The sequence below is a fragment of the Micromonospora wenchangensis genome (assembly GCF_002210435.1).
Taxonomy (GTDB): domain Bacteria; phylum Actinomycetota; class Actinomycetes; order Mycobacteriales; family Micromonosporaceae; genus Micromonospora; species Micromonospora wenchangensis.
The window spans coordinates 1-40,499 of the sequence record NZ_MZMV01000060.1 but is presented as its reverse complement, the minus strand read 5'-3'; the positions used below and the strand labels follow the sequence as shown (position 1 = coordinate 40,499).

Annotated in this window: 34 protein-coding genes, 1 pseudogene and 1 riboswitch; of the genes and pseudogenes, 12 read left to right on the top strand and 23 right to left on the bottom strand. The window is 73.2% G+C overall.

Annotated features, from left to right (window positions below):
* The coding region (locus B5D80_RS33085; RefSeq protein ID WP_211291660.1) for a polyketide synthase docking domain-containing protein at positions 1-174 on the bottom strand (174 nt) is incomplete at its 3' end.
* A 512-nt stretch (positions 175-686) separates the two neighbouring features.
* Between B5D80_RS33085 and dpgA the strand changes: the two genes are divergently transcribed.
* From dpgA to dpgD, 6 genes are read left to right on the top strand one after another with little or no spacing between them, the layout of a single operon-like run.
* Positions 687-1,784, top strand: coding sequence for a 3,5-dihydroxyphenylacetyl-CoA synthase DpgA (dpgA, locus tag B5D80_RS26455; protein WP_088646664.1), 1,098 nt, complete (start codon positions 687-689; stop codon positions 1,782-1,784).
* 49 nt (positions 1,785-1,833) lie between these two features.
* The gene (gene dpgB / locus B5D80_RS26450; protein WP_158224243.1) at positions 1,834-2,526 is read left to right on the top strand and encodes an enoyl-CoA-hydratase DpgB; all 693 of its coding nucleotides are present in this window, start codon (positions 1,834-1,836) and stop codon (positions 2,524-2,526) included.
* A complete protein-coding gene (dpgC, locus tag B5D80_RS26445; protein WP_088646662.1) occupies positions 2,523-3,857 on the top strand; it encodes a (3,5-dihydroxyphenyl)acetyl-CoA 1,2-dioxygenase DpgC in 1,335 nt (444 codons plus the stop codon). The genes dpgB and dpgC overlap by 4 nt, the downstream gene beginning before the upstream one ends.
* Positions 3,854-5,503, top strand: a complete 1,650-nt coding sequence (locus B5D80_RS26440; RefSeq protein WP_088646661.1) for a thiamine pyrophosphate-binding protein — start codon at positions 3,854-3,856, stop codon at positions 5,501-5,503. Before dpgC ends, B5D80_RS26440 begins: the two co-directional genes overlap by 4 nt.
* A complete protein-coding gene (locus B5D80_RS26435; protein ID WP_088646660.1) occupies positions 5,500-6,945 on the top strand; it encodes an aldehyde dehydrogenase family protein in 1,446 nt (481 codons plus the stop codon). Before B5D80_RS26440 ends, B5D80_RS26435 begins: the two co-directional genes overlap by 4 nt.
* A 12-nt stretch (positions 6,946-6,957) precedes the next feature.
* Complete coding sequence (gene dpgD, locus B5D80_RS26430; protein ID WP_088646659.1) at positions 6,958-7,755, top strand: enoyl-CoA-hydratase DpgD; 798 nt, start codon at positions 6,958-6,960, stop codon at positions 7,753-7,755.
* 17 nt (positions 7,756-7,772) lie between these two features.
* On the opposite strand, the gene B5D80_RS26425 is transcribed toward dpgD, so the two are convergent.
* The 5 genes from B5D80_RS26425 to B5D80_RS33080 form a co-directional block, all read right to left on the bottom strand.
* Entirely contained in the window at positions 7,773-10,562 is a 2,790-nt protein-coding gene (locus B5D80_RS26425; protein ID WP_158224242.1) for an ATP-binding protein, read from the bottom strand.
* Between the two features lie 324 nt (positions 10,563-10,886).
* On the bottom strand, positions 10,887-11,714 hold the full coding sequence (locus B5D80_RS26420) for a class I SAM-dependent methyltransferase (protein WP_088646657.1): 828 nt from the start codon (positions 11,712-11,714) through the stop codon (positions 10,887-10,889).
* A 157-nt stretch (positions 11,715-11,871) separates the two neighbouring features.
* Positions 11,872-12,414: a hypothetical protein gene (locus B5D80_RS26415; RefSeq protein ID WP_144081767.1), complete on the bottom strand. Its 543-nt coding sequence runs from the start codon at positions 12,412-12,414 to the stop codon at positions 11,872-11,874.
* A gap of 110 nt (positions 12,415-12,524) precedes the next feature.
* The gene (locus tag B5D80_RS26410; protein ID WP_088646655.1) at positions 12,525-13,961 is read right to left on the bottom strand and encodes an FAD-binding oxidoreductase; all 1,437 of its coding nucleotides are present in this window, start codon (positions 13,959-13,961) and stop codon (positions 12,525-12,527) included.
* Positions 13,962-13,966: 5 nt separating this feature from the next.
* Positions 13,967-14,392, bottom strand: a complete 426-nt coding sequence (locus B5D80_RS33080) for a hypothetical protein (RefSeq protein WP_144081766.1) — start codon at positions 14,390-14,392, stop codon at positions 13,967-13,969.
* Between B5D80_RS33080 and B5D80_RS33075 the strand changes: the two genes are divergently transcribed.
* Positions 14,277-15,605 (top strand): SDR family NAD(P)-dependent oxidoreductase, encoded by a 1,329-nt coding sequence (locus B5D80_RS33075; protein ID WP_342747130.1) that lies wholly within the window; start codon positions 14,277-14,279, stop codon positions 15,603-15,605. The genes B5D80_RS33080 and B5D80_RS33075 overlap by 116 nt on opposite strands.
* Here the strand turns inward: B5D80_RS33075 and B5D80_RS26395 are convergent.
* The 7 genes from B5D80_RS26395 to B5D80_RS26365 all read right to left on the bottom strand — a co-directional run bounded on the left by B5D80_RS26395 (position 15,581) and on the right by B5D80_RS26365 (position 23,185).
* On the bottom strand, positions 15,581-16,297 hold the full coding sequence (locus B5D80_RS26395; RefSeq protein WP_088646652.1) for an SDR family NAD(P)-dependent oxidoreductase: 717 nt from the start codon (positions 16,295-16,297) through the stop codon (positions 15,581-15,583). The genes B5D80_RS33075 and B5D80_RS26395 overlap by 25 nt on opposite strands.
* Positions 16,294-17,877, bottom strand: a complete 1,584-nt coding sequence (locus B5D80_RS26390) for a dipeptide ABC transporter ATP-binding protein (protein WP_088646651.1) — start codon at positions 17,875-17,877, stop codon at positions 16,294-16,296. Before B5D80_RS26390 ends, B5D80_RS26395 begins: the two co-directional genes overlap by 4 nt.
* Positions 17,874-18,737 carry an ABC transporter permease gene (locus B5D80_RS26385; protein ID WP_088646650.1) on the bottom strand — a complete coding sequence of 288 codons (864 nt, stop codon included), beginning with the start codon at positions 18,735-18,737 and terminating at the stop codon, positions 17,874-17,876. The genes B5D80_RS26390 and B5D80_RS26385 overlap by 4 nt, the downstream gene beginning before the upstream one ends.
* A gap of 5 nt (positions 18,738-18,742) precedes the next feature.
* On the bottom strand, positions 18,743-19,657 hold the full coding sequence (locus tag B5D80_RS26380; protein WP_088646649.1) for an ABC transporter permease: 915 nt from the start codon (positions 19,655-19,657) through the stop codon (positions 18,743-18,745).
* The gene (locus B5D80_RS26375; RefSeq protein ID WP_144081764.1) at positions 19,654-21,306 is read right to left on the bottom strand and encodes an ABC transporter substrate-binding protein; all 1,653 of its coding nucleotides are present in this window, start codon (positions 21,304-21,306) and stop codon (positions 19,654-19,656) included. The genes B5D80_RS26380 and B5D80_RS26375 overlap by 4 nt, the downstream gene beginning before the upstream one ends.
* Positions 21,307-21,450: 144 nt before the next feature.
* On the bottom strand, positions 21,451-22,320 hold the full coding sequence (locus B5D80_RS26370; RefSeq protein ID WP_088646647.1) for a metallophosphoesterase family protein: 870 nt from the start codon (positions 22,318-22,320) through the stop codon (positions 21,451-21,453).
* Positions 22,321-22,378: 58 nt separating this feature from the next.
* Positions 22,379-23,185, bottom strand: a complete 807-nt coding sequence (locus tag B5D80_RS26365) for an SDR family NAD(P)-dependent oxidoreductase (protein ID WP_088646646.1) — start codon at positions 23,183-23,185, stop codon at positions 22,379-22,381.
* 138 nt (positions 23,186-23,323) lie between these two features.
* A riboswitch (ZMP/ZTP riboswitch) is annotated at positions 23,324-23,413 on the top strand.
* Positions 23,414-23,431: 18 nt separating this feature from the next.
* Between B5D80_RS26365 and B5D80_RS26360 the strand changes: the two genes are divergently transcribed.
* Positions 23,432-24,868 carry a glycine hydroxymethyltransferase gene (locus B5D80_RS26360; protein ID WP_088646645.1) on the top strand — a complete coding sequence of 479 codons (1,437 nt, stop codon included), beginning with the start codon at positions 23,432-23,434 and terminating at the stop codon, positions 24,866-24,868.
* Positions 24,869-24,936: 68 nt separating this feature from the next.
* Here B5D80_RS26360 and B5D80_RS26355 read toward each other — a convergent pair whose 3' ends face one another.
* From B5D80_RS26355 to B5D80_RS26330, 6 genes are all read right to left on the bottom strand, one after another.
* Positions 24,937-25,188, bottom strand: a complete 252-nt coding sequence (locus tag B5D80_RS26355) for a hypothetical protein (protein ID WP_088646644.1) — start codon at positions 25,186-25,188, stop codon at positions 24,937-24,939.
* 116 nt (positions 25,189-25,304) lie between these two features.
* A complete protein-coding gene (locus tag B5D80_RS26350; RefSeq protein WP_245854992.1) occupies positions 25,305-26,624 on the bottom strand; it encodes an aminotransferase-like domain-containing protein in 1,320 nt (439 codons plus the stop codon).
* Positions 26,625-26,628: 4 nt separating this feature from the next.
* Entirely contained in the window at positions 26,629-27,729 is a 1,101-nt protein-coding gene (locus tag B5D80_RS26345) for an alpha-hydroxy acid oxidase (RefSeq protein WP_088646643.1), read from the bottom strand.
* Positions 27,726-28,709, bottom strand: coding sequence for an alpha/beta hydrolase (locus B5D80_RS26340; RefSeq protein WP_088646642.1), 984 nt, complete (start codon positions 28,707-28,709; stop codon positions 27,726-27,728). Before B5D80_RS26340 ends, B5D80_RS26345 begins: the two co-directional genes overlap by 4 nt.
* A gap of 11 nt (positions 28,710-28,720) precedes the next feature.
* Positions 28,721-29,941 (bottom strand): cytochrome P450, encoded by a 1,221-nt coding sequence (locus B5D80_RS26335; RefSeq protein WP_211291658.1) that lies wholly within the window; start codon positions 29,939-29,941, stop codon positions 28,721-28,723.
* A gap of 61 nt (positions 29,942-30,002) precedes the next feature.
* Positions 30,003-31,289, bottom strand: a complete 1,287-nt coding sequence (locus B5D80_RS26330; RefSeq protein WP_211291657.1) for an SGNH/GDSL hydrolase family protein — start codon at positions 31,287-31,289, stop codon at positions 30,003-30,005.
* Between the two features lie 357 nt (positions 31,290-31,646).
* Here B5D80_RS26330 and B5D80_RS26325 point away from each other — a divergent pair, with 357 nt between their 5' ends.
* Together B5D80_RS26325 and B5D80_RS26320 are read left to right on the top strand one after the other, a co-directional pair.
* Positions 31,647-33,200 (top strand): class I adenylate-forming enzyme family protein, encoded by a 1,554-nt coding sequence (locus B5D80_RS26325; protein ID WP_088646639.1) that lies wholly within the window; start codon positions 31,647-31,649, stop codon positions 33,198-33,200.
* Between the two features lie 101 nt (positions 33,201-33,301).
* The gene (locus B5D80_RS26320) at positions 33,302-34,510 is read left to right on the top strand and encodes an MFS transporter (protein WP_088646665.1); all 1,209 of its coding nucleotides are present in this window, start codon (positions 33,302-33,304) and stop codon (positions 34,508-34,510) included.
* 39 nt (positions 34,511-34,549) lie between these two features.
* Here the strand turns inward: B5D80_RS26320 and B5D80_RS26315 are convergent, their stop codons facing one another.
* On the bottom strand, positions 34,550-35,074 hold the full coding sequence (locus B5D80_RS26315; RefSeq protein ID WP_088646638.1) for a hypothetical protein: 525 nt from the start codon (positions 35,072-35,074) through the stop codon (positions 34,550-34,552).
* A gap of 535 nt (positions 35,075-35,609) precedes the next feature.
* Between B5D80_RS26315 and B5D80_RS26310 the strand changes: the two genes are divergently transcribed.
* Both B5D80_RS26310 and B5D80_RS26305 read left to right on the top strand, forming a co-directional pair.
* Entirely contained in the window at positions 35,610-36,758 is a 1,149-nt protein-coding gene (locus B5D80_RS26310) for an AfsR/SARP family transcriptional regulator (RefSeq protein WP_245854991.1), read from the top strand.
* A 195-nt stretch (positions 36,759-36,953) separates the two neighbouring features.
* Positions 36,954-37,637 (top strand): SGNH/GDSL hydrolase family protein, encoded by a 684-nt coding sequence (locus tag B5D80_RS26305; protein WP_088646637.1) that lies wholly within the window; start codon positions 36,954-36,956, stop codon positions 37,635-37,637.
* A 234-nt stretch (positions 37,638-37,871) separates the two neighbouring features.
* On the opposite strand, the gene B5D80_RS26300 is transcribed toward B5D80_RS26305, so the two are convergent.
* The 3 genes and pseudogenes from B5D80_RS26300 to B5D80_RS26290 all read right to left on the bottom strand — a co-directional run.
* Complete coding sequence (locus B5D80_RS26300; protein ID WP_088646636.1) at positions 37,872-39,230, bottom strand: hypothetical protein; 1,359 nt, start codon at positions 39,228-39,230, stop codon at positions 37,872-37,874.
* Positions 39,227-40,201 (bottom strand): alpha-ketoacid dehydrogenase subunit beta, encoded by a 975-nt coding sequence (locus tag B5D80_RS26295; RefSeq protein ID WP_088646635.1) that lies wholly within the window; start codon positions 40,199-40,201, stop codon positions 39,227-39,229. The genes B5D80_RS26300 and B5D80_RS26295 overlap by 4 nt, the downstream gene beginning before the upstream one ends.
* 1 nt (position 40,202) lies before the next feature.
* Positions 40,203-40,499, bottom strand: a pseudogene (locus B5D80_RS26290) (thiamine pyrophosphate-dependent dehydrogenase E1 component subunit alpha); the annotation flags it as partial.

The window sequence follows — 40,499 nt, the reverse complement described above, 5'->3', positions numbered from 1 at the left end:
ATCCCACAACCCCGCCACCGAATCCACCCCACCACCAAACCGACAACCCATCCCCACAATCGCCACCGGCTCACCGGCCGACGCGGCGAGCCGCTGCTGGTGCTGCCGCAGCCGCTCGTTCTCCTTCAGCGATGCCCGCAGCGCCTCGACCAACTGCTCGCTCGACGTCGTCATGGGGTTCTCCCGTTCTCTTCGAGTTCGGCCGGTTGGACCGTGGGCCGGTCGGAATGGGGATCGAGGGTGGCGTGGGTCGCCTCGCGGGCACCGAGTGCCCGACCGGGAAGCGCGCGCGAACCTGGTGCGAACCTATGCGGCGGCGCGACGGGGCGAACACCCCTACCAGGTCTCGGGGCCCCCTACCGGGAGGGGGCCGAACAATCCGTGGACAACATTCCGTACAGGAAGAATGGCACCGTACTTTATGATCATGAACTTCAATACCCCTGTGCCACCCCTGGCTTCTCTTTCCGCAGAACAGAGCGCATGTCCACGGAGTCGCCGCCCGGGTCGCGCAACCACCCCTGTCCAGGGTGGTTCCCCTTTTCAACATAGGGTCCGACATGCTGTCATGACAGCACCCGGGAATCGGCACAGGCTTTGAACATGACGCTTGCCGATTCGCCGACCGGCGCGACATCCGTATCCGGGAAGATCCCGCCCTGCCGTTTCTCTGACGGAGAAGAATCATGACGTCAGCCGTGCTCAGCGCCGATCCCACCTCGACCCAGGCCCTCATCCGGCCAAAGATCATCAGCGTGGGCACCGCGGTCCCCACGCACTCGTACTCCCAGCAGGACGTGCTGGACATGTACGCCATCACCGATCCGCGCATCCGGTCGGTCTTCCGCAACAGCGCCATCGAACGCCGCCACCTGACCCTGCCGCCGGAGCTGCCGGACGGCAGCCGCGCCACCGAGACGCAGGGCGAGTTGCTGCGCAAGCACCGGGTGTCCGGCATCGACATGGGCGTACGGGCGGTGCTGGCCTGTCTCAAGGACTCGGAGTACGAACTCGACGACATCGACTACCTGTGCTGCATCACCACGACCGGGTTCCTGACGCCCGGCTTCAGCGCGCTGCTCATCAAGGAGCTGGGTCTCGACATCGGCACCAGCCGGCTGGACGTGGTCGGCATGGGGTGCAACGCGGGGCTCAACGGGCTCAACGCGGTGGCGGGCTGGGCGAGCGCGCATCCCGGGCAACTGGCCATGATGGTCTGCGTCGAGGCCTGCTCCGCCGCGTACGTCCTCGACGGCACCATGCGCAGCGCGGTGGTGAACAGTCTGTTCGGCGACGGTGCGGCGGCGGCGGCCGTCATCACCGACGAGGCGGGGCTCGCGCCGGGCCCCAGCCTGCTCAGGTTCGCCAGCTGCATCATCCCCGAGGCGATCGACGCGATGCGGTACGACTGGGACGACCACCAGGGCAAGTTCAGTTTCTTCCTGGACCGCGAGGTGCCCTACGTCGTCGGCGCGCACGCCGAGGAGGTCGTCGGCCGGCTGCTGGCCGGGACCGGCCTGCGCCGCAGCGACATCGCGCACTGGGTGGTGCACTCCGGCGGCAAGAAGGTGATCGACTCGGTGATGATCAACCTGGGCCTCACCCGGCACGCACTGCGGCACACCACAGGTGTGCTGCGCGACTACGGCAACCTGTCGAGCGGCTCGTTCCTGTTCTCCTACGGGCGGCTGCTCGAGGAGGGCACGATCCAACGCGGCGAGTTCGGCGTGCTCATGACGATGGGTCCCGGCTCGACGATCGAGACGGCTCTGCTGCGGTTCTGAGCCGCGGACCATCCCGCAACCACTGACCCCACCCAGAAGGCGGTGCGCATTGACAGGCAGCGCGAGCTCCCAGACCGGCACTCCGCAGGTCGTTCCCCTGTCCATCGGTAGTGGACAGTCCGTCGACACCGAGCTGATCGCGCGGGTGGACCGAGCCTGCGCCGAGGTGGAGGGTTCCCCGGGCGCACTGTTGGTCCTGCGGCTCACCGGGACGGCCGGCGGCGGGGCGCCCCCGGCGGACCTGAGCATCCACACGGTCAACAAGTGGGAGCGGGCGCTGCGCCGGCTCGAACGGCTCGACGCCGTCACCATCGCCGTCGCCGACGGTCTGTGCGCCGGCCCCGCCCTGGAGGCGCTGCTCGCGGCCGACCACCGGATCGGCGGTCCCGAGCTGCGCCTGCGGCTGCCGGCGGCGGCCGGCGAGCCGTGGCCGGGGATGGCGGTGCACCGGGTCGCCAACCAGGTCGGGGTGGCCCGTTCCCGCAGCCTGGTGCTGTTCGGCGCGGAGATCTCCGCCGTCGAGGCCGTCGGGCTGGGGCTCGTCGACGAGATCGCCGCCGACCTCGACCGGGCGGTGGCGGAGCGGGTCACCGCGGTCGGCGAGCTGACCGGCAGCGAGCTGGCGATCCGTCGGCGGTTGCTGCTGGAGGCGAGCGCGGTCAGCTTCGAGGAGGCGCTCGGCACCCACCTCGCGGCGTGTGACCGGACGCTGCGGCGCATGCAGGGGGTCCAGCCCGCATGACCCCCTCCACCGCGCTGACGCGCGAACGGTCGCTGACCGGCGAGCTGGACCCGGACGCCGAGGCGGTCCGGACGCGGACCGACCGGAACGAGGCACGGCTCGCCGAGCTGCCGGACAAGCCGGAACGGACGGCGGCCGAGCAGGCGGTAGCCGACGAGTTGCACCGGTCGGGCAGGGAGCTGCGGTCGAGGTTCCTCTCGGCCCACACCCCTGCCGTGTTCGCGGAGCTGACCGCTGCGGGGACCCGGTGGCCCCGGCTCGCGGAACTCGTCTGCGCCGCGGCGGAACGCTTCCCCGGTCTCGTGCCGACGACCGCCCAGCTCGCCGCGGAACGCGCCCGCCCGCAGGCGCACAAGGAGGGCCGGGAGATCGACCAGGCCATCTTCTTCCACCACCTGCTGGGCACGCGGGCGACCGGGCGGCACATCGTCGAGGCCATGCTGCGGCCCACCGCGGCGGCGCTGGCGCTGCTGCCCACCTTCGCGCGCAGCGGGGTGGCGGAGTTCGCCACGGTCCGGCTGGAACGCGACGGCGACCTCGGACGGGTCACCCTGGGCAACACGTCCTGCCTGAACGCCGAGGACGACCAGCTCACCGCGGATCTGGAGACGGCGGTCGACCTGGTCCTGCTCGACGACGGCATCCGGGTCGGGCTGCTGCGCGGCGCGACGATGACCCATCCCCGGTACGCCGGGCGTCGGGTGTTCAGCGCCGGCATCAACCTCAAGCACCTGCACCAGGGCCGCATCTCGTACGTCGACTTCCTGCTCGGCCGGGAACTCGGCTACCTCAGCAAGATCGTCCGTGGACTGCGGGTGCCGGAGGACCGCCCCACCGGCACCCGCGTCTGGCGGGAGAAGCCCTGGCTCGCGGCGGTCGACACGTTCGCCATCGGCGGCGGGATGCAACTGCTGCTCGCCTGCGACCGGGTGGTCGCCGGCGCCGACGCCTACTTCAGCCTCCCCGCCGCCCAGGAGGGGATCGTGCCCGGGGTCGCGAACCTGCGGCTCGGGCGGCTGGTCGGCCCCCGGCTGGCCCGGGACGTCATCCTCAACGGCCGCAAGCTGTGGGCGGCCGACCCGCAGGCGAGCGGGATCTGCGACGAGGCCGTCGACCCGCAGGAGGTGGGCCGGGCGGCGGACCGGGCCGCCGAGCGGCTGACCGCCCCGGCCGTGCTGGCGAACCGGCACATGTTGAACCTCGCCGACGAACCGGTCGACCGGTTCCTCGACTACCTGTCGGAGTTCGCCCTGGTGCAGGGCGACCGGCTCTACAGCCCGGACGTGCTGGCCAAGATCAGTACCCACTGGGCCGGGGAGCGCGGCCGATGAGACCCGTCGAGGCGCTGATCCGGATCCTGCGCGAGGAGGGCGTGACCCGCGTCTTCGGCAATCCGGGCACCACCGAGCTGCCGTTCCTGGACGCCCTGGTGGACCATCCCGACATCGAGTACGTGCTCGGCGTACACGAGGGGTCGGTCGTGGCGATGGCCGACGGGTACGCCCGCGCCACCGGGCGACCCGCGTTCGTGAGCCTGCACGTGGCGGCCGGTCTGGCCAACGGCCTGTCCGGGCTGCTCAACGCGAGCCGCTCCAGGACACCCCTGGTCGTCACCGCCGGCCAGCAGGACCGGCGGCACCTGGCGCAGGACCCGATGCTCTCCGGTGACCTCGTCGGCCTGGCCCGGCCGGCGGTCAAGGCCACGTTCGACGTCCAGCACGCCCAGGACCTCCCGGTGATGGTGCGTCGGGCCTTCCGGCTCGCCGTCCTGCCGCCGGCCGGCCCGGTCTTCCTGTCGGTACCGATGGACCTGCTGGCCGAGGAGACCGAGGTCACGCTCTTCGACGCGCCGGTCGCGCCGCCCCCGGTCGCCACCGGGGTGGACGCCGCCGCCGCGCTGCTGGCCGGGGCCCGGCACCCCGCCGTGGTCGCCGGGGACGGGGTGGGCCGGGAGGGCGGCGTCGGGTCGCTCGTCACGATCGCCGAGGCCCTGGGTGCCGCCGTCTACCACCAGCCGATGCACGACGGCCTGGACTTCCCCATGGACCACGACCTGTACGCGGGGGTGCTGCCGCCGGTCAACGCGGAGATCCGCGCCGCGCTGGCCCCGTACGACGTGGTGCTCATCGCCGGGTGCCACGCCTTCATGCCCCACCACTACTCGCCCGGTCCCGCGATCCCGCCGGGCACCCGGGTCGTCCAGGTCGACTCCGACCCCACCGAGATCGGTCGCAACTTCACCGTGGCGTGCGGCCTGACCGGCGCGCTCGGGCCGACGTTGCAGCGGCTCGCCGCCGCCCTGCCCGACCCGTCCGACGCACCCGAGGCGCAGCGCCGCCGCTGCACGCTGCGGCAGCGGCACCTCGAGCAGCGGGCCGCGATCGACACCGCGGCGCTGAAGGCGTACGGGCGGGCACCGCTGGACCCGTTGGCCGCCGTGCACGCCGTCGCCTCCGGGCTGCCCGACGACGCGGTGGTGCTCGAGGAGGCCATCACCGCGGGGGTGCTGCTGCGCCGGGTGCTGCGGTTGGCCCGGCCCCGTTCCCTCGTGCACACGCTCGGCGGTGGGCTGGGCTTCGGCATCGGCGCCGCGGTCGGCACCGCGATGGGCGACCCCACCCGCCCGGTGGTCGCCGTCCTCGGGGACGGGTGCAGCATGTTCGGTCTCCAGGGCCTGTGGGCCGCCGCCCGCCACGCGGTGCCTGTCACGTTCGTGGTGATGAACAACGGCGAGTACCGCACCCTCAAGGACACCCTGGACGGCTGGGACAGCAGGGCCACCCGGGCCGGCCACTATCCGGGGCTCGACCTGGGCGGGCTCGACTTCACCGTCGCCGCCGCGTTCTTCGGCGTCGAGGCACGCCGGATCACGCACGTCGACGAACTCGTCCAGCTGGTGTCCGACGCCGCGCACCGGTCCGGCCCGCTGCTGATCGACGTTCCCCTCCTCGGCCACCAGCAAGGAGCCCGACCGTGACCGCACTGATCGATCTCGCCCGCACCGGCGGCAGGGCCTACCACGGCGGCTGGCGGCACACGGCCGGGGGCACCAGCAAGGTGGTCGAGCCGGCCACCGGCGCGGTACTGACGGAGGTCGGGGTCGGTGACGCCACGGACGTGGCCGCCGCGGTCGAGGCCGCCGGCCGGGCCCAGCCGGACTGGTGGGCCCGTCCCGCGCCGGAGCGCGCCGCCGTGCTGCGCCGGGCCGCCCTGGTGCTGACCGAGCACACCGACGAGGTCGTCGAGTGGCTGATCCGCGAGGGCGGCGCGGTCCGTGCCAAGGCGGAGTACGAGGTCCACTCGTCGTTGGACGAGCTGTGGGCCGCCGCCGCCCTGGCCGTCCACCCGCACGGTGAGCTGCTGGCGGACCCGGCGGGCCGGCACAGTGTGGGCCGCCGGCTCCCGGTGGGCACGGTCGGCGTGATCAGCCCCTGGAACGTGCCGCTGCTGCTGGCCCTGCGGGCCGTTGCGCCGGCGCTCGCGCTGGGCAACGCCGTCGTCCTCAAACCGGACCCGCGCACCGCGGTCGCCGGCGGGCACGTGGTGGCCGCCGTGTTCGAACGGGCGGGCCTGCCCGAGGGCGTCCTGCAGGTGCTCGCCGGCGGGCCGGAGGCCGGTCGGGCCCTGGTGCGTCACCCCGGCACGGACATGGTGGCGTTCACCGGTTCGTCGGCGGTCGGCCGGCAGATCGGCGCCGAGGCCGGCGGGTTGCTCAAGCGCACGTCGCTGGAGCTGGGCGGCAACAACGCGCTGCTGGTGCTGGAGGACGCCGACGTGCGGGCCGCCGCCGCGGCGGGCGCGTGGAGTTCCTTCTTCCACCAGGGGCAGGTGTGCATGTCCGCGGGACGGCACATCGTCGTGGCCTCCGTCGCCGACGAGTACCTGGCGGAACTGTGCCGCCAGGCCGACGCGGCGACGGTCGGCGACCCGTGGACCGAGCAGGTCACCCTGGGGCCGCTCATCGACGCGGGCCAGCGGGAGCGGGTCGACCGGATCGTGTGCCAGTCGGTGGCCGCCGGGGCGGTGCTGCGGACCGGGGGTGCCGGCACCGGGCTCATGTACCACCCGACGGTGCTCAGCGCGGTCACGCCCGAGCACGCCGCGTTCACCGAGGAGATCTTCGGACCGGTGGCGCCGGTCGTCGTGGTCGCCGATGCCGACGAGGCCGTCCAGCTGGCCAACCGCACCGAGTACGGACTGGTGGCCTCGGTGTTCACCGGTTCGGTCGCCCGGGGCGCGGCGCTGGCCGACCGGCTCGCCACGGGCATCGTCCACGTCAACGACCCGACCATCGACGACAACGCCTTCGTGCCCTTCGGCGGACGCGGCGCGTCCGGCAACGGGCACCGGCACGGGGCGGGGCGCAACGGGGAAGAGTTCACCCAGTGGCAGTGGCTGACCACGCCCGCCACCAGCTGATCGGAGCCGCGCGTGCCGACCACGGTGAAGTACCACAAGGAGGGCCACCTCGCGACGATCCGCCTGAACCGCCCCGAGGTGCTCAACGCGATGAACCTCCGGATGCACGAGGAACTGGCCGAGATCTGGGACGATTTCGCCCAGGACGACGACATCTGGGTTGGTGTGCTCACCGGCGCGGGCGGTCGCGCCTTCTCGGTGGGTCAGGATCTCCGCGAACTGGCCCAGCGGGAGGCCGCCGGGTTGGCGGCCCCGGCCACCTTCGGTAGCCGGGGCCGGCCGGGCTGGCCCCGGCTCACCGAGCGCTTCGGGTTGACCAAGCCGCTCGTCGCGCAGGTGTCCGGGTACGCCCTCGGCGGCGGATTCGAACTGGCGTTGGCCTGTGACCTGATCATCGCCGCGGAGGACGCCCGGTTCGGCCTGCCGGAGGCGCGGCTCGGCCTGATCGCGGGCGCCGGCGGGGTGTTCCGGCTCAGCCGTCAGCTACCGGTACGCACCGCGCTGGGCCACCTGATGACGGGGCGGCAGCTCGGCGCGCGCCGCGCCTACGAGCTGGGCCTGGTCAACGACGTGGTGCCGGCGGCCGACCTGGACGACTGCGTCCACGGCTGGGTCACCGACCTGCTGGCCTGCGCGCCGCTGGCCGTCCGTGCGGTGAAGCAGGCGGTGCTCACCTCGCTCGACCTTCCCCTGGAGCAGGCGTTCGCCACCCGCTATCCGTGCGAGGAGATCCGGATGCACAGCGCGGACGCCAAGGAGGGGCCGCGCGCCTTCGCGGAGAAACGTCAGCCCCGCTGGCAGGCGCGGTAGCGCCGGCCCGGCCCGCCTCACCCGTCGGTGCCCACCAGGGTCAGGATGTCCGGCAGGTCAGCTCGTCGGTGCACCTTGAGCTTGCGGTAGGTGCTGGTCAGGTGCTGTTCGACGGTGCTGACCGTGATGTAGAGCCGGCGGGCGATCTGCCGGTTGGTGTGGCCCTGCACCGCGAGTGCCGCCACCCGCCGCTCGGACTCGCTCAGGTCGTCGAGGACGACGCTGTCGTGCGGGACCGGCGCCGGCTCCGGTGCCGGCACCGACTCCGGCCACGGCGGGGCGGCCAGCAACGCCAGTCCCGCGTCACCGGGCGCGCACCGCCGGGCCAGTTCACGGGCCCGGCTCTCCTGGACACGGGCCACGTCGCCCGCGCCACTGCGGGCGTACGCCCGGCTCAGGTCCATGACGACCTGGGCGCGGTGCAGCAGGTCGCCCGCCGCCGTCAGGGCCTCCTCCGCCTCGTCGAGCAGGCGGATCTGTTCGGGAAGGTCCGATGCCGTGGCCGCGTGCAGCCGCAGGGCCAGGCCGGCGGTCCGGGGATAGCGGCCCGAGGCGTGGTCGAGCTGCGCCTGCGTCAGCTGCCGCGCCTGGTCCAGCTCGCCGGCGCGCAGGTGCACCTCCGCGATGCCCAGCCGCCACTGCACCAGGCCCGGCAGATCCAGCTTCCACTCGGCCAACAGCTCACCGCAGAGCCGGAAGTCGTCGAGCGCCAGCTGGTCGCGGCCCCGGGCCAGGAAGTACCGTCCCCGGGCGTAGAGGTAGTGCATCCCGAGCCGGCTGTTCAGCACGGCTTCCGGCAGCGGCTGCACGACGGCGGCGGCCGCCTCGTCCAGGTCTCCCGACTCGGTCGCCGCGAGCAGCAGCACGGACAGTGGCCATCCGCCGGCCACCCCCCACCGGTCGGTGGCCACTCCGGCCAGGGCCAGGTGGGCGTGGCGCTTGGCCAGGACCAGGTCACCCCGGCGCAGGGCGATCTCGCCACGGCAGGCCGCGAAGGCGGCCCGCCAGGTGGGCGCACGCCGGGCAGCCTGCTGGCGCAGCACCTCGTCGCAGTGCCGCGACGCGACGTCGAGCCGGTCGGCGTAGATCAGCGCGCACAACGCGGTGAGCATCGGCTCCCGGGTGTCCTCGTCCAGCTCGCAGCTTTCCAGTAGTTGTTCGGCACGGTGCAGGCACTGCTCGTCGAGCTCGCCGAGCTGGACCGCCGCGCAGATCTCCGCCGCGATGTTCGCCGGGCCGTGCGGGAGCGCGAAGCCGTTCCCGTCGTCGTCGGACGCCGCCGGCAGGCGGGTGGCCAGGCGCGGATAGGACGATGCCAGCCAGCCCCGCAGGAGTGCCGTGCCGGCGGCCTCGGCCGGCGCGACCGGGCGGTCGAGCAGTTCCCCCGCCTCGGCGAGCCGCCCGTGCCACAGCAACAGGCGCACGAGCGCGGCGGTGTCGTGCCAGGACAGCCGGCCGGCGCCGGCCGCCGCCATCAGCTCCGGGAAGTGGCGCTCGGCGGCGGGCTGGTTCCCGCGCCATTCGACCAGGGTGAGCCGGGCGGTGAGGGCGGCCCGCTCGACGTCGTCGGAGGTGGTCTCCCGGGCGAGTTCCAGGCAACGGACGGCATCGAGGCGGCGGCCGTTGGCGAGGGCCTCCGTGGCGGCCGACTGCAGCACCGACACCGCCCAGGTGGGCAGCGGCACCCCTGCGGCGAGCAGGTGGAACGCCGCCTGTTCGATGGGTGCCCGCTCGTCGCGCAGCAGTGCGGCGGCGCGGACGTGGAGCCGGCCGTTCTCCCGGGGGCTGAGCTGGGTGAGCACCGCCTGGCGGATGGCCGGGTGGCGGGGTCGCCAGTCCGGCAGCAGGCCGGTGACGGTCAGCGCCGGTTCACACCGGCGGACGGTGTTCTCGTCGAGGTCGAGCAGGGCCGCGACGCGTTGCGGGGTGGGTGCCTCGAAGATCGCCGCGCCGGTCACGATCTGCTGGATCTCCGGATGGCTGCGGTGCAGGCAGGAGATCACCGCCTCGCCGAAAGACCCGGTGACGAGCGACTGGACGGCGGGCAGCGTGTCGGAGGACGACGCCACGGCGAGGTCGTCGAGGAGCCCGGACACCAGCAGTGGATTCCCCCCGGTCGCGGCGTGGCACTGGGCCGCCAGTTCGACGAGCGCGGGACCGTCGGGCACGATGTCCCGCGCGGCGACCAGTCGGCCGACGCCATCGAGGGTGAGGGGGCCGAGGCGGACGCGCCGGCAGTGCGACTGGCTGAACAGCTCGGCGTGCATCAACGGATGCTGCCGGTGCGGTGGTCCGGTCTGCTCGGAGAGGACCATGAGACACCTGACGAACTTCAGCCGGCGGGCGAGGAACAACAGACCCCGCAGGGAACTGTCGTCCGCGTGGTGCACGTCGTCGACGGTGATCACCACCGGGTGCTCGGCGGCCTCCCGGACGAGCATCAGCCAGAGGTCGTGGAACACCTCGCCGTAGGCGCGCTCGACCTCCTCGGTCGCGGCGTCGGACAGCACCGTGGTGCAGACGTCGGAGCTGATCATCCGGACCACCTCGGCCCGGTGCTGCGGGGCTCCGGCGAGCGGTTGGAAGATCTGGGCGAGGATTTCGAAAGGTAGCGCCCGCTCCACCCGGGAGGCACTGGCGCTCAGCACTACCGCGTCGGATTGGAAAATGCGGTTGGCGAACTCCTGCAGCACAACTGATTTTCCGGTACCGACCGGCCCGCTGACGACCAGGACACCTCCCTTTCCGCTTGCGCAATCCATGAACATGGAATCGAGCAGGTCACGTTGTTGATCACGATCGACCATTGGCGACATGCAATCCCCCGTAGCCGCACACATACCGAAAGCGCCGCTTCGTGTGGCCGTCGCATCGGTCCCGGACGCCGCGAAACGGCCGCTCCACCGGTGTCGAAGCAGACAAAAACCAACGTACCACCACCCGACGACGACATCGATACAAGTGAGTGAGGGGCAGATCACATACTGCTCACATCCCGGGTCCACCGCCCGGCCGGACCAGGTAATCCCAGGAATGGGAAATCAACACCGGTCTGCTGCCCGCAGAAAAGCGCATCACGCAGACGCCCGACCCCACCCCTGCGGGTGGTGGCCGGGCGTCCGCCTGCCGGATCACGGTTTGCGCAGGGTCACCAGCAGACAACCGAGTTCGTGGGCACCCTGGAGCGCGGCGGGCGTCTCGATGATCTCTTCGCGGTGCTCCTCGTCGAGACTGTCCACGATGACCTCCGGCACCATGCTGTGGTCACCGGCAGCCAGTTGGTCGCCGAGTTGCTGGAGGGTCTTCCACAACACGTTCTCGGTGACGTCACGCACCTCCACCACCTCGAGGCCGGCATCGGCGGCCAGCCCCGGGTAGTCGTCCCGGCCGATCAGCGGACTCATCAGCCACGCCTGTGCCAGGAAGTGGATCAGCGAACGCTCACCGGCCGTGCCGCCGGTGCGGTCGTACAGGTCGGTCAGCACGACGTGGCCACCGGGACGGATCACCCGGGCGATCTCCCGCAACGCCGCCCGCCGGTCCATGTGGATGATCGATTCCAGGGCGTACGCGGCGTCGAACGACCCGTCGGCGAACGGCATGGCCATCGCGTCGGCGAGTTGGAAGCTGACCCGGTCGGCCACGCCGGCCCCGGCGGCCCGTTCGCCCGCCTTGCGGACCTGCTCGGCACTGACCGTGATCCCCACGATGCTCACGTCGGCCTGCCGGGCGATACGGACCGCGGGGGTGCCGAGGCCGCATCCGACGTCCACCAGCGAGGCCCCCGGGGCGAAGCGGAGGTTCTCGGCCACCACGTCGGTGAGCCGGTCGGCCGCCGCCTCCAGGGGTGTGTCGTCCTCCAGGCTCTCCCAGTATCCGAAGTGGAGCACACCCTTGTTGTCGATCTGGTCGTAGAGTTCGCCGACGTCACGCGGGTCGGGAATGGTCTTCTGCGGCATGTTCCGCCTCTTCTCTTGACGGGCGACGGCACCGGCCGGGATCCGCGAGGGTGGCGGCCATCACCGGCGGTGGCGGCAGATCGCGCTGGAACTGGCAGTCATCTCGGCCAGCACCCCCGTGCGGCCCCTCACCGCGAGTGCCGGCTGCCACCTGTCGTCAGGAAACGACGATGGACAGCGATGCGACCGACGGCGGCGTGATCGGCGTGCAGACCAGATGCTGACCGAGCCAGTTCGTCGACTCGAAGCCACCCGGCGTGAACAGCAGCACGCCGACCCGGGTGGGTGACACGGTGGCCGACCCGCCGGTGAGGGTGAGCAACTGACCGGCCGGAACGACCGCGGTGTTGGTCAGCCCGGTGGCGGTGACGGTGCCGCTCTGCGAACCACTGAGCACCACCCCGACGCTGGCCGTGGTGCCGTTGGCGGGCACGTCGATCGGGATGCCGGCGGTGGCCTTGACCTTCGCCGTCACGGTGAAGTTCGTGCCCTTGTGCGCCACCGCGGGCGCGGTGAACGTGACGTCGAGGGTGGTGTCGGCATCCGGGTAGGGCGGCTCGACACAGTGGTACTGCACGGTGCTGGTGCCGGAGATGACCAACGAGGTCTGCGACGCGGCGGCGGGCGTGGTGGTGGCCACGACCCCGAGCGCGGCGACGGCGGCGGCGGCGAATCCGGCGGCCATCCGTGATTGGTTCATGCCACTCCTTCATCAGTGGGTGAGGCGGACCCGGCTCGATCCGGCCACGAAGCTATGCGGGCGCGGTGGGGCCGGTAACCCCTAGCGGTCCCCTACCTCCCGGGGCCGCCTCACGCCCGGATGCTCTGCGCGAACGAGAAGCGTCCCGCCGGGTCGTACGCCTTCTTCACCTCGGCGAGACGCGCGTAGTTCTCCCCGTAGTAGGCCCACTTCCAGTCGGCCAGGGCAGGATCGGGATAGTTCACGTACGAGTGGCCCGTGGACGGCGGGTCGAGGACGGCGAAGCCCCGGTCCACCCAGTCCTGGGCGGCCGCCAACTCCACCTCGTCCGGTTGCTCGTTCGCGCCGATCAGCGTGAACTTGGCGAGCAGCCGGGCGTCCCGGTGGACGTACGCGGTCTCGGTGCGCCCCACGGCGTTGGCGGCCCCGCCCAGGGCGGCGAACGCGAGGTACCGGAACTGTCCGGCCCGGCGTGGGGTGTCGAACACGCGGAGCGCGTCCTGCACCACCGCGCGGTCCATCGGGCCGGCGAACGTCCGGTGCCGCTCCCGGAGGAAGCCCTGCCGGGGCAGCATCGCCTCGGGCGTGGTGCCGACCCGACGCCGCTGCTGCGGTGACGTGCCCTCGCACTGGAACAACCGGAGCATCGCGCGGTCGTAGGGCAGCTCGTCCGCGGTGCTGTGCACCGGGTCCGCGCCGGCCGCCGCGCACAGCTCGGCGAGCGCCCGCTGGTACTCCGCGTGCCCACCCAGGTAGGCCCCGTGCATCATGACCGTGGGGGTGGCCCCGTCGGCGGCGTCGGGCAGGACCGCGCCGATCTCGGTGCTCAGCTCGTCCGGCGCCGCGTCCGCCCAGTGCTGCCACGAGTCGAGGACGTCCAGCGCCGCGTCCCAACTCCAGACGGCGGTGAACAACGTCATCCGTGGCACGTGGGTGGGGCGGACCGCCAGCTCGACGACGACACCGAAGTTGCCGCCCCCGCCACCGCGCAACGCCCAGAACAGGTCGGCCTCCCGCTCCGTGGAGCAGTCGACCACCGAGCCGTCGGCCAGGACGACCCGGGCCGAGACGAGGCGGTCGGCCGCCGTACCGAACCGGCGGGTCTGGAAGCCCAGGCCGCCTCCGGTGACGAAGCCGGCCGGACACACCGTCGGGCACACCCCGGTGGCGATCTGCGGGCCGTGCGGGCCGAGCCGGTCGAGGACGTCGACGGCCTGCGCGCCGGGGCCCAGCCGGACCACCCCGTCGGCGAACGCGACCCCGTCCATCCGGGACAGGTCCACCACCAGGCCGTCCGTGGTGGACCAGCCGGCGAAGTTGTGGCCGCCGCTGCGGATCGCCAGATGAACCCCGGTCTCGTCGGCGACGGCGAGGCAGGCACGGACGTCGTCGGTGGTCCGGCAGTAGGCGACGGCGGCGGGTCGGACCCGGTCGAACTCGGCGATCTGCAACTGGCGCGCGAGGTCGTACCCGGCATCCGTGGGCCGGACCAGCCGGCCGGAGAGGCGGTCGGCCAGCCCGGCCCAGCGGTGCTCGGAAACCGACACCGGGATCAGACCACCGTCGTGGTGCTGTCCGCCGGGTTCTCGTTCTTGGGCACGCTCTTGAGCGGGTAGTCCGAGGTGGTCACCGCGATCTCGCCCGGAGCGAAGGTGTAGACCCCGGGCTCCTCCGCGACGAACTCGGCGTGCCCGCCGGTGAGCAGCACGTTCTTGCCGGCGAAGACGACATTGGCGTTGTGCAGGCCGACGGCCACCAGCTCCTGCTTGACCGGCCCGTCGACCAGGACGGTCACCTCACCGCGGATGTCGCCGGCCGGGCGGTCCTTGATGGTGGGGTGCAGGGTCCGCAGATTGACTTCGATGTTGATCGTGCCACCCCGCGGAACCTCGTCGGCGGTGGTGATGACGATCTCGATGTCGCTCTCCTCCGGCTCGGGCTGCCGGGTGGAGCTGCTGAGGTACGCGAAGACACCCATGTCGTTCTCCTCACTGGGATCGGGTGTGACGGAACGGCGGCGTCCGGCTCGGCAACGCACCCGGAGAAGGGGCGGTGGACCGCTGCTCGTTCCCCGATCCGAACCTACCGGCGGAGCGGTTCGCATCAACCCCTATCAAATCCTCGGCGGACGGCGTTCCGCAGCGCCGACGGGAGGACCACCGACAGCGACGACCCGGACACCACCGCCGACCCCGGCGCCCGTGCCCTCCGGTGCGGGCGGCGGCACGGCACACTCCCCTGCCTGGCCCCTAACCGCGGCTGGGTGGCGACGGTACGGGTGCCGTAGGGGTATCCGGCCCGCCCCGCCGTTGTTACGGTCCGGGCGCATGGACTTCCTTGTCACCGGCGGTACGGACGGTGTCGGTCGGGCGATCACCCGACACGCCCTGGCTCACGGACACCGCGTCATGGCGGTGGGACACACCGCCGAGAAGGGCGATGCCTGGCTCGCCGAGGCGGCTGAGGCGGGCGCGGCCGACCGGGCCGTCTTCTTCCGCGCCGACCTGCGGTTGGTCACGGAGAACACGCGCACACTGGACGCCGTCCGCCGGTGGACCGGCCAGGTGGACCGCCTCGTGCTGTGCGCCCAGCGGTACCAGACCCGCATCGGTCACACGGCCGAGGGCCTCGAACGGAACTTCGCCCTGTCGTACCTGAGCCGGTTCCTGCTCTCCTTCGGACTCCTGCCGCAGCTACGCGCCGCCGGGGCGCCGCTGGTGGTCAACGTCTGCGGCACCGGGACACCGGTCGGCCGGCTCCGCTGGAACGACCTGCAGTTCACCTCCGGTGGCCGCGGGTTCCAGGCGTTGATGCAGGCCGCCCGGGCCACCGACCTGCTGGGCGTCGCCTTCGCCGCGCACCCGACGACCGGGGGGTTGCCGTTCGTGCTCTACAACCCCGACGTGGTCCGCACCAACCTGCAACGCGAGATCGACCAACCGTGGCGCATGCTCGCGGCGGTGACCCTGGCCCTGCGCGGCAAGCCGGTCGAGGAGGGCGTCCGCCCACTCCTGCGCCTGCTCGCGGACCCGCCGACGGCCGCGTTGACCGCGTTCCGCGCCGCGCAGGAGATCGACCTCCAGGGCAGCCGGTACGCCCGGTCCTACCGGCCGGCGGATGCGCAACGCCTGCTGGAGGAGACGAACCGGTTGCTGGTGCGGCTCGGTCACCCCGAACTGGGGGCCCGCTGACCGACCAGCCGCCACACCCGTCCGATGTCCCCCACCACCTCCTCCACCCGGTCACGGCGGGTCACCATGTCGAGGCAGAGCCTGCCGATGGCGTCCGGCTCGCCCGCCGGATCTCCGCCACCCACCGCCGTCGCCACCGTCACCGTGCCCACGTACACGCCGCGGGAGGCCAACTCGGGGGCGACGGACAGGGCCCAGTGGCGCAACCCGGCCATCGCCACGCCGACGTTGCCGAGCACCGGCATGGGCACGACCGACGAGGCGCCGGTGGTCAACAGCAGCGCGCCGTCGCCACGGTCCAGCATCGCCGGGAGCACGTGCCCCACCGCCGTCAGCGCGCCCCGGACGATCAGGTCGAACTGGTCGGTGGCCGAGGCGGCAGTGGTCCGCAGCGCCCCGGTGATGCCGGCGGAGCGCGGGTCCGGGCCGTACTCCAGGACGTCGACCGGGCCCAGCCGGGCCGCGAGCGCGTCGAGGGCCGCGGTCAGCGCGGCGGGATCGCGGACGTCGGCCGGGAAGGCGGCGGACCGGATGCCGAGCCCGGACAGGTCGCGGACCCGGTCGGCGAGACCGGCCGCGCCGCGCGCGACCAACCCCACCCGGTACCCGTGCGCGCCGAAGACCCGCGCCCCCCCCATCGCCAGGCCCGGTCCGGCACCGACCACCGCGAGGGTCCGACCGTCCGTGCTCATCGCATCGCCTCCCGGGGCGGCATGGCGGGCACCGCCTTCAGCAGCGACCGCGTGTACGGGTGCGACGGCGCGTCGAGCACCTCGCCGGTCACGCCCGACTCCACCACCCGTCCGTCCTTGAGCACCAGCACCCGGTGGCTCACCTCGCGGACGACCCCGAGATGGTGCGAGATGAACAGGTAGGCCAGCCCGTGCTCGCGTTGCAGCCCGACCAGCAGACGCAGCACCTGTGCGGCGACCGAGACGTCCAGCGCGGACACCGGCTCGTCGCAGACGATGACCCGGGGCCGGACCGCCAGCGCGCGGGCGATGGCCACCCGCTGCTGCTGACCGCCGGAGAGCAGCGCGGGACGGCGACGGGCCAGGCCGTGCTCCAGGCCGACCAGGTCCAGCAGGTCGGTCACGGTGCGGCGACGTTCACCGCCGGCCTGGAGCGCGTGCCGGAGGATGACCTCGACGGTGTGCCGGGGGTCGAACGAGCTGAGCGGGTCCTGGTAGATCGTCTGGATCTCCGTCCGTCGCCCGCGCCGCTCCCGTTCAGACAGGTCGTGCCAGGGTCCACCGTCCAGCTCGACGCTGCCGGCGTCCGGCGCGACCATCGCGCTCACCAGCCGGGCGAGGGTCGACTTGCCGGAGCCCGACTCGCCGACGACACCCAACGTCTCCCCGGCGTGCAGGCGCAACGAGACGCCGTCCACCGCGCGCAGTGGCGCGGCACGCCCGGGTCGCGGATACGTCTTGACCAGCCCGTCGGCCCGCAGGACGACCGGAGCGGACGGCGGTGGCGCGGGCGGCCCGCCGCGGCCGGGCACGGCGTCGAGCAGCCTGCGGGTGTAGTCGTGCTCCGGTGCGGTCAGGACCCGCGCCGCCGGCCCGTGTTCGACGATCCGGCCGTCCCGCATCACCGCGATCTCGTCGGCCAGTTGCGCCACGACCGCGAGGTCGTGGCTGATCAGCAGCACCGCGGTGCCGGCCCGGCGCAGGTCGTCCAGCAGCGTCAGGATCTGCGCCTGCACCGTCACGTCCAGCGCCGTGGTCGGCTCGTCGGCGATGACCAGCGGCGGCCGGCAGGCGATCGCCGAGGCGATCAGCACCCGCTGTCGCTGGCCCCCGGAGAGCTGGCCGGGGCGTTGACGGACGCGGATCCGGGGCTCGGGCACGCCGGTGTCGGTGAGCAGCTCGACGACCCGCTCGCCGATGTCCGCCGGTGGGACCGCACGGTGCAGCCGCAACGGCTCGGCGACCTCGCGGCCGACGGTCCGCAGCGGGTCGAGGGCGACCATCGCGGCCTGCGGGACCAGACCGATCAGGCGTCCCCGCACCCGCCGCCACTGGCGGGGTCCGAGCCTGGTGAGGTCGGTGCCGTCCAGTTCCAGCGCACCCGCGCGTACGGTGGCGTGGTCCCCGGCCAGGCCGAGCAGCGCGCGGGCGGTGACGCTCTTGCCGGAGCCGGACTCGCCGACCACGGCCAGGCACCGGCCCGCGCGCAGGGTGAGGGAGATTCCCCGCACGGCGTCGACCCGGTGGCGACCGGAGCCGAAGGTGACCGACAGGTCACGGACGACCAGCATCGTGCTCATCCGGGGTTTCCGCCGTCGAAGCGGCGCTGGAGGTGCTGCCCGAGCGTGGTGATGGCCAGCACCGTCAGGGTCAGCACGACACCCGGTATGGTCGCCGTCCACCAGGCGACGGCGAAGTAGTCCTGACCCTGTTGGAGCATGGCCCCCCACTGGGGGTCCGGTGGTCGGGGGCCGAGGCCCAGGAAGCTGAGCGCCGCGCTCGCCCCGATCGCCGCGCCCGTCCCGATCGTGGCGAGCAGCAGCACCGGTGGCACGGCGTTGGGGATGATGTGCCGTACGGCGACGCGGGCCGGCCGCAGGCCCTGCGCCACGGCCGCCTCGACGAAGGCGGACCCTCTGAGCTGCAGGATCTGCCCCCGCACGAGCCGCGCGTACGCGGGCATCCCGATGAACCCGATCGCCATGATCAGGGTTGTCGTGCCGGGGCCGGCGACCGCGACGATCAGCAGCGCGGTGACCAGGCCCGGCACGGCGAGCAGCACCTCCACCAGGCGCATCGTCAGGTTGTCGGCGATCCGGCCGCCGAGCGCCCCGACGGCGCCCACGACGATCCCCGCCGCCAGGGCGAGCGCCGTGGCGGCGAGCCCGGCGAGCAGCGAGTCGCGGGTGCCGTGGACGATCCGGGTGTAGACGTCACGGCCGTTCTGGTCGGTGCCGAACAGGTGGCCCGCTCCCGGCGGACGCAGCAGGTCCGCGGTCGACGTCGTGTCCGGGGACCCGGGGGCGAGCAGCCCCGGGGCGATCGCCGCGACCGCCAGCAGCACCAGGAACACGGCTGCCAGTACGGGTCCGACGCCCCGGGCGCGACGCCGCCCGGACAGGACGGCGAGGTCGGCGGGGGGCAGGTCGGCGACGGCCATGGGGATCAGTCCTTCAACCGCGGGTCGAGCAGCGGATAGAGCAGGTCGACGATCAGGTTGATCGCCACGTAGCCGGTGGCCGTCACCGCCACCACCCCGAGCACCACCGGGATGTCCTTGCCCGTGACGGCGGTGAGCAGCAGGCTGCCGATGCCGGGGCGGGAGAACACCTGCTCCACCACCACCGCGCCGCCGATCATCGAGCCCAGCAGCAGGCCGAAGATCGTCAGGGCCGGGGGCAGTGCGTGCCGTAGCGCGTGTCGCACCAGCACCCCGCGTTCCCGTTGGCCGCGTGCCCGCGCGGTGGTCGCGAACGGCTGCTCCAGGGCCCGTTCCAGACCGTCGCGCAGGAGCTGCGTCAGGATCCCGGCCATGGGCACGGCCAGGGCGACCGCCGGCAGCACCAGCCCGGCGGGACCGTCGGCGAACGCGGGAAACCAGTGCAGGCCGAACGAGAACACGGTCAGCAGGAGGATCGCCAACCAGAACTGCGGCACCGCCACACCCGCCACCTCCAGCAACGCGAACGGCGCGCGGAGCCATGCCGGCCGGCGGGCCGTCGCCACGGCCACCACCAGGGTCGTCGTCACCGCCAGCAGCGTGGCCAGGCCCATCAGCTGCAGGGTCGGCGGCAACTGCTCGGCGATCGCCGCCCGGACCGGGGTCTGCAGCTGGTACGACGTGCCCAGGTCACCGTGGAGCAGCCGGCCGAGGTAGCTCAGGTACTGCTGCCACAGTGGCCGCCCGAGGCCGTAGTCCTGCACGATCTGCGCGCGTACCGCCGGGGTGACCTGGGTGTTGTTGCCGACGATCGCATCCACCACGCTGCCCCGGGTCAGGTGCAGGGCCAGGAAGGTCAACGTCAGCGCGCCCCAGAGGACCAGCAGCGCGTGACCACACCGCGACCAGACCAGCCTCATCGGGACCGGGTGGCGGCGTAGAAGCTGGGGGACGCCTCGCCGTCGAACACGACGCCGTCGACGGACCGGGTCGTGGCGATCAACGAACCGGCCGCGTAGACGGGAATGACGGCGGCGTCGTCGACCACCTGCTTCTGGGCCTGCGCGTAGAGGGCGGCGCGGCGCGGCTCCTCGGTGGTGAGCTGCGCGTCGGCCAACAGCCGGTCGAGGGTCGCGTTGCGGTACTTGGCGATGTTGGAGCCCATCCGGCCGGGCACCGCGACGCCGTCGCTGCCGAACAGCTTGCGCAGCACGTCCGCGTCCGGCCCGGAGAACCCGGTGGCCATCAACTCGTAGGTGCCCCGCTGGGCGTTGTTGATCACCTGACTGATGGGCAGGTTGACGATCTGCACGTCGAAGCCGAGCTTGCGGGCCTCGGCCTGCACCTGTTCGCTGAGGGTGACGTTCTCCGCGGTCTCGGCGGCCTTGACCGAGGCGAACCGGACGGTCAGCCGCTTGCCGTCCCGGGTGCGGTAACCCTCGGCGTCCCGACCGCGCCAGCCGGCCTCGTCCAGCAGTTGCCCGGCCCGCGCGGGATCGTAGGGCACCGCCGTGGTCGTGGCCGGCGCGACGAACCGGGTGGCGGGCGACAGCGGGCCGGCCGCGGTGCGGTAGGCCCCGAAGAACAGCCGCTGCACCAGGTTGTCCCAGTCGATGCCGCCCCGGAAGGCCTGCCGGACCCGGACGTCGGAGAAGACCCGCGAGGCGGTGTTGGGGAACAGGCTGTAGTTCTCCCCCGGTGCCTCGGCGCGCAGCACCCGCATGGTGCCCTCCAGCCGCTTGACGTCCAGCGCCGGAACCCGGGCGACGGCGTCGACCTGACCGCTGGTGAGCGCGCCGATCCGCGCCGAGTCCTGGGTGATCAGCTTGATGTGCAGGCTGTCCAGCCGGGCCGGGCCCTGGTGCGGGGCGCCCGGTGGCGCCCAGTCGTACGCGTCGTTACGGACGTAGTCCACGCCCCGCCCCTTGCGCCACCCGCCCTGCATGACGAACGGCCCGGACCCGACGACGGTCGTGCACAGCTCCGTGCCGCCGGTGGCCAGCCACTTCGGCGACTGCATACCGAACGCGACGGTGGAGAGCTGCACCAGCAGGGACGCGAACGGTTGCTTCAACCGGACGGTCACGGTGTGCGCGTCGACGACCTGCGAGTCCCGGTAGTAGGGCGCGATGACGCCGGCAGCGCCCAACGACTTCGTCCGGGGATCGACGATGTGGTCGAGGTTCGCGCGCACCGCGGCCGCGTCGAACGGGGTGCCGTCGCTGAAGGTCACCCCGGTGCGTAGCACGAACGTCCAGCTCCGCTGGTCGGCGGAGACCGACCAGGAACTGGCCAGCCACGGCCGCAGCTCACCCGACGCGGTGTCGTGCCACACCAGCGAGTCGACGACCGGCCGGGCGACCGAACTGGTCACCGACTGCCCGGTCGCGTGCGGGTCGACACACTGCGGTTCCTGGTTGATCGCGTAGGTGAGACCGCCGCCGGTCACCGGGGCGTCCCCTCCGCAGCCCGCCACGGCGGCCACCAGGGCGGCGGCCATCGTCGCGGTGGCCAGTCGTCTCGTCGTTCCCGTCCCGCCCACGCCGGTCCGCCCTTCGCGCCAGTGCACGGCGCGGCCACCACGCCGGAGGTCTGGAGTGGTCCGGACGCTACCGGCGGGAACGGTCCGGCGAACCCCTATCCGCACCCCTAACAGCGGCTCGGGCCCTCCCGTCGGACGGCACCCGATCGGGGGCTGACCAGCCCGGCGACCTCACCACAGCGGCGCCGGCGCACCGGTGGGCGCGGGCAGGATCTGCCGTACCCGCCCGGGGGGCACGCTGCGTTGCCGCCACTCCCGGGGGTAGCCCACCGAGACCTCCTCGAACCGCACCCCGTCCTTCCAGGTGGTCCGGGGGATGTGCAGGTGCCCGTAGACCACGGTGGTGGCGGCGAACCGGCGGTGCCAGTCGGCCGTCGCCTCCGTCCCGCACCACTGGGCGAAGATCGGGTAGCGCAGCACCTCGGTCGGGTGGCGGTCCAGCGGCCAGTGGTTGACCAGCACGGTGGGCAGCTGCGGGTCGCGGGCGTCCAGCCGGCGGGCGGTCTGCTCCAGCCGGGCCGCACACCACTCCTGCCGGCTCGGGTACGGGTCGGGGTGCAGCATGAACTCGTCGGTGCAGACGATCCCGGTCCGGTACGCCTCGGCCAGCGCCGCCTCCCGGGTGTCGAACCCCGGCGGTCGCCAGCTGTAGTCGTAGAGCAGGAACAGGGGGGCCACCAGCGCCGGGCCGCCCGGCCCCCGCCACACCCGGTAGTCGTCCTCGGGGGTGACCACGCCCAGTTCGCGGCACCGCCGCACCAGCAGCTCGTAGCGGTCCACCCCGCGCAGGGTCACCGGGTCGGCCGGCGGGGTCCACAGCTCGTGGTTGCCCGGTGCCCAGATGACGGTGTCGAAGCGTTCGGCGAGCGTGCCGAGCGCCCACTCGATGTCGGCGACGGTGTCCGCCACGTCACCGGCGACGATCAGCCAGTCCCGTGGCGAGGCGGGCCGTAACGCCTCGACCAGGGCACGATTCTCCTTGTACCCGACGTGCAGGTCGCTGATCGCGACCAGACTGCCCTCGGTGTCCTCCCCCAGCATCCGCCGATCGTACGCAGAAGCTCACCCGGCGCGGTGCGCGCGGGGAGCACCGCCGCCGTCAGTCGGCGGAGCCGGGTTCGGCCATCCGACGGTGCTGCTCGGCCTTGAGCCGGTCGGGCGTGAGCCGGGCCGCCGCCGCCTGGACCTTGTTCTTCAGCGAGCCGGCGACCACCTTCTCCTCGCCCTTCATCATCGCCGCGAAGCCCTGCGCGGCCACCGTCGCCGGGTCGTCCTTGTCGTCCGCGCCGACCTTCGTGTCGCCCATGTCGGCACGATCGAAGAACTTCGTCCCGGTCGGGCCGGGCATCAGGGCGGTCACCGTCACCCCGGTCTCCTTCAACTCGTTGCGCAGCGCCTCGGCGAAGGACTGCACGAAGGACTTGGAGGCGTTGTAGACCGCCTGGTAGGGGCCGGGCATGGTGGCCGCGATCGACGAGGTGAACAGCACCCGGCCGGCACCCCGGTCGACCATCCCGGGCAGCATCCGCTTGGCCAGGTGCACCGTCGAGGTCACGTTCACGTCGATGATGTTCAGCTCGTCGCGCAGGTCGGTGTCGCCGACGAAGGCCCCACCCGCGCCACGGCCGGCGTTGACCGCCAACGCGTCGACCGGCCGGCCGGTCGCGTCCACCGCCTCGACCAGCGCCGTCACCCCGTCGAAGGTCGCCAGGTCGACCTGGACGGGCCGGATCTCGGCTTGACCGTCGCGGCGCAGGTGGTCGGCCGCCTCGGTGATGCCGGCGTCCTCGGCGGCGATCACCACGTCGTACCCGTGTCGGACGAACTCGCCGGCCAGCTCGTACCCGATGCCGCTGGAGGCCCCGGTCACGACGGCCAGCGGTCGTCCGGTGGTGGGTGCGCTCATGCCCGCTCCTGTCCTCGGTGGGTTCCGCCGCCCGGATGTCCCCTGCGTCTGCATTGCCCCGGATCGGGCCGGTCAACCCTCCGGCCGGCAGCCCGCCGGAGGTGCTCCGGAGGGCCCGCCGGCCACCCGGTAGGATCGTCGGCGGGCCGTGACTGGCGCGTGGGGATGGAGCACCATCGGGAAGCGGCCCCGTCATGAGGACGCACGCCGAGCGCCTGGGCCTTCCGCACGTCACCTGGAGGTCGCATGTCGCGCAACGCCGAGTCCACCGCCTTCCGCAGCGCGCTCGAGGTGATCCGGGCGGTCGAGCCCCGGGTGGCCGACGCCATCGGCGCGGAACTGGCCGACCAGCGTGAGTCGCTGAAGCTGATCGCCAGCGAGAACTACGCCTCCCCGGCGACCCTGCTGACCATGGGCAACTGGTTCAGCGACAAGTACGCCGAGGGCACCGTCGGCCGCCGCTTCTACGCCGGCTGCCAGAACGTCGACACGGTCGAGGCGCTCGCCGCCGAGCACGCCAAGGAACTGTTCGGGGCCAGCCACGCGTACGTGCAGCCGCACTCGGGCATCGACGCGAACCTGGTCGCCTTCTGGGCGATCCTGGCCGACCGGGTCGAGTCCCCCGCCCTGAAGAAGGCCCAGGTACGCCAGGTCAACGACCTGACCGAGGCGGACTGGTTCGCGCTGCGCCGCGAGCTGGGCGACCAGCGGATGCTGGGCATGTCGCTGGACGCCGGCGGGCACCTCACCCACGGTTTCCGGCCGAACATCTCCGGCAAGATGTTCGACCAGCGCAGCTACGGCACCGACCCGGCCACCGGCCTGATCGACTACGACCGGGTCGCCGAGGCGGCCCGGGAGTTCAGGCCGCTGATCCTGGTCGCCGGCTACTCGGCGTACCCGCGGAAGGTGAACTTCCGGATCATGCGGGAGATCGCCGACTCGGTCGGCGCGACCTTCATGGTCGACATGGCGCACTTCGCCGGCCTGGTCGCCGGGAAGGTCTTCACCGGCGACTTCGACCCGGTGCCGCACGCGCACATCGTCACCACCACCACCCACAAGTCGCTGCGCGGCCCGCGCGGCGGCATGGTGCTCTGCGGCCCGGAGCTGGCCGACCAGGTCGACCGGGGCTGCCCGATGGTGCTCGGCGGTCCGCTGCCGCACGTGATGGCGGCCAAGGCGGTCGCGCTGGCCGAGGCGCGGCGGCCCGACTTCGCCGACTACGCACAGCGGATCGTCGACAACGCCCAGGCCCTCGCCGAGGGGCTGCTGCGCCGGGGCACCACCCTGGTCACCGGCGGCACCGACAACCACCTGGTGCTGCTCGACGTCTCCGGCTACGGCCTGACCGGCCGGCAGGCCGAGCAGGCGCTGCTCGACTCGGGCATCGTCACCAACCGCAACGCCGTCCCGCAGGACCGCAACGGCGCCTGGTACACCTCGGGCATCCGGATCGGCACCCCCGCGCTGACCACCCGGGGCCTCGGCACCGCCGAGATGGACGCCACCGCCGAGCTGATCCACACCGTGCTCAGCCAGACCACGCCGGGGGCCAACGCCGACGGCACCCCGTCGAAGGCCAAGTACGTGCTCGACCCGGCGGTCGCCGACTCGGTCGGCAAGCAGGCCACCGATCTGCTCGCCGGCTTCCCCCTCTACCCCACCGTCGACCTGGGCTGACCCGGCCCGACCCACGTGCGGTCAGGAGGTTCCGGTGGCGGAACCTCCTGACCGACGGGGAGCCGGGATCAGGTGAGGGGGCGCTTGAGGTGGTAGCGGTGGACCTCGGTGCTGCCCTGGATGTTGTTGACGTCCTCGGCGGCGGAGACCAGCTCCCAGCCCTCCCGGCCGACCCGGTTGAGGTGGGCGATAGCGGTGTCGCCGTACGCCGTGACGTCGGTGCGTGAGCCGTCCGGGCCGTACCAGACGAACGAGACGTGGAACTGGCGTCCCTGTCCCTGGTAACGGCGGACCAACAGGGCGTACTCCCAAGCGACCATGCGTCCATTATGGCCACCGCCCCGGCCGCCGCGCAGCACGGGGGGTGGCGGTTCGGCGACACCGGGTGGGGGCCGGTTCCGCCGGGCCGCAGCCGGCGCCGGCCGGGACGCGGCGGTCAGCCGGCCGGGATCGCGGCGCGGGTCAACTCGTCGGTGATCAGCGCGGCCAGCCGGTCCAGGCCGAGGTCGATCTGCGCCGGGGTGACGGCGCTGACCGACAGCCGCAACGCGTCGACCGGGCGGCCGTCGTCGTAGAAGTGCGCCATCGGGGTCCAGAGCACCCCGTACCGCTCGGCGGAGCGGCGCAGCAACGCGTCGTCCACCGGGAAGGGGACGGTGACCACGACGAAGAAGCCCCCGGCCGGGGTGTTCCAGCGCACCGGCGAGCCGGCCGGGAAACGCCGCCGCAGGCCGGCGAGGAGCTGGTCCCGGTTACGGGTGTACGCCGCCCGCTCCCGCCGGTTCGCGGCGACCAGCGAACAGCCGTGTTCCAGCAGCGCCCCGCCGATCACGGCCTGGGCCAGCGGCGACGTGTTCACCGACACCATGCTCTTGATCTTGGCTAGCTGGTCGGCGAACAACCCCACCGCCCCGTCGACCCCACCGACCCGCTGGTCGGCCACCAGGTAGCCGATCCGCGCCCCGGGCAGCACCGTCTTGGCGAACGAGCCGAGATAGACCACCCGCCGCCGGGTGTCCAACGCCTTGAGCGTCGGCACCCGGTCGGCGTCCCCCGCCGGGAACAGCCCGTACGGGTTGTCCTCGATGAGCAGCAGGTCCTCCTCGACGGCCAGGTCGAGCAGCCGTTGCCGGTCGGCCAACCCGATGCTGGTGCCGGAGGGGTTGGCGAAGTCGGGCATCACGTAGCAGGCCCGGGGCCGCAGGCCCGCCGCCCGGGCCCGGTGCACCTGCGCCCGCAGGTCGGCCAGGTCCACCCCGGCCGGGCCGCCGGCCACCGGCCGCACCGGCAGTTCCACCAGCCGGGCCGCCCCGGTCAACCCCACGTACGTCGGGGCGACGGCGAGCAGCACGTCGGTCGGGCCGGCCCGCAACGCCCGCAGCACCAGCAGCATCGCCTCCTGGCAGCCGACGGTCACCACCACCGCCTCGTCGTCGACGTGGACGTCCTCGTCGACGGCGAGGTTGCGGGCGATCAGGTGGTGGATGATCCCCTTGGTCCGGCCGTACTGGAACAGGGTGCGGCGAACCTGCTCGGGCGTCTGCCCGAGGTCGTCGGCGAGGTGCCGGCGGAACCGGTCCAGCCAGCGCCCCGGCGCGTCGTCGTCGAAGAACTCCTCGTACGGCCGCCCGGCCGCCAGCGACACCGCGTCAGGCCAGTGCTGGGACACCTCGTTGAGGAAGTTCATCGAGTTCAGCGCCGGGTCGTCGACCGCCGGGTGCAGGGTCGCCAGGTCCAGGTCCACCAGATGCTCCAACGGGTCAGCCTCCGGTCAGGGTACGCAGCCGCCGGGCCTGCGCCGGGTCGGCACAGCCGGTCAGGGTCAACGCGTCGCGCAACTCCACGGCGAGCAGGTCGAGGGCGGCCTGCGCGCCGGCCCGCCCGCCGGCCGCCAGCGCCCACAGCATCGGGCGGCCCAGCAGCACCCCGGTCGCACCGAGGGCGAGCGCGCGCAGCACGTCCGTGCCGGACCGTACCCCGCTGTCCAGCAGCACCTCGATCCGCTCGCCGACGGCCGCGACCACCTCGGGCAGCATGGTGGCGGTGGCCGGCGCCCCGTCGAGCTGCCGGCCGCCGTGGTTGGAGACCACCACGGCGTCCACCCCGACGTCGGCGGCGCGGACCGCGTCACGCGGGTCGAGCACCCCCTTGACCAGCAGCGGCAACCGGGTGCGTTCCCGCAGCCAGGCCAGATCCGCCCAGGTCAGGGCGGGAGCGAAGGCGGCCTCGGTGTGCGCGGCGATGGCCGACACGCCGGGGGTGCCGGCGTGGGCCAGGTCGTCCCGGCCGGCGGGCAGGTTGGCGGCGGTCACCTCCGGCGGCAACGCGAAGCCGTTGCGCACGTCGCGCAGCCGCCGTCCGAGCACCGGCACGTCGACGGTCACCATCAACGCCGCACAGCCGGCGGCGTGCGCCCGGTCGAGCAGGTCGGCGACCAGCCCCCGGTCACGCAGCCAGTAGAGCTGGAACCAGACCGGCCCGGTGGTGGCGGCGGTGACCTCCTCGACCGGGGTGCTGCTCAACGTGCTCAGCACGTAGGGCACCCCGGCCGCGTCGGCCGCCGCCGCCAGCGCCGGCTCGCCGTCCGGGTGCAGCAACCGCTGGTACGCCATCGGCGCGACCGCCACCGGCATCGCCTGCTGTCGGCCGAGCAGTGGCGCGTCGGTGCGGGGACGTTCCACCCCGGTCAGCACCCGGGGCAGCACGGCGACCCGGTCCAGGGCGGCCCGGTTGGCGGCCAGCGTGGTCTCCACCCCGCTGCCCCCGCCGACGAAGTCCCAGACCCCGGCCGGGAGCGCCCGCCGGGCCAGCTCGGCGAAGTCGGCCAGGCTGACCGGCCGGTCGACCTCCCCGACGGTCACCGCTCGTCCCCCACGGTGGCGGTGAGCGGGGCGTCGGCCGGCGGGGTGGGCAGCCCGAAGACCTCCCGGAGGAAGGCGGCGGCCTCGTCCTGGGCGCGTCGACCGGCGTCGAAGACCCCGGGCATGGCGAAGAACCCGTGGATCATGCCGGGATAGCAGGTGGCCCGCACCGGCACGCCGGCCTCCCGCAGCCGCTGCGCGTACCGTTGCCCCTCGTCGCGTAGCGGGTCGTGCTCGGCGGTGACCACCAGGGCCGGCGGCAGGCCGGACAGGTCGTCGGCGAGCAGCGGCGAGGCCAGCGGGTCGGCCGCGTCCGCCGGGTCGGCCAGGTAGTGACCCCGGTACCAGTCCACCGAGTGCCTGTTGAACAGCAACGGATCCTGGTCGTCGGCGGGGCGGGGGGCGGCCCGCTGGTCGGTGTTCGGGTAGACCAGCAGCTGCCCGGCCAGCCGGGGGCCGCCCTCGGCGCGGGCCAGCAGGGTCACCGCCGCCGCCAGGTTGCCCCCCGCGCTGTCCCCGCCCACCGCCAGCCGGTCCGGGTCCACGCCCAGTTCGGCGGCGTGCCCGGCCAGCCACCGGGTAGCCGCGTAGCAGTCCAGCACGGCCGCCGGGAACGGGTGCTCGGGAGCGAGCCGGTAGCCGACCGTCACCACCTGGCATCCGGTGGCGTTGGCGAGCCGGCGGCAGATCCCGTCGGCGGTCTCCACGCTGCCCAACGTCCACCCGCCGCCGAAGAAGTAGACCAGGGTGGGCAGCGGCCCGTCCCCGGCCGGCCGGTGCACCCGGACCCGCAGGTCCCCGTCGGGGCCGGGGACGGTGGTGTCACGTACCTCGTGGACCGGCTCGACGTCGCCGCCGCCGGCCCGGATCGCGGCGAGGTCGGCGGCGCGGGCCTCGGCGAGGGTCTGGGTGTACAGCGGTGGGGTGCCGGCGGCGGCCCGCGCGGCCCGGTAGGCCACCACCTGGGGGTCGAGGGACATGGGATCGGCTCCTATCCGCCGGTGGTGACGAAGAGCTTGTCGATGCCGCGCAGGAACAGGCTGCCGCTGTAGTCGGCCGGCTGGCTGACCGCGAGCCGGGGGAACCGTGCGAAGAGCCGGGGCAGGCCGATCCGGCCCTCCAGGCGGGACACGGCCGCGCCGAGGCAGAAGTGCGGTCCGACGCCGAAGGCCAGCGACGGGGGGCCGTCGCGGCGCGGGTCGAACCGGTCCGGCCCGGGGAACCGGCGGGGGTCCCGGTTGGCCCCGGCGATGATCAGCAGGACGTTCTCGTCCCGGGCGACCGGCACGTCACCCAGCACGGTGTCGCGGGGCGCGGCGCGGGCCAGGAAGTGCACCGGGCTCTGCAGCCGCAGCACCTCGTCGACGCAGCCCAGGGCCAGGGTCTCGTCGCCGGGCAGCGCGGCCACCGTGTCCGGGTGCTCCAGCAGCACCGGCAGGCCGTTGCTGAACATGTAGACGGTGGTGACGAAGCTGGCGTTGAACAGCACGATCAGGTTGCTGATCAACTCCTCCTCGGTCAGGTCGACCTCGCCGGAGTCCAACGCCTCGACCAACCCGGAGATCAGGTCCTCACCCGGCTGGCGGCGACGGTGCGCGATCAGGTCCCGGTAGAGCGCCCGCAGCTCCTCGGCGGCCTGGTTGGCCAGCGCCAGCCGCTGCGGGGTCTTGCCGGCCACGTCGAGGAACTCGTCGATCCAGTCGACCCGCTGCCGGTACCAGGCCAGCTCGCTCTCGGGCAGGCCGATGAACTCGGCCATCACCAGCGCCGGCACCGGGTAGGCGAAGTCCGCGACGAAGTCGACCTCGGAGCCGTCGGCCCCGGCGTCGGCCATCCGGTCCAGCAGGGTGTCGACCACCCGGACGATCACCGGTTCCAGCGCGCCGAGCCGGCGCGGGGTGAAGGTGCGGGAGAACACGCCGCGCATCCGGCCGTGGTCGGGCGGGTTGACGAACATCATCGAAGACTGGAAGGTGCGCAGGATCTCCTGCTCCTCCCAACCCGGTGGGGGTTGCTTGTACCACTCCGGGTCGCGCAGCACCTGGTCGACCAGGTCGTAGCCGACGGCCACGGCGGTGACCGTGCTGTGCTCCGGACGGTTCGGGATGACGCTGATCGGCCCGTGTTCGTGCAGGGCCGCGTACCACGGATAGGGGTCCTGCCGGCCGGCCTCGCTGTAGAGACCGGACAGGATCTCGTCGACGTCCACGATGGTGCTTCCTCCCCAGGAAATGACCGGGGGGCGACGGGTCACCCCCGCCGCCCCACCGGTGTCACAGACCGAGCAGTCGAAGGGGTACGGCGTCCGCCAACGCCTGGTTGCCGGCGTCGTTCGGGTGGATGTGGTCACCGGCGTCGTACGCGGGCAGCAGCCGGCTCGGCTGGGCCGGGTCGCGCAGCACCGCGTCGAAGTCGAGCAGCCCGTCGAACTCGGCCGCTCCCGGGCCCCGCAGCCAGGTGTTCACCGCCTGCCGGGTGGTCTCCTTCTCGGGCGTCCACACCCCCGGGTTGCCGTGCCCCTCGTACGGGGTGAGGGTGACCGCGAGGCTGCGCAGGCCGCGCGCCTTGGCCTGCTTGTTGATCTGCCGCAGCGAGGTGATGATCCGGTCGGCGGAATCGTCGGACATCCAGATGTCGTTGATGCCGAGGTGGGTCACCAGGGTCTTCACGCCGGTCTGCGGGAAGACGTCCTCGTTGAGCCGGGCCAGCGCGTTCGGGCCCAGCTCGTAGTAGCCGGGGAAGCCGCCCGCGCCGGGCTCGGTGCCCTCGTGGTTGAGCCGGTTGCCGGCCAGGCTCAGGTTGAGCACCCCGGGGGTGCGCACCTCGGGACGGGCGGCGACCAGCCGCCCGGCGAGCAGTTCCGGCCAGCGCTTGTTGGCGTTGACGGTGCTGCCGTTGCCGTCACCGATCGAGTCGCTGAGCACCACCACCGCGCCGGGGCTCTGCTGGCGCAGCACGTCGATGCCGGACAGGAACATCCAGCAGCAGTCCGGGCGGATGGTGAAGCCGGCGCCGTCGGCGGCGGTGGTCAGGTCGTTCGCCCCGATGAAGGTGGTGACCTTGGACTGGCCGTGGAACGTGACCGGCCCGGTGAGCACCGGGAAGTGCAGGGTGACGACCAGATCCTCCTGCTCGCCGACCGCGTAGGTCAACGGGTCGCTGAGCAGTTCGGCGCCCTTGTTCATGGTCGCCGAGGTGGACCCGCCGAACTTCAGCTCCCGCACGGTGCCGGGCAGGATGTCCGACCGGTCGGTCAGGGTGGCGGTGTTGGGGCGGGCGACGGTGGCGTGCCCCACCTGCACCGCCTGCTCACCGTAGAGGTTGCTCAGCCGGACCCGCAGCCGCTCCCCACCCACGGTGGTGCGCACGGTCATCCGGATGCTCTGGTTGTTCAGGCCGGTGTTCGTCAGCCCGACGGTGTTGCCGCGGGTGACCGCCGCCGCCCACGTACCCGCCCACTGCGGCCGGGCGGCTGCCGCGGCGGTGTCGGAGTCGGACGGACCGGCGCTGGCCACCACCGCCGGGGCGCCCACGACCAGCAACACGGCCGCGGACGCTATGACCTGCCATCTCTTCGGGGTCGACATTGAACCTCCATGTTGGGCCGCCCGAGGTCGGCGCCCATTGACGGCACCGCCCGGACGATGGTCCAGAAACCTAGCCGTGACGTCTGACAGGCGTCAATCAACCCGATAGACATGATCAAATGTCCATGGTGGGCGGCCCCTCGCCGTTCGGCTCTGTCCCCGGGCGAGGCGGCCGGCCTAGGCTCGCTAGCGGCGGCGGTGCGGTCGCCCATGGCGCGCACCCCCGTCGCGGGCCGGGCTGTGACCTGCTCGGACGCCAACCCGGCCGGTCGCCACGGCGGGTCCCACCGGGCCGCCGGCGACCCGCCGCATCGAGCTGGGGGCTGTGCGATGACCGACGGGGCCGACCGATCCACCACCTACGTGCACGACGCGCTGGCGCTGTTCGCCGGGTTCGGCGACCGGGAGGCGCTGGTCGGCGACGGCCGCCGGCTGACCTACCCGCAGGTCGCCGCCGAGGTACACGGGCTGGCGTACGCCCTGACCGGCCACGGGGTACGTCCCGGCGCGGCGGTGCTGGTGATGCTCGGCAACGCGGTGGAGGGCCCGCTGCTGCAGCTCGCCCTGCACCTGCTCGGCTGCCGGAGCATGTGGATCGCCCCGGTCACCTCCCGGCGGGAGATCGACGAGTTCGTCCGGCTGGCCCGCCCCGACGTGTTCGTGCACCACGCGTACGCCCCGGACGGGTTGGGCGGGGAGATCGCCGCCTCGCTGCCCGGCGTGCCGGTGCTGCGGCTGGGCGTCGAGCTGACCGGCGACGCCGCGCCGGTCGAGCTGCCCGCGCGGGTGCCGGTGCCGGAGTCGTTCCTGCAGACCAGCGGCACCACCGGCACCCCGAAGCTGGTGCACCACCGGGAGAGCTTCTACCGGCAGGTGCTGGCCCTGGCGGCGGATTTCCGCGCTGCCGGCCTCCCGCTGCTGCGGCACCTGTCGCACTCCCCGATGTGGCTGGCCAGCGGGCAGATCACCACCCTGTTCAACCTGTTCACCGGCGGGGTGCTCTTCCTGCGTCAGCAGTGGGACCCGGCCGCGTTCGTCGCCACCGTGGACGCCGAGCGGCTCACCTCCACCTTCGTCACCCCGCCGATGCTCTACGAGGTGCTCGACCACCCGGCCCTGCCCGGCGCGGACTTCTCCGCCATGTTCATGTTCAACGTGGGCGCGGGACCGGCCGCGCCCGCCCGGCTGCGCCAGGCCATCGCCCGGTTCGGCCCGTGCCTGCGCATCGTGTACGGCCTCAGCGAGGCGGTGGTGATCTGCGCCCAGCCCGGCCTGACCGAGGACCCGGCGCACCCGGAGCGGCTGGGTTCCTGCGGCCGGCCGTACGGGGACGTGACGGTGGAGATCCGCGACGCCGACGGGCGGGTGCTGCCGGCCGGCACCGACGGTGAGGTGTGGGTGCGGACGAAACTCAGCTTCCACGGCTACCACGGTCAGCCCGAGCTGACCGCCGAGACGCTCGTCAACGGCTGGGTGCGCACCCGCGACATCGGCCACCTCGACGACGACGGGTTCCTCTACCTCGTCGACCGGTTGCAGGACCGCATCCTCACCCGGCAGCGCAGCTGGCCGATCTACTCCCGGCCGATCGAGGACGTCCTCGCCGGGCACCCGCAGGTGCGCGCGGCGGCGGTGATCGGGGTGCCCGACCCGGTCGCCGGGGAGCTGCCGTACGCGTACGTGGTGCCGACGCCGGGGGCGACGGTCACCGGGGCGGAGCTGATCGACCTGGTCACCACCGAGCTGAGCGACACCTGGGCGCCGGGTGCGGTGGAGTTCGTCGACGCGCTGCCGCTGAACCGGTCGGCGAAGGTGGACAAGCGGGCGCTGCGGGAACGGTACGCCGCCAGCGCTGCCGCCGACCCGGTCGGCAGCCCGTCGTGACCGCCGACGCCGACACCGGCCCCCGTACGGCCACCGACGGCGACGCCGACCCGGGTCCGCCGGTCGACGTCGACCCCGGGCGGCGGGCCGCCCGGCGGGAACTGGTCACCCTGGTCGCCGCCGACCTGATCTCCAACCTGGGCAGTCGGATCTCGGTGATCGCGATCCCCTGGCTGGTGCTCACCACCACCGGCAGCCCGGCCAAGATGGGCATCGTCGCGGCCGCCGAGTTCCTGCCGTACATGCTGTCCAGCTCGTTGGCGACGCCGTGGGCGGACCGGTTCGGGGTGCGGCGTACCTCGATCACGGTGGACGCGGCCAGCGCGGCCGTGATCGCGGTGGTGGCGCTGGCCCCGTGGCTCGGCTTCGGGGCGCTCGTCGCCCTGGTCGCGGTGGCCGGCGGGCTGCGCGGCATCGGCGACCGGGTCAAGCACGTCATGTTCCGGCCGGCCGCGCAGCGCGCCGGGGTGGAGCTGATCCGGCTCACCTCCGCCTACGACGGGCTGGCGCGCGGGGTGGCGCTGTTCGGCACGGTCATCGGCGGCCTGCTCATCGACTGGGTCGGGGTGACCCGGGCGATCTGGATCGACGCGGGCACCTTCGCGGTCTGCGCGCTGCTGGTCGGGGTGCTGGTGCGCCCGCCCGAAAGCGACGCGCCCGCCACCCCCCGGGAGGGCTACTTCCAGGCGTTGCGCACCGGTTTCGGCTACCTGCGTACCGACCGGGTGCTGCTGACCATGCTGGTGGTGGTCTCCGCGTTGAACATGTTCGCCGCCGCCAACACCGCCGTGTGGGTGCCGCTGTGGGTCCGCGACGAGTTCGGCGACCCGGCCGGGTTCGGCCTGGTGCTCGGGGTGTTCGGCGGTGGCGCGCTGCTCGGCAACCTGGTCTTCACGATGCTCGGCCCCCGGCTGCCCCGGACCCTGGTCTTCGCGGCCGGGGCGGCGTTGAGCGGCGCGCCCCGGCTGCTGGTGCTGGCGCTGACCGACCACCTGGTGGTGGTGCTGGTGGTGACGTTCCTGTCCGGGGTCGGCATCGCGGCGGTCAACCCGCTGCTCGGCGCGGCACTGTACGAACGGGTGCCGGACGCGTTGCAGACCCGGGTGCTGGGGATCTCCGGCTCGCTGGCGTTCGTCGGGCTGCCGGTGGGGGCGCTGGTCGGCGGCTGGTCGGTGGCGGCCCTCGGGCTGCGACCGGCGCTGCTGGTGATGGCGGTGGTGTGCGCGGTGCTGACCGTGGCGCCGCTGGTCGCCGGGCCGCTGCGGATGGGCCGGCCGGCACCCCCACCGGCGGCCGTCGACCCGGTCTGACGGTCAGGCCGCCAGGGACCGGCCGGGCGCGGCCCACCGTCAGTCCAGGTCGTCGCAGACGTTGTGGGTGGTGCCGTGCAGCATGGTGACGGTCTTGTCGTAGTCGGCGGTGAACCGGACGACGAACTGACCGTCGATCAGCCACAACCCCTTCGGCAACGAGCCGGCGTCGTCCCGGAACCCGAGCAGCACCGGGCCGGTCACGTACCAGGTCATCGTGCCGTCGGCGGCGTAGCTGACCAGGGAGGTGCCGCTGGCGTCCACCCGGGTGACGGCCCCGGTGTCGGTGTTGGTCACCGTCTCGATCAGCGCGCCGGTGTACAGCTCCCGGCGTGGCGAACCGTCCGGGGCGGTCGTCAGCACCAGCTTGCGGACCTCGTCGACCTCGGCCGCCACCCGGATGCCGAACGCGCAGCGGGCCCCGGCCGGCAGGGTGAACTCCTCCTGCGGGGCCGGCACCCAGCCTCCGGTGGGGCGAGCGCCGGCCGCCGCCGGGGCGGTCGGCACGGTCCCCGCCAGCACCACCGCGGTCAGGGCGGCACCGAGTCTCGTCGTCAAGCGCATGGGCACTCCGATCTCCTCGTCGTCGTCCGGTCCAGGGTCACCGGCCGTCCTCACCACCGGCTGACCGCCCGGGCAGGGTCGGCGCAGGAGCACGATCCGCCTCCGGCGGGCCGCTGACCACCGGCTCACCGGACACCGTCCACGGTTGCGCCCGACGACCCGGACGGTCACCGAGCCGCCCCGGTGGGCGGGTGGCGGGCGACCTCGCCGACGCCGACGGCGGGATGCCGGTGACGATCCGTGACCGGTGGCCGTCCCGGTTCCGCCCGGGGAGTCGGTGACCACGGCGGCGGCAACCGATCGGGCCGGCCAGGTGGTCTCAGCGGCATGGAGTTCCGTCTGCTCGGCCCGTTCCAGGCCCGCCAGGAGGGCGTCGTCGTCGATCTCGGGGTCCGCCGCCAGGAACGGTGCCTCCTCGGGCTGCTCCTGCTCGACGTGGGACACCTGGTCGGCACCGACCGGCTCATCGACCTGCTCTGGCCGGACCGACCACCGGCCTCGGCCCCGCAGCGCGGTACACACCTACATCGGACGGTTGCGGGCCGCGCTGGGACCGTACCGGGTGCGGATCGCCACCGGCGGCGACGGCTACCTGGTGCACGACGACGGGCACACCGTGGACGTGGCCGAACTCGCCCGGCTGGTGCACCGGGCAGGTGGCAGCACCGACCCGGCCGAGCGGGTGCGACTGCTCGACCGGGCGCTGGCCCTGCCGCGCGGGCCGCTGCTCGCCGACACCGCCGACGACGAGCTACGCGACCGGCTGGCCGGTCCGATCGAGGACCTGCGGCTGACCGGCGTCGAACTGCGGGCGGCGGCCCGGCTCGCGCTCGGCCAGCACACCCGGGTGGTCATCGAGCTGACCCCGCTGGTGGCCCGGCACCCCGGCCGGGAGGAACTGGTGGCGACGTTGATGACCGCGCTGTACCGCGGTGGCCGGCAGACGGACGCGTTGGTGCTGTACCGGCGGACCCGGCGCACCCTGGTCGAGGAGATCGGGGTCGAACCGGGGGCCCGGCTGCGCGAGGTGCACCGGGGAATCCTCCGGGCCGACCACCGGCTGGACCGGGCGGACCGGCCGGTCTACGAGGTACGGGTGCGCGGCGAGGCCTTGCCGTGGGGCGTCGGCGGGCACCCGGCCCTGGAGTTCTGCAACACGTTCGCCGGTTGGCGACACGAACCGCCGGTGCCGGGGGCCGAGTGGCTGCGCGGCTACCGCACGCTCGCGGTGTGGACCGGGCACGCCGGCCTGGTCGACGACCCGACCGTGGGCCGGTTGATCGAGCTGGGCCGCCGTGATCCGGCCGGCGCAGCGGTGGTCCTGGACGAGGTGCGTACGCTGCGGGCCCGGTTGTACGCCTGCCTCACCGACCCGGCCGACGGACCGGCCTTCGACGCGGTGGCCCGGTACGCCGAACAGGCCGCGCGGACGCTGGTGTTCCGTCGGGAGGCCGACGGGCGGGGACGGTGGTGGCCCGATCCGGCGACCGGGTTGCGACTGCCGGTGCACGCGGCGGCGTGGAGCGCCGCGGAACTGCTCGCCGATCCGCGTCGGCTCACCGTCCGGGTCTGCCCGGACCCCCGCTGCGGATGGCTCTTTCTCGACGACACCGGGATGCGACGCTGGTGCAGCCTGGCCACCTGTGGCCGGACGGCCGCCGAGGCGCCCTGCCGGGGCACCTGAGACGCCCGGGTCGATGCCGGTGACGCCGCACCGCCACTGTGTTGCCGAACACCGGGGTCCCGACCAGCGCGGACCGGCGGGGGCAGGGCCGGCGGAGGCGGTGCCGGCGCTGGTCGGCGCACCTGGACGACCACCAGGCGATCCGAGGGGTCGGTGTGATCGACGGCACCCGCACGGTCGGCTACATTCCCGGCCATGTCATCGACGTTGACCGAGGCCACCGATCCGTACTGCCTGCGTGAGGGGGAGAGTGCCGCGCTGCTGCGTGACCATCCGTGGCACCGGTTCGTGGTGGTCGGCGACAGCGTCGCCGAGGGGATGTGCGAGCCGGTCGAGGGCTACCCGGACGTGCAGTGGGCCGACCGGATCGCCGCCGAACTGTCGGCGGTGCGGCCCGGGTTGGCGTACCTGAACCTGGGTCGGCGCGGGCTGCGGGCGCAACAGGTCCGGGCCGGGCAACTCGACCGGGCGTTGGCCTTCTCCCCCGACCTGGCGCTGGTGGTCTGCGGCGGCAACGACGCCTTCCGGACGGCGTTCGACCCGGACGCGGTGGACACCGAGTTGACCGCGATCGTCGGGGCGCTGCGCGACGCCGGGGCCGACGTGATCACGGTGGGCATGTTCGACGTGTCGCACAGCCCGGCGGTCCCGGCGGCGCTGCGGCCCGGGTTGGGCGCCCGGATGCGGCTGCTGTCCTCGCGTACCGGCCGGCTGGCCGACCGGTTGGGAGCGTTGCACGTGCACCTGACCGACCATCCCGCCGGCACCGACCCGTCGATGTACAGCAGCGACGGCCGGCACGGCAGCGCCCGCAGCGACGCCATCGCCGCCGCGGAGACCATCCGCCGCCTCGGCGTCCACCTCGGCACCCACCCCTGACACCCCCACCCCCTGCGCCCACCCACCCCACCGCCCCTGGCGGGGTCGATCAAGAGGTTCGCGTCACCCGCCGGCCGGGAGACGACGCGAACCTCTTGATCACCGCACCCCGGCCCGGCCAGCCCCCGGTGATCAAGAAGTTGGCGTCACGACTGCGCGATCAGATGACGCAAAGCTCTTGATCACCGGGGCGGGGGTGGGAGGGGCGGCGGGCGGGGGTAAGGAGCGGGTGGGTCAGTCGGTGAGGAGGATGCCGGTGAGCAGGACGCCCCGGGCCAGGTTGAGGACCTCGTCGCAGCCGGGGAAGCCGACCCGGGCCAGGGCGCCCGAGCCGGTGCGGCCGAACAGGTACGGGGCGATGCTGTAGGGCACCTCGGCGGTGACCGTCTCGCCGGTCTCGATCTGGACGAAGTCCATCTCCACCCGGTCGGCGGGCCAGTACCGCTGGAGGATGTCGCCACCCCGGTCGAGGGCGTCGCGCAGGCCCTCGGCCCACTCCGCGTCGCCCATCTCCCGGCCGATGAGCACCCCGTGGCCGGCCGAGCCGTCGGCCGGCTTGACCACCAGGTTCTCCCGGTCGGCCAGGGCCCGGCTCAGTTCGGCGGCGGTGAACGCCACGGTGTGCGGCACGTACCGGCGGATCAGGGCCTGGTCGTCGGCGGAGAGCAGGTCCAGGTCCTCGTAGAGCCAGGCGAAGTTGATTTTGTTGCCGAGCAGCCAGGCGGCGGTGCTGACGAACATCGGCAGGGTGCCGGCGTGCAGCGCCCCGGCCACCGCGTCCAGGCCGGCGCTCGGGGTGACCCGGTTGGGTACGAAGAGGCGGAACAGCGCGTCGACCGGCGCGCCACCGACGACCAGCCGCTTGGCGTCGTCCAGGGTGGCCGTGCCGACCGGGGCGATCACCAGGTCGATGCCGAACCGGCGGGCCTGGTCGACCAGCGGGGAGAGGATCTTGATGAAGTCGTCGGGGGTCTCCAGACCGGGGTAGTCGGCGTCGAAGTCGAGCAGCAGCGCCACCCGGGCCCCGTCGGCCAGGGACAGCCCGTCCCGGATCGCCACGAACCGCTGGTCCAGCAGGGACGGGGCCGGCCGTACCGGCAGCCCGTCGAGGATGCCCTGCTCCCGGTAGAGTGCCGCGTACCGGTGGACCACCGTGTCGGCGTCGAAACCGCCGCCCAGGCTGCTGTCGATGTTGTACTCGACGATCCTCGGCACCCCGCCGGAGATCAGCACGTCGGGCCGGTACGCGGCGAGCAGTTCCTCGGACAGCTCCTCGGACTCGTCGAGCAGCCGCGTCGCCCCCTCGGGCACCCCGAGCAGCTCGCGCAGCTCCCCGGCGGTGCGGGCCCGCCGCCGGCAGGCGTCCAGGATGAGCTGGGCGATCCGGTCGCAGACCTCGTTCAGCTCGCGGAACGCGTCCGCCGGCATGACCGGGGGCCGGGCCAGCCGCCACTGCTTGTTGTACGTCGCACAGCCGTAGAAGATCTCCCGCCAGGCGGCGGCCCCGCCGGCCACCATCGCCGTACGGGCCGTCTCCGGCAGCTCGCGCCACGCCTGACCGGCCTCGGGCCAGGGGTAGTTCGGATCGGTCATGATCTGTCCTTCATGGTCAGTTGGATGGCGGCGGTGAGTTGCTCGCGGCCCGGCTGCACGGCCCGGTCGAGCACCGGCGCGAAGGGCAGCACCGCGCCGTCCGGCCGGGTGACCCGGCGCGGCGGCGCGACCAGCGGCACCCGTTCCAGCACCGAGGTGATGATCTCGGCGGCGATGCCGCAGGACCGGTTGGAGTCGTCGACGACGACCAGCCGGCCGGTGCGGGACACCGAGTCGAGCAGGCCGTCGAGGTCGAACGGGTAGATCGTGCGCGGGTCGAACACCTCCACCGACACCTGGTCGGCGAGGTCGTCGGCGACGGCCAGCGCGTCGTGCACCAGGTGCCCGACGGCGACCACGGTGACGTCGTCGCCGGCCCGACGGACCACCCCGCGCCCCAGCGGCACCGGGGCGAGGGTGGCGAAGTCGACGTCGTCGCGGACCTCCAGCGCGGCGGCCGGGGCGAAGACCACCACCGGGTCGTCGTGCCGGATCGCCGAGGCCAGCAGCCCGTACGCGTCGGCCGGGGTCGCCGGCACCACGGTGACGATCCCGACGTGGGCGAACAGCGAGTACGGGTGGTCGGAGTGCTGCCCCGCCCAGCCGGTGCGGGAACCGGAGCCGGGCACCAGGTAGGTGACCGGCACCGAGCACTGCCCGCCGGTCATCATCGGGAACTTGTGCGCGTGGTTGACGATCTGCTCGAAGACCAGGAACAGCAGGGACGGGATCTGGAACTCCACCACCGGCCGCAGCCCGGCCAGCGCCGCCCCGGTGGCGAAGCTGGTGAACGCCTGCTCCGACAGCGGGGTGTCCAGCACCCGGTCCGGCCCGAACCGCTTGAGCAGGCCCGGGGTGACGTTGGACGCGCCCACCCGGATGTCCTCGCCGAGCAGGAACACCGACTCGTCCCGGGTCATCTCGTCGGTCAGTGCCCGGGTCAGCGCCTTGCGGTACGACAGCCGTGGCATCTCAGGAGCCTCCCCGGGCGGTCAGCCCACTGGCGTACAGGTGGTCCAGCGCACCGGCCGGGTCCGGTTCGGGGCCGGCCAGGGCGAACGCGACGGCCGCGTCGAGGGTCGCCTCCACCTCGGCGTCGATCGCCTCCCGGTCGACCGTCGACAGCCGGGCGCCCTGGATCTCCACCGGGTCCCGGGACCGGCCGTCGGTCACCTCCTGCGCCGGGCGGTACTGCAGGCGTACCGCGTGTTCGAAGGTGTGGTGGGCGTCGAACCGGTAGGTGCGGGCCTCGACCAGCTCCGGCCCGCC

Coding starts and splice junctions, on each gene's coding strand:
- B5D80_RS26355 (WP_088646644.1), bottom strand. CDS start 25,188: ATGGTCGCTTGGGAGTACGCCCTGTTGGTCCGCCGTTACCAGGGACAG.
- B5D80_RS26380 (WP_088646649.1), bottom strand. CDS start 19,657: ATGAGGCTGGTCTGGTCGCGGTGTGGTCACGCGCTGCTGGTCCTCTGG.
- B5D80_RS26365 (WP_088646646.1), bottom strand. CDS start 23,185: ATGAGCGCACCCACCACCGGACGACCGCTGGCCGTCGTGACCGGGGCC.
- B5D80_RS26295 (WP_088646635.1), bottom strand. CDS start 40,201: ATGCCACGGCTGTCGTACCGCAAGGCGCTGACCCGGGCACTGACCGAC.
- B5D80_RS26300 (WP_088646636.1), bottom strand. CDS start 39,230: ATGACCGATCCGAACTACCCCTGGCCCGAGGCCGGTCAGGCGTGGCGC.
- B5D80_RS26440 (WP_088646661.1), top strand. CDS start 3,854: ATGAGACCCGTCGAGGCGCTGATCCGGATCCTGCGCGAGGAGGGCGTG.
- B5D80_RS26325 (WP_088646639.1), top strand. CDS start 31,647: ATGACCGACGGGGCCGACCGATCCACCACCTACGTGCACGACGCGCTG.
- dpgC (WP_088646662.1), top strand. CDS start 2,523: ATGACCCCCTCCACCGCGCTGACGCGCGAACGGTCGCTGACCGGCGAG.
- B5D80_RS33075 (WP_342747130.1), top strand. CDS start 14,277: ATGTTGATCGTGCCACCCCGCGGAACCTCGTCGGCGGTGGTGATGACG.
- B5D80_RS26305 (WP_088646637.1), top strand. CDS start 36,954: ATGTCATCGACGTTGACCGAGGCCACCGATCCGTACTGCCTGCGTGAG.
- B5D80_RS33080 (WP_144081766.1), bottom strand. CDS start 14,392: ATGGGTGTCTTCGCGTACCTCAGCAGCTCCACCCGGCAGCCCGAGCCG.
- B5D80_RS26420 (WP_088646657.1), bottom strand. CDS start 11,714: ATGCCGCAGAAGACCATTCCCGACCCGCGTGACGTCGGCGAACTCTAC.
- B5D80_RS26360 (WP_088646645.1), top strand. CDS start 23,432: ATGTCGCGCAACGCCGAGTCCACCGCCTTCCGCAGCGCGCTCGAGGTG.
- B5D80_RS26370 (WP_088646647.1), bottom strand. CDS start 22,320: ATGCTGGGGGAGGACACCGAGGGCAGTCTGGTCGCGATCAGCGACCTG.
- B5D80_RS26395 (WP_088646652.1), bottom strand. CDS start 16,297: ATGAGCACGGACGGTCGGACCCTCGCGGTGGTCGGTGCCGGACCGGGC.
- B5D80_RS26425 (WP_158224242.1), bottom strand. CDS start 10,562: ATGGTCGATCGTGATCAACAACGTGACCTGCTCGATTCCATGTTCATG.
- B5D80_RS26385 (WP_088646650.1), bottom strand. CDS start 18,737: ATGGCCGTCGCCGACCTGCCCCCCGCCGACCTCGCCGTCCTGTCCGGG.
- dpgA (WP_088646664.1), top strand. CDS start 687: ATGACGTCAGCCGTGCTCAGCGCCGATCCCACCTCGACCCAGGCCCTC.
- B5D80_RS26340 (WP_088646642.1), bottom strand. CDS start 28,709: ATGTCCCTCGACCCCCAGGTGGTGGCCTACCGGGCCGCGCGGGCCGCC.
- B5D80_RS26390 (WP_088646651.1), bottom strand. CDS start 17,877: ATGAGCACGATGCTGGTCGTCCGTGACCTGTCGGTCACCTTCGGCTCC.
- B5D80_RS26415 (WP_144081767.1), bottom strand. CDS start 12,414: ATGAACCAATCACGGATGGCCGCCGGATTCGCCGCCGCCGCCGTCGCC.
- B5D80_RS26315 (WP_088646638.1), bottom strand. CDS start 35,074: ATGCGCTTGACGACGAGACTCGGTGCCGCCCTGACCGCGGTGGTGCTG.